This window comes from Bacillus ectoiniformans (genome assembly GCF_016908875.1).
Taxonomy (GTDB): domain Bacteria; phylum Bacillota; class Bacilli; order Bacillales; family Domibacillaceae; genus Bacillus_BX; species Bacillus_BX ectoiniformans.
Genome location: NZ_JAFBES010000006.1, coordinates 1 through 57,671, shown reverse-complemented (window position 1 = coordinate 57,671; position 57,671 = coordinate 1). Strand labels below are relative to the sequence as shown.

At 38.3% G+C, this 57,671-nt stretch carries 52 protein-coding genes and 3 pseudogenes (1 of these 55 running past the window's edge); 37 read left to right on the top strand and 18 right to left on the bottom strand.

Annotated features, from left to right (window positions below; all coding sequences use genetic code 11):
* The 5 genes in view from pelG to JOC78_RS09960 are tightly spaced (at most 3 nt apart) and all read right to left on the bottom strand, a layout consistent with a single transcriptional unit that may run on beyond the window.
* Window positions 1-636: the 5' portion of an exopolysaccharide Pel transporter PelG gene (pelG, locus tag JOC78_RS09980; protein ID WP_204554888.1), read on the bottom strand. The gene continues 801 nt to the left of window position 1, outside the view; only the first 636 of its 1,437 coding nucleotides appear in the window; it begins with the start codon at window positions 634-636; the stop codon falls past the left edge of the window.
* Window positions 599-2,041, bottom strand: a complete 1,443-nt coding sequence (gene pelF, locus JOC78_RS09975; RefSeq protein ID WP_204554886.1) for a GT4 family glycosyltransferase PelF — start codon at window positions 2,039-2,041, stop codon at window positions 599-601. Before pelF ends, pelG begins: the two co-directional genes overlap by 38 nt.
* 3 nt (window positions 2,042-2,044) lie before the next feature.
* Entirely contained in the window at window positions 2,045-3,775 is a 1,731-nt protein-coding gene (locus JOC78_RS09970) for a DUF2194 domain-containing protein (protein ID WP_204554882.1), read from the bottom strand.
* On the bottom strand, window positions 3,759-4,655 hold the full coding sequence (locus JOC78_RS09965) for a hypothetical protein (protein ID WP_204554879.1): 897 nt from the start codon (window positions 4,653-4,655) through the stop codon (window positions 3,759-3,761). The genes JOC78_RS09970 and JOC78_RS09965 overlap by 17 nt, the downstream gene beginning before the upstream one ends.
* The gene (locus JOC78_RS09960; protein ID WP_204554876.1) at window positions 4,645-6,819 is read right to left on the bottom strand and encodes an NAD-dependent epimerase/dehydratase family protein; all 2,175 of its coding nucleotides are present in this window, start codon (window positions 6,817-6,819) and stop codon (window positions 4,645-4,647) included. The genes JOC78_RS09965 and JOC78_RS09960 overlap by 11 nt, the downstream gene beginning before the upstream one ends.
* Window positions 6,820-7,258: 439 nt before the next feature.
* Here JOC78_RS09960 and JOC78_RS09955 point away from each other — a divergent pair, with 439 nt between their 5' ends.
* Entirely contained in the window at window positions 7,259-7,477 is a 219-nt protein-coding gene (locus tag JOC78_RS09955; RefSeq protein WP_204554873.1) for a hypothetical protein, read from the top strand.
* Between the two features lie 191 nt (window positions 7,478-7,668).
* On the top strand, window positions 7,669-8,325 hold the full coding sequence (locus JOC78_RS09950; protein ID WP_204554870.1) for a hypothetical protein: 657 nt from the start codon (window positions 7,669-7,671) through the stop codon (window positions 8,323-8,325).
* 55 nt (window positions 8,326-8,380) lie between these two features.
* Here JOC78_RS09950 and JOC78_RS09945 read toward each other — a convergent pair whose 3' ends face one another.
* The 4 genes from JOC78_RS09945 to JOC78_RS09930 all read right to left on the bottom strand — a co-directional run bounded on the left by JOC78_RS09945 (window position 8,381) and on the right by JOC78_RS09930 (window position 10,327).
* On the bottom strand, window positions 8,381-8,566 hold the full coding sequence (locus JOC78_RS09945) for a DUF3813 domain-containing protein (protein ID WP_204554868.1): 186 nt from the start codon (window positions 8,564-8,566) through the stop codon (window positions 8,381-8,383).
* A 2-nt stretch (window positions 8,567-8,568) separates the two neighbouring features.
* Window positions 8,569-8,736 carry a hypothetical protein gene (locus tag JOC78_RS09940; protein ID WP_204554866.1) on the bottom strand — a complete coding sequence of 56 codons (168 nt, stop codon included), beginning with the start codon at window positions 8,734-8,736 and terminating at the stop codon, window positions 8,569-8,571.
* A gap of 539 nt (window positions 8,737-9,275) precedes the next feature.
* A complete protein-coding gene (locus JOC78_RS09935) occupies window positions 9,276-9,455 on the bottom strand; it encodes an H-type small acid-soluble spore protein (RefSeq protein WP_204554863.1) in 180 nt (59 codons plus the stop codon).
* 71 nt (window positions 9,456-9,526) lie between these two features.
* Window positions 9,527-10,327, bottom strand: coding sequence for an SDR family NAD(P)-dependent oxidoreductase (locus tag JOC78_RS09930; RefSeq protein WP_204554860.1), 801 nt, complete (start codon window positions 10,325-10,327; stop codon window positions 9,527-9,529).
* 340 nt (window positions 10,328-10,667) lie between these two features.
* Between JOC78_RS09930 and JOC78_RS09925 the strand changes: the two genes are divergently transcribed.
* The gene (locus JOC78_RS09925) at window positions 10,668-11,384 is read left to right on the top strand and encodes a YwiC-like family protein (protein ID WP_204554857.1); all 717 of its coding nucleotides are present in this window, start codon (window positions 10,668-10,670) and stop codon (window positions 11,382-11,384) included.
* A gap of 59 nt (window positions 11,385-11,443) precedes the next feature.
* Here JOC78_RS09925 and JOC78_RS09920 read toward each other — a convergent pair whose 3' ends face one another.
* Window positions 11,444-12,181, bottom strand: a complete 738-nt coding sequence (locus tag JOC78_RS09920; RefSeq protein ID WP_338023195.1) for an Mrp/NBP35 family ATP-binding protein — start codon at window positions 12,179-12,181, stop codon at window positions 11,444-11,446.
* A 172-nt stretch (window positions 12,182-12,353) separates the two neighbouring features.
* Between JOC78_RS09920 and JOC78_RS09915 the strand changes: the two genes are divergently transcribed.
* The 6 genes from JOC78_RS09915 (at window position 12,354) to JOC78_RS09890 (ending at window position 17,692) form a co-directional block, all read left to right on the top strand.
* Window positions 12,354-13,538 (top strand): MFS transporter, encoded by a 1,185-nt coding sequence (locus tag JOC78_RS09915; protein ID WP_204554851.1) that lies wholly within the window; start codon window positions 12,354-12,356, stop codon window positions 13,536-13,538.
* Window positions 13,531-15,654, top strand: a complete 2,124-nt coding sequence (fdhF, locus tag JOC78_RS09910) for a formate dehydrogenase subunit alpha (RefSeq protein ID WP_204554848.1) — start codon at window positions 13,531-13,533, stop codon at window positions 15,652-15,654. The genes JOC78_RS09915 and fdhF overlap by 8 nt, the downstream gene beginning before the upstream one ends.
* Before the next feature lie 25 nt (window positions 15,655-15,679).
* A complete protein-coding gene (locus JOC78_RS09905; protein ID WP_204554845.1) occupies window positions 15,680-16,222 on the top strand; it encodes a 4Fe-4S dicluster domain-containing protein in 543 nt (180 codons plus the stop codon).
* Window positions 16,223-16,249: 27 nt separating this feature from the next.
* Entirely contained in the window at window positions 16,250-16,786 is a 537-nt protein-coding gene (locus JOC78_RS09900; protein ID WP_204554842.1) for a Rieske 2Fe-2S domain-containing protein, read from the top strand.
* Window positions 16,773-16,967 carry a hypothetical protein gene (locus JOC78_RS09895; protein ID WP_204554831.1) on the top strand — a complete coding sequence of 65 codons (195 nt, stop codon included), beginning with the start codon at window positions 16,773-16,775 and terminating at the stop codon, window positions 16,965-16,967. The genes JOC78_RS09900 and JOC78_RS09895 overlap by 14 nt, the downstream gene beginning before the upstream one ends.
* A 179-nt stretch (window positions 16,968-17,146) precedes the next feature.
* Window positions 17,147-17,692 (top strand): DUF6434 domain-containing protein, encoded by a 546-nt coding sequence (locus tag JOC78_RS09890; RefSeq protein ID WP_204554828.1) that lies wholly within the window; start codon window positions 17,147-17,149, stop codon window positions 17,690-17,692.
* Between the two features lie 174 nt (window positions 17,693-17,866).
* On the opposite strand, the gene JOC78_RS09885 is transcribed toward JOC78_RS09890, so the two are convergent.
* A complete protein-coding gene (locus JOC78_RS09885; protein WP_204554825.1) occupies window positions 17,867-18,403 on the bottom strand; it encodes a hypothetical protein in 537 nt (178 codons plus the stop codon).
* 198 nt (window positions 18,404-18,601) lie between these two features.
* On the opposite strand from JOC78_RS09885, the gene JOC78_RS09880 reads away from it, so the two are divergent.
* The 5 genes from JOC78_RS09880 to JOC78_RS09860 are packed head-to-tail and all read left to right on the top strand — an operon-like array spanning window position 18,602 to window position 22,134.
* Entirely contained in the window at window positions 18,602-19,615 is a 1,014-nt protein-coding gene (locus tag JOC78_RS09880; protein ID WP_204554822.1) for a MoeB/ThiF family adenylyltransferase, read from the top strand.
* 11 nt (window positions 19,616-19,626) lie between these two features.
* Entirely contained in the window at window positions 19,627-20,889 is a 1,263-nt protein-coding gene (locus JOC78_RS09875; RefSeq protein ID WP_204554820.1) for a molybdopterin molybdotransferase MoeA, read from the top strand.
* Window positions 20,890-20,910: 21 nt separating this feature from the next.
* Window positions 20,911-21,378 (top strand): molybdenum cofactor biosynthesis protein MoaE, encoded by a 468-nt coding sequence (locus tag JOC78_RS09870; protein ID WP_204554817.1) that lies wholly within the window; start codon window positions 20,911-20,913, stop codon window positions 21,376-21,378.
* Window positions 21,375-21,608, top strand: coding sequence for a molybdopterin converting factor subunit 1 (moaD, locus tag JOC78_RS09865; protein WP_204554814.1), 234 nt, complete (start codon window positions 21,375-21,377; stop codon window positions 21,606-21,608). Before JOC78_RS09870 ends, moaD begins: the two co-directional genes overlap by 4 nt.
* Entirely contained in the window at window positions 21,571-22,134 is a 564-nt protein-coding gene (locus tag JOC78_RS09860; protein ID WP_204554811.1) for a MogA/MoaB family molybdenum cofactor biosynthesis protein, read from the top strand. The genes moaD and JOC78_RS09860 overlap by 38 nt, the downstream gene beginning before the upstream one ends.
* A 49-nt stretch (window positions 22,135-22,183) precedes the next feature.
* On the opposite strand, the gene moaC is transcribed toward JOC78_RS09860, so the two are convergent.
* Entirely contained in the window at window positions 22,184-22,672 is a 489-nt protein-coding gene (gene moaC, locus JOC78_RS09855) for a cyclic pyranopterin monophosphate synthase MoaC (RefSeq protein ID WP_204554808.1), read from the bottom strand.
* Window positions 22,673-22,795: 123 nt separating this feature from the next.
* On the opposite strand from moaC, the gene mobB reads away from it, so the two are divergent.
* Complete coding sequence (gene mobB, locus JOC78_RS09850; RefSeq protein ID WP_239587107.1) at window positions 22,796-23,317, top strand: molybdopterin-guanine dinucleotide biosynthesis protein B; 522 nt, start codon at window positions 22,796-22,798, stop codon at window positions 23,315-23,317.
* A gap of 31 nt (window positions 23,318-23,348) precedes the next feature.
* On the opposite strand, the gene JOC78_RS09845 is transcribed toward mobB, so the two are convergent.
* Window positions 23,349-24,845: a nitrate/nitrite transporter gene (locus JOC78_RS09845; RefSeq protein ID WP_204554805.1), complete on the bottom strand. Its 1,497-nt coding sequence runs from the start codon at window positions 24,843-24,845 to the stop codon at window positions 23,349-23,351.
* Between the two features lie 306 nt (window positions 24,846-25,151).
* On the opposite strand from JOC78_RS09845, the gene JOC78_RS09840 reads away from it, so the two are divergent.
* Window positions 25,152-26,870 carry a methyl-accepting chemotaxis protein gene (locus JOC78_RS09840; protein ID WP_204554802.1) on the top strand — a complete coding sequence of 573 codons (1,719 nt, stop codon included), beginning with the start codon at window positions 25,152-25,154 and terminating at the stop codon, window positions 26,868-26,870.
* Between the two features lie 59 nt (window positions 26,871-26,929).
* Here JOC78_RS09840 and ric read toward each other — a convergent pair whose 3' ends face one another.
* The 3 genes from ric to JOC78_RS09825 all read right to left on the bottom strand — a co-directional run bounded on the left by ric (window position 26,930) and on the right by JOC78_RS09825 (window position 29,011).
* Window positions 26,930-27,625, bottom strand: coding sequence for an iron-sulfur cluster repair di-iron protein (gene ric, locus JOC78_RS09835; RefSeq protein ID WP_204554799.1), 696 nt, complete (start codon window positions 27,623-27,625; stop codon window positions 26,930-26,932).
* 84 nt (window positions 27,626-27,709) lie between these two features.
* Window positions 27,710-28,162: a cyclic nucleotide-binding domain-containing protein gene (locus JOC78_RS09830; RefSeq protein ID WP_204554796.1), complete on the bottom strand. Its 453-nt coding sequence runs from the start codon at window positions 28,160-28,162 to the stop codon at window positions 27,710-27,712.
* Window positions 28,163-28,297: 135 nt separating this feature from the next.
* Complete coding sequence (locus JOC78_RS09825; protein ID WP_239587106.1) at window positions 28,298-29,011, bottom strand: Crp/Fnr family transcriptional regulator; 714 nt, start codon at window positions 29,009-29,011, stop codon at window positions 28,298-28,300.
* Between the two features lie 289 nt (window positions 29,012-29,300).
* Here JOC78_RS09825 and moaA point away from each other — a divergent pair, with 289 nt between their 5' ends.
* The 9 genes and pseudogenes from moaA (at window position 29,301) to JOC78_RS09780 (ending at window position 37,449) form a co-directional block, all read left to right on the top strand.
* Window positions 29,301-30,308 carry a GTP 3',8-cyclase MoaA gene (gene moaA / locus JOC78_RS09820; RefSeq protein WP_204554793.1) on the top strand — a complete coding sequence of 336 codons (1,008 nt, stop codon included), beginning with the start codon at window positions 29,301-29,303 and terminating at the stop codon, window positions 30,306-30,308.
* 23 nt (window positions 30,309-30,331) lie between these two features.
* The gene (locus JOC78_RS09815; RefSeq protein WP_204554790.1) at window positions 30,332-30,943 is read left to right on the top strand and encodes a molybdenum cofactor guanylyltransferase; all 612 of its coding nucleotides are present in this window, start codon (window positions 30,332-30,334) and stop codon (window positions 30,941-30,943) included.
* Window positions 30,944-30,971: 28 nt separating this feature from the next.
* On the top strand, window positions 30,972-31,709 hold the full coding sequence (locus tag JOC78_RS09810) for a sulfite exporter TauE/SafE family protein (RefSeq protein WP_204554787.1): 738 nt from the start codon (window positions 30,972-30,974) through the stop codon (window positions 31,707-31,709).
* Window positions 31,710-31,854: 145 nt separating this feature from the next.
* Window positions 31,855-33,804, top strand: coding sequence for an S-layer homology domain-containing protein (locus JOC78_RS09805; protein ID WP_204554784.1), 1,950 nt, complete (start codon window positions 31,855-31,857; stop codon window positions 33,802-33,804).
* Window positions 33,805-33,962: 158 nt separating this feature from the next.
* Window positions 33,963-34,613: pseudogene (locus JOC78_RS09800) on the top strand (thiolase family protein); the annotation flags it as partial.
* 1 nt (window position 34,614) lies between these two features.
* Window positions 34,615-35,007 (top strand): PaaI family thioesterase, encoded by a 393-nt coding sequence (locus tag JOC78_RS09795; RefSeq protein WP_204554781.1) that lies wholly within the window; start codon window positions 34,615-34,617, stop codon window positions 35,005-35,007.
* Window positions 35,008-35,023: 16 nt separating this feature from the next.
* Entirely contained in the window at window positions 35,024-35,806 is a 783-nt protein-coding gene (locus JOC78_RS09790) for an enoyl-CoA hydratase/isomerase family protein (protein WP_204554779.1), read from the top strand.
* Between the two features lie 27 nt (window positions 35,807-35,833).
* Window positions 35,834-36,235 carry a PaaI family thioesterase gene (locus tag JOC78_RS09785; protein WP_204554777.1) on the top strand — a complete coding sequence of 134 codons (402 nt, stop codon included), beginning with the start codon at window positions 35,834-35,836 and terminating at the stop codon, window positions 36,233-36,235.
* Window positions 36,236-36,279: 44 nt separating this feature from the next.
* Window positions 36,280-37,449, top strand: coding sequence for a thiolase family protein (locus JOC78_RS09780; protein ID WP_204554775.1), 1,170 nt, complete (start codon window positions 36,280-36,282; stop codon window positions 37,447-37,449).
* Between the two features lie 1,237 nt (window positions 37,450-38,686).
* Here JOC78_RS09780 and JOC78_RS09775 read toward each other — a convergent pair.
* Window positions 38,687-39,821, bottom strand: a pseudogene (locus JOC78_RS09775) (IS4 family transposase).
* Window positions 39,822-40,207: 386 nt separating this feature from the next.
* On the opposite strand from JOC78_RS09775, the gene JOC78_RS09770 reads away from it, so the two are divergent.
* Genes JOC78_RS09770 through JOC78_RS09715 form a run of 12 tightly spaced genes read left to right on the top strand, consistent with a single transcriptional unit; the run spans window position 40,208 to window position 57,041 of the window.
* The gene (locus JOC78_RS09770) at window positions 40,208-41,401 is read left to right on the top strand and encodes a restriction endonuclease subunit S (protein WP_204554773.1); all 1,194 of its coding nucleotides are present in this window, start codon (window positions 40,208-40,210) and stop codon (window positions 41,399-41,401) included.
* Window positions 41,388-41,744 (top strand): hypothetical protein, encoded by a 357-nt coding sequence (locus JOC78_RS09765; RefSeq protein WP_204554766.1) that lies wholly within the window; start codon window positions 41,388-41,390, stop codon window positions 41,742-41,744. Before JOC78_RS09770 ends, JOC78_RS09765 begins: the two co-directional genes overlap by 14 nt.
* Before the next feature lie 17 nt (window positions 41,745-41,761).
* The gene (locus JOC78_RS09760; protein ID WP_204554764.1) at window positions 41,762-43,639 is read left to right on the top strand and encodes an HsdM family class I SAM-dependent methyltransferase; all 1,878 of its coding nucleotides are present in this window, start codon (window positions 41,762-41,764) and stop codon (window positions 43,637-43,639) included.
* 39 nt (window positions 43,640-43,678) lie between these two features.
* Window positions 43,679-45,106 carry a restriction endonuclease subunit S gene (locus tag JOC78_RS09755; protein WP_204554753.1) on the top strand — a complete coding sequence of 476 codons (1,428 nt, stop codon included), beginning with the start codon at window positions 43,679-43,681 and terminating at the stop codon, window positions 45,104-45,106.
* 29 nt (window positions 45,107-45,135) lie between these two features.
* Window positions 45,136-46,221 (top strand): hypothetical protein, encoded by a 1,086-nt coding sequence (locus JOC78_RS09750; RefSeq protein ID WP_204554741.1) that lies wholly within the window; start codon window positions 45,136-45,138, stop codon window positions 46,219-46,221.
* Window positions 46,218-47,297, top strand: a complete 1,080-nt coding sequence (locus tag JOC78_RS09745; RefSeq protein ID WP_204554738.1) for a hypothetical protein — start codon at window positions 46,218-46,220, stop codon at window positions 47,295-47,297. Before JOC78_RS09750 ends, JOC78_RS09745 begins: the two co-directional genes overlap by 4 nt.
* 14 nt (window positions 47,298-47,311) lie before the next feature.
* Entirely contained in the window at window positions 47,312-51,361 is a 4,050-nt protein-coding gene (locus tag JOC78_RS09740; RefSeq protein WP_204554735.1) for a hypothetical protein, read from the top strand.
* On the top strand, window positions 51,361-52,164 hold the full coding sequence (locus tag JOC78_RS09735; protein ID WP_204554732.1) for a hypothetical protein: 804 nt from the start codon (window positions 51,361-51,363) through the stop codon (window positions 52,162-52,164). Before JOC78_RS09740 ends, JOC78_RS09735 begins: the two co-directional genes overlap by 1 nt.
* A complete protein-coding gene (locus tag JOC78_RS09730; RefSeq protein WP_204554729.1) occupies window positions 52,148-53,308 on the top strand; it encodes a hypothetical protein in 1,161 nt (386 codons plus the stop codon). The genes JOC78_RS09735 and JOC78_RS09730 overlap by 17 nt, the downstream gene beginning before the upstream one ends.
* Entirely contained in the window at window positions 53,305-54,993 is a 1,689-nt protein-coding gene (locus tag JOC78_RS09725) for a helicase HerA domain-containing protein (protein WP_204554726.1), read from the top strand. Before JOC78_RS09730 ends, JOC78_RS09725 begins: the two co-directional genes overlap by 4 nt.
* The gene (locus JOC78_RS09720; RefSeq protein WP_204554707.1) at window positions 54,986-55,591 is read left to right on the top strand and encodes a hypothetical protein; all 606 of its coding nucleotides are present in this window, start codon (window positions 54,986-54,988) and stop codon (window positions 55,589-55,591) included. The genes JOC78_RS09725 and JOC78_RS09720 overlap by 8 nt, the downstream gene beginning before the upstream one ends.
* Window position 55,592: 1 nt before the next feature.
* On the top strand, window positions 55,593-57,041 hold the full coding sequence (locus tag JOC78_RS09715) for a serine/threonine-protein kinase (RefSeq protein WP_204554703.1): 1,449 nt from the start codon (window positions 55,593-55,595) through the stop codon (window positions 57,039-57,041).
* A 170-nt stretch (window positions 57,042-57,211) separates the two neighbouring features.
* On the opposite strand, the pseudogene JOC78_RS09710 reads toward JOC78_RS09715, so the two are convergent.
* Window positions 57,212-57,467 (bottom strand): annotated as a pseudogene (locus JOC78_RS09710) (IS66 family transposase); the annotation flags it as partial.
* Between the last annotated feature and the right edge of the window lie 204 nt (window positions 57,468-57,671).

Here is a 57,671-nt window from a genome sequence, read left to right as displayed (position 1 = left end):
AAATATATCACGTGTTAACAAAATGGCTATTAGAAAAAACCCTACATTCAAGCCGAGAAAGACGGCACTGGCATTTTCGAAACCTAAAGGCCCTGTCAGTCCCCAGATCATAAAGGCAGATACGAGAATGCCCAAAAGGTAATTTTTAACAATCTTTTTAAAGTCTTTTAAGGCTGATACATACATGGACAAGATCCAGATGATACTTAATTCTGTGAAAAACAAATAAGTGATCAATTTATACAAAAGCGAAAGCGGGGAAGACCAATAAAATAAAATGGCTGCGATGAAACCAATAAACACCGCTAATGCGATTGCTCCATACATAGAAGACAAGACATTTTCTTCTTTTTCCATAAAGGTCTGATCGGCTACGTACCGAGAAACCACAAACACAAGTCCTCCAGTCAAAATTTGTGAGAAAATAAAAGCATACTGCACGGCCGCCATGAACACATTCATTTCAGAGGCCGGCAGTTCTAAATATAAAAGCCATTCCCTAGTTGCTGTAATGAGCAAAATGGTTAAAAACATCGGCCCTACAGCTGTGATCGCTGAGTATCCATAAGCTCGCAGCTGACTGAAGAAGTTTGATTGATTATAAAGTTCTTTCAGTTGAAACCCGATTCCCGCCATTCGATTGACTCCACCTTTCATAACAAGCATTATATCGGTCGATCATCAGTGGAAGGGTATAAAGGTTTTGGACACGATTGAATCCATTACTGCCAAAATGTTTCCTGACTTCTTCACTGCGGCAGAGGAACAGTATCTCTTCGGCTAATAGATGAAAGTGCATAACCGGAACGACGCATCCCGCACGACCGTAACCATCGCCGGTGCCTAAAATAAGTTCTGAACAACTGCCGACATCAGTAGCGACAAATGGAATTCCCATAGCGAATCCTTCAAGGATAACGAGCGGCTGACCTTCACTAATGCTTGATAAAACGAGAATATCTATAAACGTTAAATAATCCATAACGTTTACAGTGCCTGTAAAAACAATATTTTTTAGTCCAAGGCTATCTGCGTATTCTTTGCATTCTTCATAATATTGTTGATCTTCATCACATGGACCAATGATATAGAAATGCGCATCAGGAATGGTTTGTTCAACAATCGCAAAACTTTGCAGCATCGTTCTAATATCTTTGATGGGGACCACCCGAACGATGGCCCCTATGTGAAGGCCTTCTCGTTTTTTTCTAGCTTCAGGTTTAAACAGGTCCACGTCTATGCCATTTGGAATAATCGTCGTTTTTTCAGGAGGACAGCCAATGTCAATTTGAATATTGCGGCTTTGTGCGAATAAAGAGGTGACTTCATTAGCATATTGATAGGCGCAGTGGCTCAAATTGTAAAAATAATCAATCCAAATATCTTTGAAATAGCCTTTAATCCATTTTGCTTTAATGATCTCTTCTTCCCGTTCTCGCGTGTAAATGCCATGTTCCGTTAATAGATAGGGTTTATTGTATTGATAGTTGGCCAGTGCCCCAAGGACCCCGGCATAACCAGTTGAAACACTGTGATAAAGATCAGCTTCCGGCATTTCATTATCAATGCAAATGAATAGAGGCAGAACCATTGAACGCAGGGCCCAAAACATATCCGTAAACGGAACGTGAATAAATCGTTCCTCGCACACTAAACGGACGATATCAAAAAAATCTTTACTGGCCAGGAAATTTAAAATCGAATCAATCCGTCCGCTTAAAAATAAATCAAACAGGATGTTCCAATTCGTTTCATCACCGCTGATCAATGAAACAAACGCCATCTTTTCTTCAAATGAAATATCGTATCGTTTACCAGAAATAATTTCGTTTTGAACGTAATTCCCCAAGTGGATGTCTCGTATTTCTAAGAGATTTGATGTGCGTTTATAAAGAGGCATAGCACCTAGGTGATCTTTGGTTGATATGGAATAAACGATAAATTCATGTTCTGGCATTTGGGTAATGATCGATTGGATCCAGCTTGAAACACCGCCAGTTACATAGGGATAAGCACCTTCAGCAATCAGACAAATTTTCATAAGTTATCCTTCCAATCCAATTGAAAATGTAAGCTGGTCTGTTTCGACTAAGTAAAGGTCATGACCGATTTTTTTTACATGACAATGCTTAGTACTCTTCATTTTTTTATCAGTAGAGAAGAAAAAATAAGAAGGACTCGACACTTTATTCAAGTGGAAAGTGACACCTTGATCTGTTTTTTCTTCATATACAATGATATCCGAGGTGTGAATCGCAGAACGGGCAGCTTCAGAAAGAACTGTTCTCCGAAGCCACGGAACATCTTGGGCCAATTGAGCAGAAAATTGTTCAAGTTCCTTTAAAGAAACTTCAGCCTTTTTACCGCTCAAAAATTCCTGCGGCTGAAGGGATTGAGAAAAATAGCCTGAAGATAAAAGGGAATTATATACAAGCCAATTGGAATATTCATCTGTCGTAAAACCGGTAAACGTTTCGTTAAGGATTGCCGTAGGGAGTGGTTCAGTTTTTGGCCATTCTACTGAAAAAGAATACTGGATTGGTGCGAGCACCGCATGTAAGTCTGGGAAATAAGAACGAATCAACGCTAAGTGTGCAAGCGGATCTTGTTGATCAATGGGTATAAAGGATCGAATTTGATAACCGGGCAAAGCGTGGGTGGTCCGCTCCAATAGTTCTTGATACTGCCACCTAATATCTAATTTGTTCATATCACCTATCGGCAAATGGTTATATCCTTGAAGGCCCATTTCGCCACCCATTCTAAGCAGTTCGCGGCTATACAAAATCATATTTTCCTGTTCTTGTGACAACGAAAAATCTGTGTTTTTCTCATGAAATGCTGCTACATATGCGGCCGTATAATTCAAGTCATACTTCGCTTCAATCCGTTGCATTTCTGGCCAAAAAGTATATCGGTAATAATCGTTCATCGTGCTCTTTTCGTTCGGATGCCGCTGATCGGGGATAGGGAATGGAAAACCTTTCAGTATAGTAGGAGCAGCGTTTAATACAGGATAGATCAATTCTGGCGTCATCATTTGCAGCCCTTTAATCAAAATAGACTGGCCGTGTGGAAGAGCTAGCATAGATCCGTTAAATACAACAAATTGCCCTACACCATATTCTGTTTTCCAAAGCAACGGAATACCTGAGGGGGAAGATACCTGTAAATCAGCTTCGGGAGCTAATCGGACGTTTAATGAAGAATTAACAATCTGTTCGGTTGCAAATGTTCGATTTCCGGCAGATCTAAAGATTGGTTTCGTCAATTTTAACCCCTTTGTTTCAACAAAAGAACCAGTTTCTATCATGCCTATTCTTTGGTATAGAGTAGATAGGTTGTTTCCTGGAGAAGGGCGAGTAGCAAAGAAAACTGATCCGCCATTTTCTGCATAACGCAGTAGGGAGGAAGGATCAGTCAGGGCATCAAGATTTTCTGTAGCAATAATCATCCCATCATATTCTTTAGTAACAGAGTCTAGTTCTTTCAGAGGCAAGCGTTCAACTCGCTTTCCCATATGATTTAAAACAAAAGCAGTCTGATCTGCTAATTCCTTGGCGTCATCTCCGGTCAAGACCAAATAGGCAGGTTGCTTGTAGGCAGCAGCCAGCGGTTCTTTTGACCTGACTAACGGTTCTTTTTCCGTCAGGTTGTTGTAATGTCTATACTGAATAACAAAGTCAGAGCGCACCAGCACAAAAAATAGTCCTATAACAGCGACAAAGCTCATCATTATAAAAGTACTTCTTTCAAGATTAAACTTGCTGTTCATAAAGATCACCTTGAAGCCAAAAACGCAGCTGATCAAGCCTCTTTGGCGAGAGTGTGGTGTTAGATGTACGCAATAGTGTAATTGTATGTGAGAACTCTTCATGATTGCGCATTTGATAATGAACATGTAATGCGGAGAAATAGGATTCCTCAATGTCTGGGAATATCTTCAAAAACTGAATGGATGTATAGTAAGCTGTTTGATGTTCATTTAAAAGAAGAGCCATTTTAATTTTTTCTTCATAATATCGCGGTTTTGGAACCGCCGTCTGTTCAATCAATCGATCTAACACATGAAGAAAGATATACCTATATTTTTCTCGTGTTTTAGAATCTAGAAATTCGACGCGTATATACTTTCGGAGAGCTTCAGAATAAGATTCTAGTGCATCTACATCTGTTTCACTCTCCCTAATCTGCGCTTCGAGCTTGCGCATACTGCTGAGCAAATCTCCTTTTGTTTGCTGAATGGCTGCGGCTGCATAATGTGACGTTTCGGAGTCTTCACTTTTTAGTGCTTGTTCTAATGCTTCTGCATGCTGAAGGAACTCACTTTTTAAAAAATCAATTAGCATTTTTCGTTGAACTTTCGGGGAATTGAGCTTTAAAGCATCATCAAAAGGAATCACATTCACTTCTTTTTCTATGTCTGGAGACTGAAGTGAGGTATCTTCATATGTTTCCCGCCTAAGAAGCCAGTCGGGGAGCTCACCATCTTTATTCTTTCGTTTAGCCATAGCGTAGATAAAAAAGAGACTAATAAATGGACAGGAAAGCAAGATCATCGCTTGAGTGCCTCTACCTTTTTTCCTGAAAATCGCCATGAAAGCAATGTAAATAACTGAAAGAAGATAATAAACAATTAAGATATTAACCCACATGAGGAAGCTCCTTTTCATCCAGTACCGCAATAATAGATTTTACTCGAAGACGCTCAATCACCAATTTGGCATCCTCCTGCTGTACATTAGACAAGAGAATGGACAGGGCACCGTTCTCATCGTAACCGAAATAATCGTTTGTTCGAAGAGTATTCCCAATTGCTTGCAGCAGTTCTGTAGTTATATCTTCAGTAAGAACATGCAAACGAACGTAGGGGATGTGAAGTTCACGCATAGCTTTTCGTTTTTGTTCTAGCATTCTTAGGAAATAAAACGAGGTGAGCGCATTTGTATCTTTGATATAGCGTTTCGTATTAATTTCTTCTATATAATCATGTGCGCGTGACAAGGAAGCAGTGATCAGCCGGCTAACTACATCGATCAGGTTTTGATAGGATAAGGTCAGTTGTTCAAATTCGGCATCATAACAAGCAATAAGGGCTATCGTTTGCTGATTCTGTATGATCGGAGATACGAATATAGGTTCATTCGGCTGTAAGGAAGTATTATATTTTATCGACTGAGAGGCAATGCAGTTTTCTATCATTGAGCCTTCTTGAACTTTAAGAGAAGATGCAGGCTGAAACGATGCATCATTCGACTTTGCAGCTAGTCGCATATACCCATATGAATCGACAAGGTAAATAGAAAACCGCTTGGCTTTTAATGTCTGTTCAAGCACTTTAATGGCCCCGCTAAATAACGCTTCAGGTTCAAGACTGTCCAGTTCTCGAGTGGCAAAATAAATTTTTCCAATGCCATCCTCTGTCCGTAAAATCTGTTCCTGCAGCTGATTTTTCACTTGCAATGTATCGTCATACACCTTCGTAAGAAATGCATACTTCGATTGAGAAGAAACCAGCTCATCTTTTGTAAATTGCAGCTCTATTTTTCTGCGATCCACTACATAGCTTATAATTAAACCGACGAGCAAGTAGATTGTAAACGTGGCCAATAGCGAATTATCGATAAATAAAGACATCCAATCACGCCCTGAAAGGGTCATGTCATACATATGAACACTCAATGCTAAGATAGACGCCACAACCGATTGAGTTTTACCAAAAAGAAGAGCAGCAAGTAAAATATAAATGAGCCATACATCAACGGTGTCAACAATCGGTGTGAGAAAAGACGAGACAGCATAAAATAAAATAAATAGAACGGCATTTTCTAATAGGGAAAACAATGGGTGTTTCCATAAGGATTTAGAAACACTCTTGACCTCAGTATCCGAGGCGCTTTCCTGTGATTCTTCCTGTTCATAGTAATGAATGACTTTTTCCAATCCTTCATGCAGGCTAAATTTAGGTACCCAGTCTAACTTTGTTTTTATTTTTGTGTTGTCTAGTCGCGATCGGGTAATGTCACCATGTGGTTGATCTGCATATACGGTTTGGGAAACCGGACGAAATACGCGCAGTTCTGTGATCAGCTGATTCACACTAATTTCGGTATTTGACGACAAGTTATAAGTGCCGCTTAGATCACTTACTACAGATCTATAAATAGCATCCGCAATATCCCCAACATAAATAAAATCGCGTGTTTGATTTCCATCCCCATAAATGACAAGAGGGTTATCTTTTAATAGGCAAGCGGTAAATTTAGCAATGACTCCACTCTCTTTGCTTACATGCTGTTTAGGACCATAAACGTTTGAAAAGCGGAATATAAGCGATGAGAGACCATATAATTCTTCCCACTTACGGCAATACATTTCGCCGACCAATTTATTAAGTCCGTAAGGTGAAATCGGGTGAGCCGGTGTATCTTCTGCAATTGGCAGAGAGTTGGTGTCTCCGTAAATAGCCGCTGAAGAGCAGAACACAAACTTTTTCACACCATACTTTCGAGAAAGATTTAACATGTTAATTAAACCCAGTATATTGGTTTCAGAATCTAGAACAGGATTTTCAATCGATTGCTGCACATAGGTTTGAGCAGCACAATGAATGACAACATCAAATGAATGGGTTCGAAAGAATGCTTCACATGTATCATCTTCAATATTGCCAATGAAAGAACGATGGTTGAAGTAGATGTTCTCTTTCTTACCTGAAGACAGATTATCAATAATGTAGATCGAATGGTTTTCTTTAAAGAACCGTTCAGCGATAAAGGAGCCTATAAAGCCATATCCGCCAGTAACAAGAATTTTCATAGACCCACACCTTTTTCTGTTTTTTCTTGATATTATCCCTTAGTAACAAGTGTATTCTTAGACCTGCAACTAATTGCTTATTTTTTGTATTATATTCGGAAAATGATAGAGGTTAGGACTTTTTGAATAAAGTGAAATAAAAATAATGGAGATTAAATAGATAAGCAGCTAATTTGTCCTTTGATACCTAACTTCTGATATAGCGCTCGAAAGAATGGCCTGTGGGATATTTTGGTTGGAAATATAAACACAATTAAACAGCCTTTTGCTATTAATATTTGTAGAATATCTGATTATTAGCAATAAATATTAAAATTATCTGAATTTTCTACAATTTTTACACGAATCATTCATTATATGGTATATTTAATTTAATCTAATGAATAGCCGGGTTTATGCATAAGTCGATTTCTTCTTGCTATGAGAAAGGAGTACTAAGATGACAGCGAATTATTTAAAAGTCATGCTGGAAACTTTATGCTACTTCAACCAAGTTGAAATCTTGCACACCTATAAAAAAAACGGCGAGCCATATCTCACCATCCGTTGTGTAAAGAATACCTCAACCATACAAGTGGAGTTTATTCAAAGTCATATCATTCAACAGTACGATAGTATTAAAGAGGCAGAATCCGCGATTAAGAAAGTAATTAACTGAACATAATTTATGGAAATATAAATTTTAATATTGGATATAAGCGGTGATCTCTCTCTAGGGTCACCTTTTTTATTTTTTTCACGGGAAAAAATTGGCGTATCAGTTTAAAAAAATGTTTAGATCATTTAAGATAGGTTAGAGGATATATATGGATAAAAATATAATAAAATAAAATTATGGGAGGAATAGGGATGAATTATATTTGGAAAGCAGGGGTAGTCGCAAGTATGCTTGGGTTAGCTGCCTGCTCACAAAATGCTGAGGCACCTGCAGAAAAAGAAGAGGAAAATGTGGTAGTGGTTGAGGAGGAAGAGCAACAGGCAGAAGAACCGGATCAAGGAAATGAAGAAGTGAAAGAGAACGAGAACACTGAGTCAGAAAAGCCTTTACCTGAACTAGAACAAGAAAAAACGGTGAAAGTGATGGTAGAGGGCATGGAGGATGAAAGAAAAGCGTATCTCTATCAAAGCAAAGAACTTGGCTTTTCTACGTATGTGCCAGAAAATTTAACATTTGAAGATAAAGAAGATGAACTGTTAGCGTATGCGAAAAATACAGATGGAAGTAAGAATGAACAGGCTAAGTTACACATAGATCAGCTAGAAGATGCGAATGTTAAAGAAAAGCTAGAGTCAGAAGGCTTTACCTTGTCAGACGCAAGTGAAATGAAGTTTGAACAATCTCAAGAAGAATATTCACTTAAAAAAGAGGATATTGTTGGTTATGCTTCCGTTTTTGAAAAAAATGGCCAGAAGTATTTGTTTATGTACCAATATCCAATTGAATATGGAGACGGATTTGAACCAAGCGTAGATATTATTAAAGATGAAATGGTGTGGCATGAGTAAACAACAGAACAAAAAGAAGCTGAATTTGCTCAGCTTCTTTTTGTTGTTTCAATCACTATTTGGTTTGATCAACTTGTCTTAACTGCTCCTGCAGCTCGCTTAACTGTTTTTGTTCTGCTAATGTGGAGTTGGCGTAAGCGGAAGAAAGACTGTTTTTTGCAATATCAATATCTTTTTGTTCACGGCTGGCAGTTGCTTGATTAACAAAGTTTCTGGCTTCTTGAAAAAGTCTGTTACCCATTTTTAAAACCCTCCCAACGTCATATCGGGATTTTCTTCGGTGTTGCTGCTGGTAAACTTTCCAGCCTCAGCTTCAGAGTAAGTCATGTGGTAAGGAAATCGTTCGTCATGCTTAGCAACAGCATTTTTGCCTTGTTGAACAAAACGTTTCGACTTATTTCTTTTTCCCATCATAATCCCTCCGAAGTTTAGTGATAGACACAAACAGTTGTGTCTGTACTATTGTGGTTTTTGTGTTTGTTTTTATAAGGGTAATTATTGGGTCAGCATGTTTAAAATTTTTTGGGGTGGAGCTGTATAAGATTTGCTTTAAGTGGCCATTATAATTAGTGCAAGGACGAAAACTCCAAATGGGGTGAAGGCTTTGGACGTACATCGAACTGACCCAGTCTAGAATTTCTCAATGTCAAATCATTCATGCAAATGAGGTGTTTGTCGGAGAGCAGGTACAAGTCGTAGAAACCTAAAGAATGAAATCTCTAAATGGGGTGAAGGCTTTGGGCGTATATCGAATGAACCCAGTCTAGAATTTCTCAATGTCAATCATTTATCATGCAAATGAGGTGTTTGTCAAAGAGCAGGTACATGTCGTATCAACCTTTTGATTCTTGCATATGATCAAGGTGCGCCAATTGGCGTACCTTGATTTCTTTTTGGGTAATAAAAAACCCCCTAAACAAAGGATGATGTTTAGGGGTTTCCATAGTCATTTATTTTTCCACTAATTGATCAAGAGCTATACTGTACTCATTTTCAGGCTGATCAAGAGGATAGACTCTTGCAGTGGCTTCTTCATCATCAACATGCTGGATATAGACTGGAACACCGTTAAATAAAACATTCGCCATTATTGGTGATTCGGCTATTTCTTTCGCTCGCTGAACGTTCATACATTCCCTCCATTCTTTCATACAGGTTTATTATGAACGGGAATCTGCAGAACCATTCTATAGTAAGAAAATCACCTTAATACGCTTCCGCCTGAGATCTTCAGCGATTCACCAACAATATTTTCCGCGGCATCACTTAATAAAAAAATAATCGAGTTAGCCACTTCTGACGGGGCAATCCATTTTTTTGAAGGAATCAGATCTTTGGACTTTTGCAACTGATCTTCGTACGTAAAGCCATTTTCGTCAGCTTTTCTCTTGATGCTGTTTCGGGCCATTTCCGTATCAACATAGCCGGGACATACGGCGTTTACCCGAATGTTATAATCAATCGCTTCTAAAGCCATGGAATGGGTGAAACCCGTGATGGCGAATTTAGATGCGCTGTATGCACCATTACCTTTAGGTCCGCGGAGTCCTGAAAGGGAAGAAAGGTTAACGATCGAGCCTTTTCTTTGTTCCTGCATATGCTGGTATACAAGCTGTGTCAGGAAAACGGTTGAAAAGAAGTTGACTTCCATGATGCTGCGCAATTGGTCTTCTGAAAGCTGTTCGATCGTATTTCCTCCACCAATACCAGCTGAGTTAACCAGTCCCGTAATGGCTCCGATGCTTTGAATAGCTGAATCTACCAGACGTTTGCGGTCTTGTTCATTCGTTAGGTCAGCTGCTATTGCAAGAATTTTTGCTTCGGAATTGATCGTTTCACACTCATTTTTTAACTGTGTTAATTTTTCCTCATCGCGGCCGGTAATCGTCAGGCTTCCTCCAGCAGCAACTATTGACTTTGCCGTCTCCCAGCCGATCCCTCCAGTAGCACCGGTCAATAAAATGTGCTGATTCTCTAAAAGTTTGCTTTGAAAAACGCCCATCTTGATCCCTCCATTAAAAAAATGATTATTAACATGACATACCCTTAGGTTAGCTGAGATAACCATGATAAAAAAGAGAGCTCACTTTTGAATGAGCCCAATAAAGCTATATTTACAAAAAAATGTTAACCTGCTGGCTGTCTTTTCTTTTTCCGCATCGCTTTTGGTATATATACACAAGCAGGCTCACTTTCCATACCTCCCTGAATGTTTTAAGTACCGATTGGTTCATACTTTGATCATATAAAAAAATTCCCTCTATTTATGTGAAGTAAATCACATGAATAATTCAGGCATTTTTATAAAATGAAATTATCAAATCATGAAGTGGGTGAAAAAAATGAAACTATTGCTACCTAAACAGCATGGTGCATGGGCAATGCTCTTGGTTCCATTTTTACTGGGGGCGGCGGCAGGAGGATTTAGATTTGTTCATATTTCATTGTTTCTCGGATGGATGTTTCTTTATTTAGCGACCTATCCATTTTTGATGTACGTGAAAGGAAAGAAAAAGAAACTGCATATGAAATGGGCAGGGATCTATTTCTCTGTTGCACTTTGCTTTTTGGCTATTGTTCTTGTGTATGACTGGACGATGCTCATGTTTGGAGGAATGATGCTGCCATTGTTTGTTATTAATATGATCTTTGCGAAGAATAAAAAAGAACGCGCGTTTACTAACGACGTAACAGCCATCATCGCTTTTTGTATAGGCGGATTGGCAAGTTATTATTTAGGCAGCGGTACACTTGACCTCACCGCATTTTTTATCACTTTGCTTTCGTTTTTATTTTTTCTAGGCAGTACGTTTTTTGTAAAGACGATGATTCGCGAGAAGAAAAATCAAATGTTTCGGCTTTACTCATGGACATACCATCTACTCTTATTAATCGGTGTGGGAGTATATGCAGAACCCAGATTACTTGTACTTGCTTTTCTTCCGAGTGTAATAAGAGCATTCTTTCTTTACGGAAAAAATATCTCTATCATGAAAGTAGGAATACTTGAAATTGCCAACTCCGCATTTTTTATGGTGATCATATGGATGTCTATCTAACCACAAAAAAACTTCCCATTCATTATAGATGAAGGGAAGTTTTTTCGGTCGTTCAACAATTATTTAATGAGAGAATCAACTTTTTCAGCCAGCTGATCAAAGTGGCGATAGAGAGAAGATCCTTCTTCATAGATGCCCCCAGTTTCTGTTTCTTCATCCAGTTCTTCTATCGGCAGCTGAGCCAAAAGGCTTGTATGAAGGGCATCGGCTAAGTCTGCACCTCCGCCTTTGCCAAATAAATAATATTGTTTGTCACTGTCTCGAGGCTGGAAGAACGACATGTTTTCAACGACACCAAGCACTTCATGTTTCGCTTTTAAAGCCATAGTTCCGGCACGTTCTGCCACGTGTGTCGCGGTTTGATGTGGAGTGGTGACAATAATTTCTTTGCTTTCTGGGATAAAGTGGTGCATATCAAGCGCTACATCACCTGTGCCAGGCGGCATATCTAAAAGAATGTAATCTAATTCTCCCCACATGACATCTTTTGAGAAATGCTCGACCATTTTTCCAAGCATGGGACCTCTCCATACGACCGGTTCGTTATTTTTAATTAAAAATCCCATCGACATGACTTTCACACCATGAGATTCTACCGGAATAATCTTGCCGTTAAACGTTTTCGGCCTGTTTTCGAGATTCATTATTTTTGGCACGCTAAATCCATAAATATCAAGATCAATTAGGGCAACATTTTTCCCCATTCTTGAGAGGGCGATCGCTAAATTAACAGAAACAGTTGATTTGCCCACTCCGCCTTTTCCGCTAGTGATGGCAATGACGTTTCCAGATAACACATTTAACACCTCATTTGTCTATTTTTGAAAAAATTGTACGCATGTGACGTACCTCACAGTCGAGACGTCATACATTTTATACAATGATGTCAATTACTCGGCTAAGCCGTTATTAAAAAACTAACAAAGGATTATTTTTTTATATGTAATAAATGTCACAGGGGGGCTCTTTATGAAGACGCTTGAACGTTCTTTTTATTCGAAGACTAGCAAGTATGCGTTTTTTGTCATTTTAATTCTATTATTCTCGGTGTGGGTAGGAACGGAACAATTTCTTCATTTTGATATGGCCTTGCTGGGGTACTTAATTTCATCCCTGATTTTCGCTATTGGATTAACCATCCGGATGTGTGCTTGGCTTATTCGTCCGGCCACCCAGCAAGTCGTTAAGCGAAGTTTTACCAATTTAAAACAAAGTAAGCGGAAGAAAAGAAATATCAGCTCAATCATAAAAACAGCATTTGATAACATCATTTTGCAAAAATTTATTTTTAAACGCGGCATTTATCGAGGCGTGCAGCATTTCTTAATTGCTTGGGGCTGCATTGGTTCGTTCGCTATTACATTTGGTTTAACATTCGGCTGGATGCACTTCGAATTAGTTGACCCTGAAACCTATGTGATTGTGGTGATGGGAGTTGAGACCATCTCAATGGCTGCCCACGGGCTTTTTGCTGAAATGGTCTATAATGGCTTGAATATTACGGCTGTCATGGTGCTCATTGGCGTATCGATGGCTCTTGCCAGAAGAATTGTCAATCAAGATGTGAAAGTTACTCAGCGAACGGAATTCGATTTATTTCCTTTATACCTTTTACTAGCTGTCACAGGAACTGGTTTAATATTAACGGTCTCTTATGCGCTGTTAGATGGCTTTATGCATCATTATTTAACATTGGTCCATCAAGTGACAGTTGTTGTGCTCTTAGTGTATTTCCCATTTGGCAAGCTATTTCATTTCCCAATCAGACCGCTGGCCACAGCTGTGCCGCTGAATTATCAAGAAGAAGTCAATGTAGATACGCGTCCTTGTAAGCGTTGCGGAGATATGTATAGCTCAGATGATCAGATTACGGATGTCAAAGGAATTCTAGAAGTGCAAAGCTTTGATTTGCAGCTTGCGGATGGATCATTTTTATCAGATTACTGTCCTGCTTGCCGGAGACGAATCCGTGTCATGAAACAGATGAATATAGATGAAAACACGCCAAAAGAAGAAAATCCAATTACAACAATGAACGGAATCCATATGTCTGGCTTCAGTAAATCGAGAAAAGATGACTTTTATGATCTGCCAGAGCATGTACAAGAACAGCTGAAAGAGTACAAACAGAAAGGGAGAGACGAAAATGAGTGAGTTTGTCACAAAAGCAGGGGTTAAAAACCTTCATAAACCGGGCGAAAAGTTAATTACCACGCATTGCTGCTACTGCGGGATGCAGTGCGGAATGCATATACGAGTCAATGAAAAATCTGGTCATGTGGTTGGAGTTGAGCCAAGGTATGACTGGCCGGTAACAAGAGGGAAAATGTGTCCTAAAGGTGTGACTGCCTATCAAACGGTGGAGCATGAAGAAAGAATTTTAAAACCGCTGATTAAAAAGAATGGCCAGTTTGTTGAGTCTTCTTGGGAAGAAGCGCTTGATGTGATCGAAGCGAACTTCAAAAAGCTTCAAAATGAAAGCGGCAAAGATGCCCTGTCCGTTTTTGGCGGTGTATCCATGACGAACGAAAAATGCTATCTAGTTGGAAAATACGCTCGTGTGGCTCTAGGTACTCGTTTTATTGATTATAATGGCCGTTTTTGCATGAGCTCCGCTGCCGGCGGATTTTTAAAAACACTTGGTACTGACCGGGGATCAACACTTCCTTGGCCTGAACTCGAGCATACGGATTGCTTTTTCATCGCAGGCTCCAACACAGCGGAATGTCATCCGACGAGCATTCAATGGCTTTGGAAAGCGAAAGACAAAGGGGCAAAGCTTATTGTGGTTGATCCACGGGAAACGCCGACCGCCCGCGTCGCTGATGTGCATTTAGATTTAAAACCTGGCACCGATTCAGCGCTTGCCAATGGGATGCTTCATATCTTGATTAAAGAAGGCTATGTCGATGAAGAGTACGTCAACGAGCGCTGCAATAATTACGAAGAATTAAAGAAAAGCACAGAAAAGTTCACACCAGAATACACGTCAAAAATGACAGGTGTTTCGATCGAGAAAATTATTAAAGCCGCCCATATTTATGGGATGTCTCCTCGTTCCGTGGTTATGTTTGCCCGCGGAGTGGAGCAGCAAAGAAAAGGTGTAGACAATGTCACTTTATATACGTCAATGGCTTTGTTAAGAGGGCAAATTGGCAAGTTTGCTTCTGGAGTGGCTACATTCACCGGACAAGGAAACGGACAAGGCGGACGAGAGCATGGACAAAAAGCAGATTTACTTCCAGGCTACCGTAAATTAACGGACCCGGAAGCAGTCAAGTATATTTCAAATGTATGGGGAATTGACCCAAGTGAGATGCCCAAACCAGGAGTATCCGCTTATGAAATGTTCGATGAAATCATGAAGGGCAATATTCGCGGTATGCATGTCATCTGCAGTAATCCAGCGGTATCAGCACCGAATTTAGAACATATCTGGAAGGCATTTAAGAAATTAGATTTTCTTGTTGTCAGCGATTTCTTCCTTTCAGAGACGGCACAATTTGCAGATGTGGTGCTCCCAGCAACAACGTGGGCTGAGGATGAAGGAACAACAACGAATCTTGAAGGCCGCGTAATTCGAATCCGGAAAGTAAGGGAACCGCTTGGCGAGTCACAGCCGGATTGGGAAATTATTAATCGAATTGCGGAGCGTATGGGAAAAGGAAAGTACTTCCCATATAAAAGTGCAGGCGAGATTTTTGAAGAATTCCGTGTTGCTACAAAAGGTGGGAAAGCGGATTATTACGGCATCACTTATGACCGGATTGATAAGGAAGATGGAGTGTTCTGGCCTTGTCCATCGGAGGATCACCCAGGAACACCGACCATGTTTGTTGATTCATTCGGTACACCGGATGGAAAAGCGAACCTTCCAAGTGTGGAATGGCAAGAAGCTGGCGAGCCGCCAACGAATGACTTCCCGCACTTTTTAACTACTGGCCGGGTTGTCTATCACTATTTATCTGGCGTACAGACAAGAAGAGTGGATTTCTTAATGGAACAATGTCCGGAACCTTTTGCGGAAATGCATCCGGCGCTTGCAAGCAAGTATAATTTGCAGGATGGCGAGATGGTTAGACTGATCACGCCGAGATCTCATATGGATGTGAAAACACGTATTACTAAAGCGATTCGCAAAGACACCGTATTCGTCCCTTATCACTGGGGTAAAGAACTGGCTGTTAACCAATTGACCAATGCCTGTCTTGATCCGATTTCAAGAATGCCGGAATTTAAAGTTTGTTCATTAAAAATGGAAAAAATATAAAAATAAGAAAAGGAGAATGGCCATCATGAATAAAATCATGTATTTAGAATTTGAAAGATGTATTGGCTGCCGTGCGTGTCAAGCTGCTTGCCGGGAATGCGGGGATCATGATGCGAAGGAACGGAACTATGTAGAATATGTAGACTTTACTGAAAATCGCCAAACGTATCCGATGCTGTGCATGCAATGTAAAGACCCAGCCTGCGCGCGGGTCTGTCCAGCGAATGCCATCCAAATTACGGAAGAGGGTGTCGTGCTGTCTGCGATGGAAGAAAAATGTATCGGCTGCCGAAATTGTACATTTGGCTGTCCATTCGGTATTCCAAAGTTCGATTTTGAAGAAAACAAAATGTATAAATGCGATATGTGCTATGACCGTTCAAAGCATGATATTGCCCCAATGTGTGCGTCTGTTTGTCCGAGTGATGCGATTCGCTTCATCGACTTTGATGAAATGCAGCAGCTGCGCCGCAAACGTTCGCAAATGAATTTAGTAGAAGGCAAGAAACCTCAAGAAGGCAATAAGTGGGATTACGTGCCTGAATTCTTCGGTGTATACACAGATTAAATTTAGACAGGAAAGGGAGTAGCAAATATGTCCAATGATAAGAAGCTAAAACGCAATGAAAAAGATACAAAGGACGATATGATTCATTTAGTAGATAATTTAAACCGAGATGAGGATCTTAAATTTAATCGTCGTGCATTTTTAAAATCCGCTGTCGGAGCTTCCTTGACGATTGGTCTTGCTACGCTGCCTTTTTCAGTACTGGCTTTAAACTCTCGGGATGAAAAATCAAATCGGGTTGAGATTGCTAAGCTTAAAGATGTACCGAAAGACAGTTCAATTAACTTTAATTACCCGACAGATGATGAACCGGCTATTTTAGTTCATACCAAAAACGGAGAACTGAAGGCCTATAATAATAAATGTACGCATCTTCAATGCCCCGTTTTTTATGAGAAAGAAGAGTCGGTGCTATTATGTCCATGTCACAGGGGATTCTTTAGTGTCGATAATGGCCAGCCGTTAGCCGGACCTCCGCAAAGAGAGCTGCCAATGATCGAACTAGAAGTAGAAGCGGGTACCATATACGCGGTCGGAAGGAAGATTCGTCATGGGGAAGAATAAAGGGTATTGGATTACTATTATCATCACGTTAGCGATCAATGTGGTGATGCTCCAGTGGACGATTGAATCCTATTTTGGCAGGGAATTCAGCCATGTCTATACGTACACAGGAATTTCACTTGTTTCTTCTATTATATGTGCCGTCACTTTCTTCCTTTGGAGAAAGAAAGAGTATCAGTGAGTGGTTTTATTTATATAAAAAAATTAGGCTTGCAGAGGGATGATTTTCTTCTGCAAGCCTTTTTATATTGAAATCAAAGAACAGGTTGACATTATGTACGATTTAATTGTTTAATTAGAACAAATGTTCTTCAATTTAAATTGGGGGTGCAACAGATGAGGCCTTAATTAGAAAGAAGCATGGAAGTTCAAGTGTTTAAAGAATATTACTGGCTGAAACAAGAACTACAGTCCTTCTGCAGAGAAAATGGAATCAGTGCATCTGGTTCTAAAGAAGAAATATCAGACCGAATAGAAGCTTTTATTCTTACAGGAGAGATAAAAAAACCACTAAAACGCACGGGAAAAAGCAAAGTGTCTAAATTGCCGCGTGAATTAAGTTTAGATAAAGTGATTACCGAAAATCATCGATGCAGTCAAAATGTAAGAGAATTTTTCAAGACAGCAATAGGTTCCAACTTTCATTTTTCTACATACATTCAAAACTATTTTAAAAATAATGCGGGAAAAACATATCGCGATGCCATAGCAGCTTGGTACGAAGAGGAAGAACGCAAGAAAGATCCGGCATACGAGAAAGTCATCGCTCCTCAATTTGAATACAATCAGTTTATCCGGGACTTCTATGCGGACTCAAAAAACAAGGGAAAGAGTCGCGAGGAAGCTATTGCAGCCTGGAATGAAATTAAAAAGCTTCCAGGAAGCAATAAATATATATCTAAATGACAGCGTCTTTTTCGATCACTTATACCTAGAAATCACAAATACTAAAATCACTGTGTGCAAAATTCAAAATAGTAAATTAAAAATATAAGCCATTAAATTAAAGAAGTAAACACCTATACAATCACCATAAACAAGCAAAACAAAAAGGAATGCGGGTACATTCCTTTTTATCACTCACCATTCATTTGTAGGTTCGATCGTCAAATTCGATCCTTGAAAACTTCTTTCTCCAAATAAAGTAATGACCGTGCATTCAACAATATTTGAACTCTGTTCGTCTTTTGTGTAGCCGACAAACAGTCCAGATGCCAGTTCTTTATCATTCTTATCTAAGACGCGTACTTTTTTGCCTTCTAAAGTCGTCAATTTCGCTCCTTGCAAAAACTCATACCATTTCTGCCAGTTGGTCACGATATACGCACCTTCACCACTTTTTAAATACCCAAGCAAGCTATTGCTGTCATCAATTTTTGCATGTAACTGCTGTTTTAACTGAACTATTTTCTCATGTACCATTGTATACTCTTCTAAATTTAAACCAGGTGAAAATTGCAGAGTGAGAGAGTTAGGAGCAGGTTCGTAGACTGCTTCAATGAGCGTCTTGTTTTTTACATTATACTTAAACTGATTCATTTGGCCTTTAAAACCCAGCTTTTCAATAACTTGATGGACATCTTGTTCATTTTTAAACTGCAAGATGGCTGATAACACAGTGTATTCCTCCATTCATCATGTGAACTACATCACTACACTTTTTCTTCTTTTCTATTATCCTATAGAAGTAAAAATCATTTGGCTGTGATGTAAATTACTTTACTTAAAAATAAGCGATCCTTCATGTACACTAGAAATATATAAATAGTAGATTAATTGCATTTCCTTAGTGGTATGCAGAAAGGAAGAGACCTGATGGACGATCGTTATTCCCGTCAAAAGTTATTTTACCCAATTGGAAACACTGGACAAACACGCCTGTTAAATAAGCATGTATTGATCGTTGGAGCCGGAGCACTGGGAGCTTCCAATGCGGAATCACTCGTTCGTGCCGGGATTGGCAAACTAACCATTATTGACCGGGATTATGTGGAATGGAGCAATTTGCAGCGCCAGCAGCTTTATACGGAGCAGGATGCTAAGAACCGTATGCCTAAAGCGATCGCTGCCAAAGATCGGTTAACTCAAATGAACAGTGAGGTAGATATTCAAGCTTTCGTAATGGATGCCACCAGTGAATCGCTTTCACCTTTATTAAAAGGTGTAGACATTGCCATTGATGCCACTGACAATTTTGATATTCGGATGATTATGAATGACCTCATGCAAAAACATCAGATTCCTTGGATTTATGGCTCATGTGTTGGCAGTACAGGAATGAGCTATACGATAATTCCAGGCGAAACACCGTGCTTGCATTGTCTGCTGCATTCGGTACCTATGAACGGAGCGACATGTGATACATCAGGCATAATTTCTCCGGCTGTTCAAATGGTGACGGCTCATCAAACAGTTGAAGCGCTTAAACTATTAGTGGAAGATCATTCTGCATTACGAAAAGGTCTGCTTACATTTGATGTGTGGAATAACCAATCCTATACCATGAATGTCCAGCGCGCCAAAAAAGCCGATTGTCCTTCTTGCGGACACAACCCTATTCATCCTTATTTACAATATGACCAGCAAACAAAAGTCAGCGTGCTGTGCGGCAGAGATACGGTGCAAATCCGTCCTTCTAAACAAGCGCTTTCGTTAGATGATTTAGAAAAAAAGCTTTCTACATTTGGAGAAATGAAAAGAAATCCATATTTGCTTTCACTGACATATGAAACATATAGAATCGTATTTTTCCAGGACGGCCGGGCGTTTGTCCATGGAACGAATGACATTGATCAAGCCAAAAGCATTTACTATCGATTAGTGGGATAGGGGGAACGTACATGGTAGAGAAAAGAACGCCAGTAAAAGTTGAAAAAGCCATTGAGCAGGTTATGAAATATTCAAGGGCGGGAGAATCAGAGTGGGTCCGAATTGAGAATGCGCATGGGCGATTCCTGGGAGAGGATTTAATTGCCGATCACGATGTGCCATCATTTAACCGTTCACCATACGATGGGTTTGCTATTCGGGCAGAGGATTCTTATGAGGCAACTAGAGAGGAGTCTGTGACTCTTCAAGTAGTGGCAGAGATCGGAGCGGGCAGTATCTATGACCAGACAGTCCTTGAAAATCAGGCAGTCAGAATTATGACCGGTGCTCAAATACCAGATGGCTGCGATGCTGTCGTGATGCTTGAGCTAACAGAAACGATCGTTCGGGATGGAAAAACATTTGTTATCATCAAGCGGGCATTTAAGGCTGGAGACAACATTTCCTTTCAAGGGGAGGATACAAAAAAAGGAACGGTATTAGCTCCAAAAGGTACATATATTAATCCAGGTATTTCGGCACTTTTGGCTACATTCGGATACGAGCAGGTTCCCGTCAGTAAAAAACCCGTGGTCGGCGTGATTGCGACCGGAAGTGAGTTGTTAGAGGTAGGAGAAGACCTGCAGCCGGGAAAAATACGCAACAGCAACACCTATATGGTTTTATCGCAAATTGAACGTGCCGGCGGAGAGGCAGTGTACTTCGGTCAATTCAGTGATGAACTCGAGACCTGTTTTCAGCAAGTGAAAGAAGCGTATTCAAAAGTAGATTTTCTAATTACAACCGGCGGCGTGTCGGTGGGCGATTATGATTATCTACCGGCTATTTATGAAAAACTGAGCGCGAATGTACTCTTTAATAAAATCGGCATGCGGCCGGGAAGTGTTACGACAATTGCCGAATTAAACGGCAAGCTCTTATTTGGTCTTTCAGGCAACCCGTCCGCCTGCTATGTTGGGTTTGAATTATTTACAAGACCCCAAATCCGTACGTACCTGCATAATGCCAGACCGCATTTAAGAAGAGAAAAGGCTTATTTAGGAGCTGATTTTAAGAAGCCTAACCCATTTACGCGATTTGTCAGAGCAGCAATTTCTTTTGAAGACGGCAAGCTCACTGTGAGCCCATCTGGGTTAGACAAATCAGGAGTTGTTTCTTCCCTCGCAACAGCTGATGCATTGATTGTATTGCCAGGAGGGACCAGAGGCTACGAAAAAGGAATGACCGTGGATATTCTGCTGTTAGAAGATCAGCAAGGCCGAAGCGAAATATGACTAAGCGGAGGGAGAATTATTATGGATCGGTTTGAAGTCATTGAGCGACCTATTGAAACGGAAGAGGTCACCAAGAAGGTAGAGCGTAGAGAAGCCGGAGCCATCACGACATTCATCGGCACCGTGAGAGAATGGACGAAGGGAAGGAGAACCCTTTATTTGGAATACCAAGCCTATACACCGATGGCAGTTAAAATGCTTTCACAAATAGGAGAAGAAATACAAGAAAAGTGGCCGACTGCACAAGTGGCCATCACTCACCGCATCGGGCGGCTGGAGATCTCAGAGGCGGCAGTTGTGATTGCTGTATCCTCTCCACATCGAAAAGAAGCGTATGAAGCGAATGAATACGCGATTGAACGGATCAAGCAAATTGTTCCGATCTGGAAAAAAGAGCACTGGGAAGACGGGGAAACATGGATTGGCGATCAGCTTGGACAGACAGAGTACCCAGAAGGAAAACCAGAAGTAGAGGGTGGTAATCAATGATTAAGGTATTATTATTTGCGCATTTACAAGAAGAGATAGGGAAGTCCGAACTGGCAGTAGATAAAGATCATCTGACAGTGGAGCAGTTAAAACAGTTCGTCGAAAGTGAATATCATTTGTCTCGAATGGATCAAGTGATGACAGCGTTAAATGAAGAATACGCTCTCGAAACAGATATTGTGAATTCTGGGGATGTCGTTGCCTTTATTCCGCCTGTCAGCGGAGGCTAAGAAAGGGAGGATCTCATTGTTAAAGAAGCATAGGCAGCTTTCTCCAAAGAAAGTCAATTGTCAGGTGATTACTGTAAGTGACACCCGCACGAAAGAAACAGATAAAAGCGGTGCACTGATTATTGAATTACTAGAGCAGTCCGGTCATCAAGTAACTGTATATGAAATCGTCACAGATGATCAAGATCGAATCAAAGAGTCGATTCATAAAGGGTTAGGCAATCAAGACGTAGAAGCAATCCTTCTCAATGGAGGAACAGGGATGGCGAAGAGAGATGTAACCATTGAAACCGTACAATCCTTATTAGATAAAGAAATGGTTGGCTTCGGTGAGATTTTCCGTTATTTAAGCTACACCGAGGATATCGGTTCTGCCGCTATTCTTTCAAGAGCGATAGCGGGTGTCTCAAGCGATAAAGTCATCTTCTCAATGCCTGGTTCCTCCGGTGCAGTCAGGCTGGCAATGGACAAATTGATTATTCCTGAACTTGGCCATGTGGTCATGGAAGTGCAAAAGGATTTATAACGTGAAAAGGACGACTATTCTTAAGCCGTCCTTTTTAGCGTATAACCAATTAAAGCATTCTTTTAAAATCGCCATTCTTTCCGCCCGATTTTTCTAATAGATAGGTAGGGCCAATGACCATGCCTTTGTCGACGGCTTTACACATATCGTATACCGTCAAGGCAGTCATAGATGCAGCGGTCAGTGCTTCCATTTCGACGCCGGTGCTTCCTTTCGTTTTTACTGTGGCATAAATCATTAGATCAAATTCATGATTTTCGGATTCCTTCCATTCAAACGAAATATCTACACCGCTGATTGGAATGGGATGGCACATCGGAATCACCATAGACGTTTGCTTGGCTGCCATGATCCCAGCCACTTGAGCCACCGCTAACACGTCGCCTTTTTTCATTTCATCATTGATGATTTTTTGATAAATTTCTTCATTTACTCGAATGCTTGAACATGCTTTGGCAAGTCTAGCAGTCTCCTGTTTATCTGACACATCAACCATTTTTGCTCTGCCTTGATCATTAAAATGCGTAAATTCTGACAAGATGGCACCTCCAAGAAGAATATAATTCTATTATAATTGAAATGAACGTTATAAGCTGTGATGTGAATCAATTTCATTCATTTTTCATAGAAACCGGGAGAAACACAGGAAGGAGGCCTTTTTTTGACTAATAATATACCAATTATACAAGTAGTAGGCTATAAAAATAGCGGGAAAACGACCTTAGTTTGCCGTATGATCGAATCCGTTGCTGCAAAAGGCCTGCAGGTGTCGGCCTGCAAGCACCATGGTCATGGCGGTGAACCAGATGCTGTTACGACAACTGACAGTGCCAGACATAGCTCAGCAGGCGCCATTATGTCTGGTGTAGAAGGAGATGGTATGCTTCAATTAAACATTCGGCAAGATCATTGGAAGCTGGATAAAATATTAAGATTCTACCAGTTGATAGAGACAGATGTATTAATATTAGAAGGTTTTAAAAAAGCGCCATATCCAAAAGTAGTGCTTATCAATAGAGAATCCGATCTAAAGCTGCTTGATGAATTAGAAAACGTCATAGCGGTCATCTCTACGTTTGACATTCAATTCAAGAAAGATCACATTGTGTATTTTTTACGGGAGCAGGAGGAAGAATTTATTGAGTGGTTTTTAGAAAAAGGGGTCAGACCCCCACTGCGTTAAAGCTTTAACGCGACGGGGGTCTGACCCTTTTTTATTTTTCATTTGATAGATCACTGAACTGCCCGATGTAATACTTTACTTCGCCGGCATCGTTGCTGACTTGGCTGATGGTGAGCCACTCAGGATACACTTCTCCATTTTTGCGTTTGTTCCAGATTTCGCCTTGCCAGAAACCTTGTTCTTTCACTTTTGACCAGAGATCGGTGTAGAATGTATCACTATGTTTGCCGGATTGAAGCAAACTAGGTTTTTGACCAACGGCTTCATCTATTGTATAGCCCGTTACTTTCGTAAAGGCCGGATTTACTTTTTGAATCACGCCATCCGTATCCGTGACCATCATTCCTTGAGCGGTACTTTCAATAATTTTACTCTCAAGGCTTAGTTTCTCTTGGTAGTACATCCAAACAACGATAACAAAGCTGACAAGAGCAAACTCTGATAACGCCATAAAGCCGATCGCATAGTGACCTGTAATATTAAACACAGTCGTTAAAATTAATGGAGGGAAGAATCCGCCTAACCCGCCCATGGCCGATACGATTCCATTAACGATTCCCGCTTGTTTTGAAAAGTATAAAGGAACCAGCTTAAAGATTGTTCCATTTCCAATTCCTGCACAAAATGCAACGGTTAACACGCCGACCGTATAAAGCTCTAATGTTGGTGAGAATGACAGGACAACACCAGAGGCTGCTAAACCGACAAACACAAACATTAAGATGACAAATGGATTGAATTTATCCGCAAGCCAGCCGCCGATCGGACGGAAGAAGGTGGATAAAGCGATAAATCCTGCTGTGCGGAAACCTGCGTCCACAGGGGACAAGTCAAAGTGATTAACTAAAAAGTTTGGTAAATAAATCGTAAAAGCAACAAATGAACCAAATGTAATGAAATAAAATAAACTCAGAAACCAAAGCGTTTGATTGCGATAAATTTCTTTTATCTGTTTGACTATTGGCAGGTTGACCTTTGGTTCATGACGGTCACCAAAAAGGAAATTAAATGCTGCAAACGCAATCAATAGAATTAAATAAAGGCGTACTGTGTTTTCCCAGCCGATTGACTGAGCTATAACCGGTGCGGAAAAGGCAGTAATCGCTGTACCGATATTGCCGGCTCCGTAAATTCCATTGACAAATCCATGTTTCTCTTTCGGATAATATTTTGGCAGTGAAGTAACCCCAATTGAAAAAGTAGCTCCTCCTACCCCAATTAATAATCCGCCGATGACTAGGTCCATTAATGAATCCGCCTGGCTAATATAAAAGACCGGGAATAATAAAACTAGAAAACTTAGTGTAAATGTAAATCTAGCACCTAAGCGGTTCGTGTAATAGCCTAATGGCACCCGTAAAATGGAACCGAGAATAACCGGAATCGCTGTAACGAGTGCGACTTCCTGATCAGTCAGTCCAATATCTTTTTTTATGTTTGGCATGAGGGAAGAAATAAGTACCCACACCATGAAACCTGCGACTAAACTAAGTGTTTGAAGAGGAAGCTGAATTTTTGAGCTCTTCATTTGGTTGTGCCCCTTTCAAGGATCAGATTATGTTATAGATGAGTGTCGATACATAGATACTAGCAAAAGAGAAATGGGGCGGAAGTGAAGTACATCACAGGTGAATGAGAATGCCGGGAATGTCACTAAATGTCCACTAATAGATTGAATGAAATCCATTACTTTAGACTCAGATTTCTTCATTTAAAATTTCTTTCCGTTGTAATAAAGTTATAGAATTGCATATTTACTCTAGTAGCGTGATAAAGTAAAGTAGGGATGGTGGGTCTTATTTACTAAAGAAGTGAATTGAGGAGAGAAGTCAACATGATTAAAAGTATAAAAATAAAAATGCTTTTGATTTTTTCAGGGTTAATTTTGTTTTCTGGTTTGCTGATTGGATATGTTTCTAGCAAGGCTTCAGAAAACTTAGTGGTAGAAGCGGTAAGCAAACAAGCTGCCAGTATCACAAAGCACGCGGTAGAGGTTATAAAAGAAGAGGATTACAAACAGATTCTCACATCAGGTGAAACCAGCTATTACAAAGAATTACGAAGGGATTTAAATGAGATAAGAGAATCGAATGGCCTTACTTATTTGTATACCATGAAACGAGAAAAATCAGGAGAAGAATATAAATATTATTACATAGTGGACGGCATGCCATTGGATTCAAAGGATGCTTCCTCATTCGGTGATGAAGAAAAGGGTATTGAGGATTACCCTGCAATTGTACGCGCGTTTGAAACAGGACAAACAGAAATAGAAATGACCAATACGGAGGAGTATGGCGGCCTTGTTTCTGCCTTCACACCAATAAAAACAAAATCAGGTGAAATCATTGGAATTATTGGCTCAGATTTTGATGTAACAGATGTTTATCAGGATATAGAGTCCAACCGGACAAAGATGCTTCTTATCATTGCCGGTATATTAATCGGTAGTTTTGGCATTACAATTGCGGTAACGCTTTCTATTACCAAGCCGATCCAGCAATTGTCACAAAATGCAGAGTCAATAGGTAAAGGAGATTTATCTGTACTTGCGGTGTCCAATCGAAAAGATGAGATTGGCAGGCTCAATGAATCTTTTTCTAATATGGTGCAGGATTTAAGAGAAATGATTGAAATCATTAATCAAAATAGCTACGAATTACATCAAACCGCTACTATACTTATTTCGAGAGCGGATGAAACAAAGTCTGCAAGCCGAGAAATTGCGGTCACGATGGAACATGTTTCAGAAAACTCCGTATCACAGCATCAAGGCTTAGACGAAAGTGTAAAAGTGATAGAGGAAATGGCTAGAGGAGTCAATCACATTGCTGATTCATCAATAGCTGCTTCTGAATTAACGGGACATACTTCGGACCGTATCGAAAAAGGAAATCAGCGGCTTAAAAAAGTTACGAGTCAAATGGAGGCTATCAGCAGTTCGGTCAATCAGTCTAACGAAATGATTGGAACATTAAAAAGCCATTCAGATGAAATTTCTAGTATTGTGAGAATCATTAGTGATATTTCCGCACAAACCAATTTGCTAGCTTTAAATGCAGCCATTGAAGCCGCTCGAGCCGGAGAATCTGGAAAAGGCTTCGCTGTGGTTGCGGAAGAAGTTAGAAAACTTGCCGAGCAATCTGCCAAATCAACAGAAACCATCCAAGGGCTAATCGAAAAAATTAATAGAGATACAGCACAAACATCTACTTCTATGGAGGTTGTTTTAGAAGAAGTAAAGAAAGGGAAGGCAGATGTGTTCGAGGCGGAAGGTGTGTTTCAATCGATTTTAACTTCTATTGACGGAGTTGAAAATCAAATAAAAGAAGTGTCACTTACATCTGAGGAAATGTCCGCTTCTGCGGAAGAAATTGCTTCTGCCGCTTTAGAAACAACAAAAATTGCTGAAAAAACGGCAGACATTACCGTTGAGGCAGCAAACCTATCAAAGAAACAAGAAGAACTCATGATGGATATGGCCCACTCCATTCAGCGCCTCTTCGACATGTCGAATAAATTAAAGGAACTTACAGGAAAATTTCAGCTATAAATAAATGTTAAACTAAAACACTCCTCATGAAACGAAATGAGGAGTGTTTTATCACTTATTTATACATATCTCGGAAAAAGGATATTGTTTTCCAAGTGAATATGCTCAAACATATCGCTTTCTAACAATTCCAAGCGATCGTAAACTAATTTAAAAGTGTTGCAAGCATTAACAGGCAATTGATAGTCGTTAGTGAGCTTGCGTATTTCTTTCAAGATGTCACCTGCATGGTCATGCTCGTCCATTAATTCTTTGACAATGGGAGTTAATGCATTTCGTGCGGCATCTGACGGCGCAGTCTCATAAGCTAAAATAGCTGGGAAGGCTGTCTCTTCTTCTTTGGCAAAATGCTCAGCAATCTCAGCTTTTAACTCATTGAATAAATGTAATACATCTGTTAAATGAGGGTGGCGTTCTCCGTGAACGGCCGCTATTTTTTTTACGTAAGGAGTCAGCTGTTTGATTTCAGACTGGGCGTATTCGTGATGCTTATTTAAAATATGCTCAACTAAATCTTTTGAAGGAGCAATTCTCCAATCATTCATTTTAATAGCTTGCGAGTATTGCTGGTACAATTCTTCTAACTCATTTAGAATATCTGGTTCACATAACTGCTTTTCTTCTATGGCTTCTTTAAGCGGTCGATTACCTCCGCAGCAGAAGTCAATTTTATGTTTTTTAAACAGGTCACTTGCTTGAGGAAAAGTAGCTACTACTTCACCAACGATAGATGTTTGATTAAATTTTTGTGCCATTTGTCCTGCACCTCCTGAAAATAGATTACTAAATTTAAAAATCCCGCGTTATGATATATGTCACAGGTAAAAACTTTTTAAGGATTAAGGAAATGAGTTCATTTGACTGGAAATCAATTGATAAGAATATTCGATATTTCTTTGCAATGACTGGATCATCTTCATTTGCAGCACTTGATTCTCGGCTATTAAATGCTTCATTAACTCAATCGGAATCGTAAGCAGGGTAGTATCCGCTGCTGTTTCCATTTGAAGTTTCTGATTCCATATTTCAAAAAACGACTGAAATAATAGAGTTTCTCCTGATTGAGCAGACCCAATCAACATTCGCTCTTGATTTGTTTTTTCATAATATAAATGAATTTTTCCGGATAACACAAATATAAACTCTCTGTTTGAAATAACGGGTAATAGGTCTCTCTTATCGTGCAGGTACAAGGAATTAGCTGTTTTTCTTATTTGTTTTAAAGCTAGAGGGTCCAATTGACGAAAGAATGAGCTGCTTTTCAAAGAAAATAAGTATTCAGATGCCAGCAAACGATTCTCCTCCTAAAAAAGTATCTGTGATGATTGTATAAAATTTCTGAATGATTAGTTGTGATACTTCTCACATAGTGAATTTTTTAAAACCAAAATAAAAAAGCTGCCGAAGAGGCAGCTGAGGTTAAAGCATTAATCAATATGGCACTCGTCAATTTGGCAGGTATCACAGCCAATACTGCATTTTAAATAATCGATATCTAGGATCGTGATTTTACCCGATTCATCTGTTGCGATAATTTTATTTTTTCTTAATTCGCTGAGCATCCGATTTACGCTTTCTCTTGTAGCTGAACAGAATTTAGCGAGCTCTTGATTCGTTAAATGGATATCAATTAATATACCATCTTTTGTTTGCACGCCATAGCTATTTGAAAAACGTATGAGTGTGGAGAAGAGGGCGCCTTTTTTTCCGTGCAGCACGAGATCAATAATTTTTGACTGCACAGCACGAAGGTGAGAGCTGATCCATTTTATAAATTCATAGGTTAGCTGATTGTTTTTCATTAGTTCTTTTTCAAGCACTTCTTTATTTAAAACAAGCACTTCGCCTTCAGATAATACCATGGCGCTTAACATATACTTCGCATCCTCAGAAAAGAGAATTAACTCTCCCACAATGTCATCTTTCTTACAGATACGTAAATTTAATTCTTTTCCTTCCGCCGTTAATTTACTGATTTGCACGAGTCCGGATTTAACTAAATACAATTCAGAGGCGTCCATTCCTTCTTGGAAAAGAAACGCTCCTTTTTCAGTTTTTTTAGGTGTTCCGATGGTTAGCAATAGATTTCTAAGGTCTTCAGATATTAAATCAATATCACTTTTTCTCCTAGAATTAATCATTTAATTGATCACTCCCCGAGGTTAAAATGCGTTGGTTGTCTATTAAACATCAAAATATTTACACAAAACTTTCTTCATATTTGTGAAGGTCGAAAAACTTCTATATAGTTTAAAGTAATTATTACCTATTTTATCTATAGTTACTTGTCCTCTACCCAAAAGAAATCAAAATATTCATAATTTGGCAAAACAATTCCATTTAGTTGGTGTGATGTATTTCACAACCCCATTCAGATCCACTTGTTATGATAAACACAACTACAAAAGCAATGAAAAGGAGCGAGAGTGAATGAAACAGATCGTAGACAGCAGAACTCGACCCCTTCGTGATTTAAGAATCTCAGTGACAGACCGCTGCAATTTCCGCTGTAATTATTGCATGCCTAAAGAAATTTTTGGAGCGGACTATCCATTTTTAAATAGAAAAGAAATATTATCTTTTGAGGAGATCACCCGATTAGCTAGAATATTTTCATCATTTGGAGTAGAAAAGATCAGACTGACAGGCGGGGAACCGCTGTTAAGGAAGGATTTACCTCAATTAGTTGAACAGCTTGCTTTAATTTCCGGTATTAAATATATCACACTTACGACCAATGGAGTATATTTATCTAAATATGCCCAAAAATTAAAGAGTGCCGGAATTTGCCGGGTGAATGTCAGCTTGGATTCTCTAGATGATGAAGTGTTTAAAGGGATTAATAATATGGGAGTAGGTGTGGATTCCGTACTCAAGGGAATTTTTGCTGCCCAAAACGCAGGACTAGAAGTAAAAGTAAATATGGTCGTAAAAAAAGGGATGAATGACGACCAAATCATGCCAATGGTTCGCTTCTTTAAAGAAAAAGGAATCATGCTGCGCTTCATTGAATTCATGGATGTCGGTACAACCAATGGCTGGAACTTTAAAGATGTGATCACGAAAAAAGAGCTTCATGATATGATCTCAGAAGAGTTTGCTATTGAACCAGTTAATCCGCACTTCTTTGGTGAAGTGGCGAAACGATATCGTTATGTCGGAACAGATACGGAAGTAGGATTTATCTCTTCTGTGTCGGAAACCTTCTGCACTTCCTGCACGAGAGCGCGTCTCTCAACGGATGGGAAATTATTCACTTGCCTATTTGCGGATCAAGGCCATGATCTAAGAGAACTGCTTCGAAACGGAGCGGATGATGAAGACATTCAATCATTCATACAAAACGTTTGGGAACGCCGTGATGATCGTTATTCAGAAATTCGTACGGAAGAAAGCCAAAAAAATAGAAAGTTAGAAATGTCCTACATTGGCGGATAAATTTAAGGATGGGAGCAAGGTGAATGTGCGTAAATGATAGACAAGGTGTCACAGGCATTATTTTAGCGGGTGGAGAATCAAGAAGATTCGGCCGACCTAAGGCCTTTGCCAAGTACGACGGGAAATATTTCTATGAGCACGCTCTTCATGCACTTCGTCCTTATACACAAGAGGTCGTCCTGGTCAGTCATCCAACGATAGTGAATCAATTTCCAAAAGAATCTGACTATCAAGTCATTGAAGATCTCGATTCATATAAAGGAAAGGGACCATTGGCAGGAATATACTCTGTCATGAAACAGTTTCCTGCCGAGTGGTACTTTGTCCTGGCCTGTGATATGCCATTAATGAACTGGGAAACAGTAGGAGAAATTATTTCCTTAGGAGATAAAGACATTCAAGCGGTTGTTCCTAGTATTGACGATAAGATTCAGCCATTAAGTGCGCTATATCATCAATCTGTTCTAACTGATTTAGAACAGCAGTTAGAGCAGGGAAATTATCGTATGATGGGTTTGTTAGAACGGGTAATAGTAAAAATTGTCACAGAAGAAACACTGCCCTTTAGTGGACAGCCGTTTAAAAATATAAACAATCAAACATCTTATCAACAATTAGTTGTTCGAGATAACTAATTCAAACAGAAGCAGAAAGGCTTAGACGATGGAAACAACACAACTTATCATTTTATCGAGTTTAATTTGTATAGCAGCTATTTTATATTCTTCAGTCGGACATGGTGGAGCATCAGGTTATATTGCGATTATGGCTTTAATTGGACTGTCTCCTGCTTTAATTAAGCCGACAGGACTAGTCTTAAATATTCTTGTTTCATCTATTGCTGCCTATCGGTTTTACCGCAAAGGAAGCTTTAACTGGAACGTATTTATTCCTGTCACGCTTTTTGCGATGCCATTTTCTTTTTTAGGCGGGTTTCTCTCTTTATCTGGTTCCGTATATAAGATCATTGCTGGAATAATTCTTGTTTATGCGGCGTTCCGTTTCATGGTTGACCAAACTGCCATTGAAGCACCAAACAAAAAAATGCCGCTCTATAACGCCGCTTTTTTCGGAAGCGGAATTGGCTTTTTATCCGGGCTGATCGGCGTAGGCGGAGGTATTTTTTTAAGTCCGTTATTGCTGTGGAAGCGATGGGCATCAATGAAAGAGACAGCTGGAATATCAGCATTATTTATTCTTGTTAATTCTATCTCAGGTCTTCTTGGCCACATTTCAAACGTCAAACACCTGCCGGACTATCTTGGTTTCCTCGTTGTAGCAGCAGCGGTCGGCGGTCTCATCGGCTCTAAAATTGGAAGTGAAAAAGCCTCCATTCCAATGATTCGCAAGCTCTTGGCTGTCGTTATTTTCATAGCGGGTATGAAACTCATATTTTTATAATAAAACTGTCTGCTTAGTAAACTAGCAGACAGTTTTTTAATTATATTAATCTGCTAATCATTGGATTAATTGTCTAAAAATATAAACTATTATATGATTATAGATACAGGGTATTTCCTGATATTGGAGGACAGGGGTTGGGAGAATGAGAAAAAGAAATAGTTGGAAGAAGGTAGGACCCGTTATACTAACTGCTGCTATGGCGTCTAGCGTGATCATGCCAGGAGCCCAAGGGATAAAAGTACAAGCAGCCGAACCAGCAAACACAATTGCGCCAGAGAATGCCGAACAAATCGCAAGCAGCTTTATGACGGCGGCTATCAATAATGATTGGAAGGCAGCCTATCATTATTTTAATGAGGATTTTAAAAAATACGTCCCTGAAGAATTTTTACCGAATGTCTGGGCAGCTAAAACTGGGCCATTTGGCAAGTTAGGCAAACAACTTTCTATTAAAAAAGAAAACAACAGCTTACATACTCATATAGTGATGACGTATGAAGGAGAGAAGGGACCTGCTGAAGTTACTCTCCATTTAGATAAAAATGGACAGATTGATGATTTCTTTTTGCCTTTTTATTCTGCACCTCCAAGTCAATACAAAGAACCAGATTATGAAAATAAAGATCAATATAGTGAAAGACAGCTAACCATCGGTGAAGGAGAGTTCGCCTTGCCTGGAACACTTACGCTGCCAAAAGGGGAAGGACCATTTCCAGCAGTCGTGCTTGTTCATGGATCGGGACCAAACGATCAAGATGAATCACTTAACTCGACCAAGGCGTTTCGTGATATAGCGGTTGGATTAGCTAATGAGGGAATAGCTGTTCTTCGTTATGAAAAATTGACTCGTGAGCACCATATAAAAACGATGACCAATCCAAAGCTGAGTATTAAAGAGGAAACGGTGGATGATGCGTTAAGAGCAGTGCAGCTTTTAGAGTCAGTCCCTGAAGTCAGTGACCAAGTGTTTGTATTGGGGCACAGCCAGGGAGGATATGCACTCCCGCGTATATTAGAAGCGGATAAGGAAAAAGAGATTGATGGAGGAATCGTTGTTGCAGGACCAAGCGGTAAATTCCAGGATTTAATGCTTTGGCAGCAGCAGGCCGCCATTGACCGGGCGAAAAAACAAGGTTTGACGCCAGAACAGTTGAAACCATATGAAGATAATTACGCTTTTTGGAAACAGCAAATGGATATCATTAATAACCGCGACTATTCTTTAGATAATTTGCCAAAAGACTTTTTAGCCGGGTATCCTTACTGGTGGATCGAGCTGCGAGATTATTTGCCTCGGGAATTAGCTGCCAAACAAACTACACCGCTTTTCATTATGCAAGGAGAAAAGGACTTGCAAGTGCCGGCATCTGAAATAGCCGGATGGAAGACAGCATTAAATGAACGGAATAATGTGACGTATAAGACCTATTCGAATTTAACGCATTTGCTTGTGAATTATGAAGGAGAACCTGATCTCTCTGAGTATGCCATCCCAGCGAATGTTCCACAAGATTTTATTCAAGACATTGCTAAATGGGTACACGACGATAAAAAGACGGTCTCTTTTACTGATGTAAAAGAAGATTTCTGGGCGTATAAAGAAATCATGTTTTCAGCTGAAAAAGGATATTTAAACGGATATCCAGCAGGCACATTTGAGCCGAATCAATCGATTTCGAGAGCTCAGGCTGCGAAAATTTTAGCTAATGCCCTAGGCTTTAAAGCAGAAAACGTGACGGATCAAACGGTATTTACAGATGTCCCTTCAGATTCAGAGTTTCTGCCGTACATTCGCTTCTTAAAACAAAAAGGGATTCTGTCCGGCTATGAAAACGGCACATTTAAACCGAATGAAACATTGACCCGCGCTCAAATGGCGAAGATCTTATCTATTGCGTTTGAATTAAACGGGAAACCAAAACAGCCATTTAAAGATGTGAAATCAGAATTCTGGGCTGCTGATTATATTGATGCGTTAGCCGCCAATGGCATCACAACTGGAAAGACAGATGGTACATTCTCGCCAAATCAAACGGTCACACGCGGTCAAACGGCTGTGTTTTTATATCGGACTATGCAGTTAGGCAAGTAAACTAAATGAAGAATCAACCTTGCGGAATATCTTTTCGCAAGGTTTTTTGATGGAACAAAAAAACAAAAATCATTATGTGCAAAATTCAAATTAAAAATTTAAAAAAGCATTTAAATGAATCTTATCGCCCATTTTAAAATTAATCAAAGGTTGCCGCTGAAAGCCAGCGGAAAGCAAATGAAGCTATTAAAAACAGCAAATTTAAAGAAGAAATCATTCCATACGAAATTAAAACAAGAAAAGGCACGATGATCTTTGATACAGATGAACATCCCCGCCCTGAGTCAACTGTGGAAAAGTTGAGCCAGCTAAAGCCTGTTTTTAAAGAAGGCGGAACAGTGACGGCAGGAAATGCTTGCGGAAGAAACGACGGCGCTGCTGCTCTTTTGTTAGTGAGCGAATCAGTGGCTGCCAAACATTCATTACAACCCAAAGCCGCGGTGATTGACTGGGCAGCAGTTGGTGTGTCGCCGGAAATCATGGGGATTGGCCCGGTGCCAGCAATTAAAAAACTCCTCGAGCGCACAAATATGACGATCGGTGATATCGATTTATTTGAAGTAAATGAAGCCTTTGCCTCGCAAGCCCTTGCTGTTCAAAGAGAACTTGGAATCGATTCAGATAAATTAAATGTAAATGGAGGCGCAATTGCGCTTGGTCATCCGGTTGGATCGACAGGTGCCAGAATTGTCGTCACATTAATGCATGAACTCATTAAACAAAATAAAAGATATGGAATTGCTTCATTATGTGTCGGCGGCGGTCAGGGCATGGCTATTTTAATAGAAAACGAACAAGTGAGTGTGTAAGATGAGTCAGGAAAAAGCCTATTTAGACCACTCTACGTTTTTTGGAGACCTGGGCATGAAAAGAGAGCCGGACGAAGCTGGCAAAATTACAGCCTCCCTTCAAGTCAGTGCGCTTCACCTGGATTCGAACGGTTATTTAAACAACGGGATCATTTCAACTATTCTTGACGTCGTGCTCGGAACGGCTGTTTCAAGAGAAGCAGAGGCGTTTTGTTCCACTGTGACACTCCATACACAAATCTACAATCGGCCTGAAATCAAGACCATTAAGTGCCAGCATTCCTTTACTAAATTTGATGGAAAACACGCCAGTGCCTGCGGGGAAATCTATGATGAATCCGGCCAGCTGGTCGCTTCTGGCATGGGGTTGTTTAAAGTCATGAAAAATCATTAATGAACGGGGGATCTACATGCAATCATACGAAACTATTTTAGTTGAAACAGCTGGGAAACTAGCTTATATCATTATTAACCGTCCCGAACAGAGAAATTCACTCAGTAAAGAAACATTAAGCGAAATGAAATCAGCTCTTGAACAGCTGAAGCATGATGATATGATTCAATGTGTGGTGTTTACCGGACAAGGGGAAAAATCCTTTGCTGCCGGAGCCGATATTGGCCAGCTAAAGGATAAAGTGCCGCTCGATGTGTTTGCGATTGACGGCATGCAGGATGTGTACACCTATATCGAATCTTATGAAAAACCGACGATTGCCATGGTGAATGGATTCGCTCTTGGCGGCGGATGTGAACTGGCGCTCTCTTGTGATATTAGAATTGCTTCTGAACAGGCGAAGTTTGGACTGCCTGAACTAAATTTAGGAATCATTCCAAGCGCAGGGGGAACTCAGCGTCTCGCACGAATCGTCGGCAAAGGAAAGGCTGTCGAAATGATTTTAACAGGTAAAATTATCACAGCTGAAAAAGCAGAACGGATCGGGCTCCTCTCCGAATGCGTACCTGCGGATCAATTAAAACAAACGGTGGAAGAAACGGCTGAACAAATTTTAGCTAAAGGACCATTAGCTGTTAAACTAGCGAAAATCGCCATTCACACAGGGTTTGATACCGATATGAAAACAGGCCTTATGGTAGAAAAACTTGCGCAGGCTGTCCTTTTTTCCACTCAAGACAAACAGGAAGGCACAAGTGCATTTTTAGAAAAAAGACCGCCAAATTTTCAGTCACAATGATAAATGAATGAGCAGGAGTTGATCACATTGCTGTTAACAGTAGAAGAAATTAAACAAGAACTTGATGAGTGTCCATATCTTCATCACCTTGGCATCGAAATTATGACGTTTGAAGAAGGGAATGTCACTTTCCGATTGCCAGTAAGTCCTCATCTATTAAATACAAACGGAACCCTTCACGGAGGTGTCTACGCATCATTAATTGATTTTGTACAAAGCATGTACCTTCGTTCCGTGACAAAAACAAGATGCGTAACCACGAGCCTCACTGTCCATTTCACCAAGCCTATTAAAACAGGCTATGTGTACGCAGAAGCAGAGATTATATCAAAAGGCTACAAAATCGCTTTTGTCGATGGAGTATTAAAAGACGAAGAAGGAAACGTCATCTGTAAAGGGACGGGAACATTTAAATTGATTCATGCGTAATCGTACACATTATTTCACCGTATATAAAGGGGAGCTGAAAAAGTATGAAACGTGACGCAGTGATCGTATCGGCTGTACGGACAGCTATTGGCAAACAAGGGGGAAGTCTAGCTTCAGTTCCGGCACATGTATTTGGAGCGGAAGTGATCAAAGAAGCGATAAAAAGAGCAAAAGTAAATCCTGAGCAAATTGATGACGTCATTATGGGTAATGTATTAAGCGGCGGCGGAAATATCGCCAGGTTGACGGCCCTTCAGACCGGATTGTCGATTGGATTAACCGGTCTCACAGTAGACCGGCAATGCGGATCAGGGATCAACACAGTTATGCTCGCAGCACAAGCCATTCAATCAGGAACGGGAGCTATTTATATTGCCGGCGGAATAGAAAGTATGAGCAGGGCTCCTTATTTAATGGAACGGCCTGAAAGAGCGTATAGTCCTGCGTTGCCGAAATTTCGTAAATCACAGCTGTCTACAAAAGAAGTGGGCGACCCGCCAATGGGAATTACGGCAGAAAACTTAGCCAAGAAATACGAGATTACTAGAGAAGAACAGGACGAATTTGCCGCTGCCAGCCAGCAAAAAATGGCGGCTGCTATTGAGGAAGGACGATTTAAAGAACAAATTGTTCCGATCCCTATCCCATCTAAAAAAGGAGAATTCCTATTTGAAACCGATGAACATCCCCGTCCTGGCACCACAGCAGAACAGCTTACCAAATTAAAGCCCGCTTTTCTTGAAGATGGGTCGGTAACAGCCGGCAACAGTTCGGGATTAAATGATGCCGCATCTGCACTTGTCGTCATGTCTCGTGAAAAAGCAGAAGAACTAGGGGTCAAACCGATGGCAGTGATTCGGGCGCAATCCTTATCAGGTGTAGACCCGAACATCATGGGAATTGGTCCTGTTCCAGCCATACGAAACTTGATAGAGAAATCAGGTGTAACACTTGATCAGATGGATGTCATTGAGTTTAACGAAGCCTTTGCCGCACAAGTTCTCGCTTGCGACCGTGAGTTACATATGGACCATAATAAACTCAATATCAACGGCGGCGCGATTGCTCATGGCCACCCGCTCGGAGCAACCGGTGCGATATTAATCACAAAGGCCATTTATGAATTGCAGCGGTCCAATGGTCGCTTCGGGCTTATTGCCGCGTGTATTGGCGGTGGGCAGGGGATTGCATTGATGGTGGAAAGAGAGAATTGAATATAACTGGCGGTAAAAGTTGAAAATGAAGTTCTTTGTTGTGGCTGAATCTGATTCGGGGTTTGGTCTGACAGAGGGCTTTTTTAGTTTGTTAAAAGTGGGACTAATGGTAAAGAAAGACGGTATTAGAATTCCATGTGGAAAGGTAATTATTATATAACTGAGCCTTATATTCAAAGTAAGTAGTCGGCAAGAAACTCTAATTTAAGGAAGACGGACTTTGCTGCATATCCCTCTATGTATGATTTCATTGCCTAAAGATTTTAAGACTAGATAATATTATTATGTAAACTAAAGATAACTCTTAATTATGTTTAGTATTAAATTATCATAAATTAGGCATGAAAGGAAGGAGACATAGATAATTTCACTTTCTCTAATGAAGAGCAATCATTTTTACTTTAAATAAAAGTCTGGATGAGTGGAATATTTTAATTGTAAATCAAGACATTACAATCGCTATTTTAGATCAGCTACTTCATTAGGTGGAAGTCATCGAGCAGAAGTGTAAAAATTAAATGAGCAAAAATGTAAAAATCGATTTGACGTCTATAATCTGTTTAACTAATTCTTTAGGAATAACTTTTGTATCAGATTTACTTATTTCCATTATTAAGTTATTCCTCTTTTGTTCAATTGCACTCTTTTCAATAGCCACTTGCTGTAAGCGCTCTTGCAAAACCGTAACAGGAAAAAGATTATCATAACAAATTTGAGTTAGAACAAACAGTTAAGTGGGAAAACAATTTGTTACGATACCTAATTAGTATAATTAGCTGCCTTCTTCTATTTTTTAGTGGGCTATACAATATTATTACTCATGGTTTTACATTTCCATTTCCATTTCTAATTCTTTCAATGGGAGGTTGACCTTATAGGCAGTTTATTTTATAAAGTGAAGAAAAAAGAAGCTTAACAACCTTATGGACTGATCCTTCTTAGCTCTTTTTTGTTTATAACTTTGAAGAATTAAATGAAAAAATCTACAGATTTGCTCAAAACTCTAAAATATTGAACATGAAACTCATGTGCCATTAATTAAGGAAGTAACCTTACTCAATACTTATATTCATAATTGAAGTTCCAACAGGGATAATTAATTGTTATGTACACTTTATTAAATAATCGGATACGGGGCGTATGTACTATTATTGATTGAGAGTTATCAACTAAACTTAACGGTAAATTATGTTTTTCAAAAAGGATTACTAATAATTTTCTATTACACGCGTGTTGATTAACCAAAATCAGGAATAATCCTCCTGGTTGGCGAAAAATAATCATACAATAATAAAGCCACCGCCTCGCGCCATTCCAGCGACAGCGTGCCTAAAAGCAACATTCGTTGAAACCCGGTGAGCGACAAGGCTTTGACTGACTTGGAAGATATGACCTGATTGTAGAGCCATTTAATAAGTACAAAGGCAATTAAAGCCGCAAAAAGCTGATTAAACACAGCGTTTTGGTCGTGTCAAAAAGAATAGGTACATTCAGGTTTTGTTTAATCCAGCGAAAAAAAGATTCAATTTCCTAGCGTGCTTTATACATCCCGGCGATCTTTTCGGCGGGCACATGCTTTAAGCTTGTGACGACCCGGATTTCATGCCCTTCGCTATCTTTAAAAAAGACCACACGATGGCGTTTTTCTGAACGGGACTGCTGAGTTCCCAGCTTGCAGGTTATGTCTCTAGTCACGTTAGAATCCTTCTGTGGCAGGCGCTGAAGGGAACGAACACTTGATAATTCAACGTTTTCATTCATACGGATGACGAAATCCTGACCTTCAGAAGCGAAGTGATCCACCCGTTTAATTATGAAGTACGCTCGGTCCTCTACTAAAATAAATTGGAGATCGGCCAAAAGTTCTTCTCCCGGCCCGTCATGTTTCAGACCTGTAGTTTCGACGACATTTAATGGCATACCGGTCTCCGGCGTATAGCTGACGTGAACTTGATGCCTGAACGCTCACAGTGGTACACCGCCCAAGGAAGTCGGCTTTTACCCACCGTGACCGTGGTGGAATCAACCAGCAGTAAATTATTCGGTATCTTTAATGCACGCCGTATCGCCCGGTTGCATTTGCGAACAATCAGGTGAAACACTTCCTTCATGTGACGGTAATCCATCTGGCTGAGTTTTTTCGAAAGCGTGGAATAATCAACCTTTACTAAACCAGAAGAAACACCTACATCTGAGCAGTGGCGCAAGCTTTTCCACTCATTAGCTGCGGCTAAAACCAAGTATTGAATCAGAGTTTTGACCGTTAATTTACGAGCCGTGTCCGCACAATCGAACAGCCGAGTTAACGTTTTAATATCTTCATCTGAAATAAACTTTTGAACTAGCTGCGGGAACATGGTATTCTGATTCATAAGGAACGCCTATTCTCGTAAATGTCGGTGTGGTAACTTTCATTTTACAAGAAGGCGTTCCTTTTTGTCGTTTTTTGTTGGAATTATTTAGATAATCAACAGGTGTGTTTTTATTAAGAAGATTTGATGATAACCACCCAAAAGGTGGTTATTTTTATTGTGATAAGTAAATCAACAACAAGTATTATTTTTTTAAAAAAGAGAACGAAATGAACAATAAACTAATAATTTATTGACAACATATGTAAAATTGTTGTAAGTTAAGGTAGACAGAAAGTTTGAAAAGGAAAAGTGTGGTGATTCCTATATTCCGATACATATTGCCTATGAGCCTTAATACTGAAAGGTTAGACCCGCATTACTATGAAGTAAAAGAGAAATTAAATATGGAGATAGAGAAAGTCAATTCAGTTGAACTTTCGGAACTGTGTGAAGGGATATCTGATGGCACTCGTAATGCTAAGGATTTTTCTAATGAGGGGATACCATATATTAAAATTTCAAACATAGATAATAAAGAAATCCAATTGACAAATGTATTTTATTTAGCGAATTACTTAGGTGTTGAATCAAAAGCTATTATCAAAAAAGACGATATTCTTATTTCTAAGGTAGCTGCGATTCCGAAGGTGGCTATAGTTGATGAGGATGTCGAAGGTGCTATCATCAGTCCGGATTTACTGAGGTTAAGACCGAAAAACTTGAAAGCAAAAGACATAATTATTAATTTTTTAAATACTGAACTAGGTCAACTATCATTAAAACTAGCAGTAACTCCCTCGGTTATACCAAAAATATCTATTAAGGAAATAGGGAAATTGTTAATTCCGGTAGATGAGCAACTTGCTAGTGCATCTAAGTATCCAGATTCGGACCAAGTGAATTATAAGCAGCGGTTAGAAAGTTTTTATAATGTTGACGAAAGACGTTATTTAGAAGATTTCTCACCAAGTTTAATATGGGTATCTGAAGATTTGTCTCCAGATAGATTAGATTTTCTATACTACCAACAACGTCGAACAAGGTTACATAAGGATTTCATAGAAAGATCAAGAATTGAGGAATGGGTACAACTAAATGAGGTTGTTGAAATTGTTGATAGAACAATTAGTCCTTCTGGATTTAAAGATCAAACTATCTCGTATATCGGTATAAAAAATTTGAATCGTGAAAAATGGATAATTCATACAACTTATAAAGTTCCATATAATACGGTTAGGAGCCGAGCGCGCTATGAAGTAAAAGAAGGGGATATATTGTTAGGGGTTATTGGTACAAAGGTTGGCGAAAAGGATCAACCACTTGCAATCGTTCCAAACCATTTCACAAATTCCATAGCGTCCAATGTATTTGTAGTTTTAAGGACTTATTATTTACCAGAACGATATATACTTTGGTGCCTAACTCATCCATTTGTTCGTTTACAGTTGCGAATCAAGAGCAGAGGTGCGGTACAGCCATTTCTATCAATACATGATTTAAAACAAGTTCTTGTTCCAAGGTTACCAAATAATAAAATAAATGAAATTGAAAGTATCTTAGAGCGTTATCAAGGAGGTGACCATCTTGATATTTCATGAATACCTAACCACACCCAAAACAACAGAACAATTAGTGAACATTGCAAAAGAACACGGATTGAATTGGAATGAGGACCAAGTAAAATTATATAGCTTGCTTGATCCATCTATATATGAAACAGAATCAGGTCAATGGGCTGTTAAGACTGATGACCGTCGTAATACTATTTTAGAAGCAATTGAAAAAGCTCTAGAAAGACGGCCGATGACTAAGATAGACCCAAATATAATTGAACAGTTACCAAGTGATATGATTGTGCCACATAATGAGGTAATTGAAGTGGCTGTTAGTACGGGGCGTTATGAATCGCCAAGAGAAAATATTATCCGCGTGAAACGATAATAATGGAGGAACCAATAATGCAAAGATTAATTGAAGAATTAAAAGAACAACTGACGATAAAGGGATATAGTACATTTTCTGAACCAGATACACATGAAGAAGATGGCACAACGATTTTTTTAGCTTCTGGGGATGAAAAGATTGTTTATGTAAAGGTATTTGACAAAGGAGCGGATTTGTCCTTTGAAGTACAAGATGCTGCTTTAATAGAGGCCCAGTACCATGAAGATGCTCCAGATTTCATTTGGGCAACTAACGGTGAAGTTAATTATTATGCAGACTGTATTGAATCGGATCCACTTGCTGAGATTCCAGCTGTTATTGATGTTACTAGAAAAGAAAAACGTCAACTTTCAAAACAAGAGGAATGGTCTAGGAAAATGTACTCCACCCTGCAAAAACGTTTTGATGATTTGCATGAGCGCCTATATGGACCGGGTGGTGCTGATAATATCAGCAGTACAAACGAAGCCATCGATGAGTTAAGTAAACTGCTTTTTATGGAGACCTTCCGATTATATCATCCAGACTTTGTTTTAAGAGAAGGAAAAAATGCGGGTCTAAGAATTTTTGATATTTTAAAACACCAACACATAAAAGAGAACGGAAAAGAAGCTGTTAGACAAATCCGAGATGCTTTTAAGGAAATAAAAAATCATGAGGATTATGTTGCGGTAAATGATCTTGGTGAAGAATGTTTTATCTTTAGTGAAGATGAATACATTCGTTTGGAAAATCCAGCTAACTTTATTGCAGCTTTTAAAACATTTCAAGAATTAGATGATTTTGAAGATGAAAATGGAAACCGAATAAAAGCGACTTTAAAGAATGTGAGTGCAGATATATTAGGTCGTTTATTCGATGTACTAATGCGTGGTAAATATGACAATAAAATTGGTCAAGCTACATACTTAACACCAAGACAAGTAACTGAAGCAATGATTGAAATGGTTATGCATGATTTAACATCAAACCCAAAAGAAGCTTCAAAATTAATCACAGCTGATGAAAAAGGTATTCCTACATTTAGAATGGGCGATATAACTTGTGGCTCAGGTGGCTTTTTAATTAAGGGATATGAAGGTGTCAAAAAGTATATGCTTTCACAGTTTACTGGAACGATGAAGGATAAAATGGAAAAGCATTTTGAACTTATGAAAGAACATAGCTTTGTTGGAGCAGATAAGACACGAAACATGGTATTAAAAGCACGCTTAAATATGGCGATGCATGGATTACCAAAAGCACCGATATTCTGGGTGACAGATTCATTAATGACTGAATCATTAAAGCCTGAAAGTTTTGATTTAATCGTAACAAACCCACCGTTTGGGTCAGGATCAGTTGCGAGTAAAACAGATGAAGGAAAAGCAATTTTGGAACGATATAGTACAGGTATAGATGAAACAGGACGAACTAATAAAGATGGTCTTTGTTTAGGCTCAAAACCAAATGCTAAGGGAGTATGGAAGCAAGTTAATTCAACAGACCAAGCAGTATTGTTCATTGATCGTAACTTACAATTACTAAAGCCCGGTGGTCTGTTAATCATTGTTCTTCCAGATGGTATTTTAAGTAATTCAAGCTATAAGCATGTTCGTGAATATTTGATGGGTAGGAAAAATGAAGTAACAGGCGAATTTGAAGGTGGTAGGGCAGTTGTAAAGGCAGTTGTATCACTTCCAACAGTAACATTTCAGTTATCTGGTACAGGAGCAAAAACATCTTTCTTATATATCAAGAAAAAAGAACACGAAAATGAGAAGCAAGGACAAGTGTTTATGGCGGTAGCAGATGAAATTGGATTCGATGTTAAAAATAAAGTAGAAGTGCAATTAGGAAATGATCGTAATGATTTATTAAAGATTGTGGATGCTTACAAAAAAGGCTTTTAAAGGCCCACTCTGTATTCTTAAAATGAAAGGGGTTTTTATATGAAACAAAGTAGTACAGTGTCTAAAAAGCCTTCTATTGTTTGGGCAAATAATGCACTTCTTGATGAGGATAGGCTTGATAGTAAATTTTATGATGTTAAGTTTATTGAAAAACAGACGAAATTATTAGAATCTGGTATCCCGACAATAAAGCTAAAAAATCTCATGACTAATATGAATGCACCAATCGGCTGGCAAGGAATTCCTTCATCAGCTTATAGAGAGCGAAGGGAGGGTATCCCTTTAATAAGGATACAGAATATTAAAGATAATCAAGTTGATTTAGATACAGTTATTGATGTTGATCCGAATATATATTTTGAACAACCTGCAATTCAAGCTGAAAAAAATGACATTATTATTACTAGGGTTGGAACAATTGGGAGACTGTGTAAAGTACCTAGTAATGTAAATAAAGTAGCTATGGGACAAAATTTAACACGTGTTTCATTTAATACTGATGAATTAGATGTGGATTATATTCTTGCATATATGAGTACCGAATATTGCTTAGATCAGATGACTAGATTTGCGTATGGTGGAGTCCAACCATCATTAACAAATAAAAATATAAAGGACCTTTTAATTTTACTTCCTAAGTTCGGTATTCAGACGTACATAGGTAATAAAATACGTAATGCAGAACAGCTTCGTGAAGAAGCTAAGCAATTGAAGGAAGAAATAGCGCATATATTCTTGAAAAATTTGGAACTAGAAATGCAAAATGAAACTAATAGGGGTCAAAAATACTCTTGGATTGAAAGTAATCAAATTATTGACAGAATTGATGCAGGATATTTTTCGACAAAGTATTTAATGTTAGAAGAATTTGAGAAGAAATATGATTTTATATCTCTCTCAAATTTAGTTTTAGAATTGAAAACAGGTAAAACACCTTCAAATGATGAAGATGATAAAAATGGAACTGTTTTAATTGCAGTAAATAATGTTATATCTGACAACCTAGAACTTGATAATAATGTTAGAAAAGTTAAAATAAGTGACCAGTTATTATTTACTCGGGAAGATGATTTGTTAATTACAAGAGTAGGTACTGTTGGGGTATGTAGTATTGTTGAAAATTATCAGGAAGGATTGGCAGTAAGCGATAATGTCATTTCTGTTAAATTTAAGAAATTAGATATTCCAATTAGATACATAGCTGCTTATTTAAATTCTCCAACAGGAAAGTTGCAAATTGAACGTATTGTAAAAGGTGCGGTTCAACCTGTCATTAATTATTCTAGTATTAAAGAATTGAAAATTCCTAAGTTAGATTTTTCTAGTATGAATCAAATTGATCTATTAATAAGGAATTGGAAAGATAATCTATTAAAAGCTAATGAATTAATACAAGAAGCAAAACAAGATGTCCAATTCCTCATAGAAGGCAATTTTGATGAATCAAAAATAATTGAGACAGAGTGATTTTTGGTTGTTGAAGGGAGGGGTGCTTTTTGGATGTAAAGAAGAGTTATCAATGGCTGAAACAACTATACGATTATGGAGAATGTGAGCTGAATGATATATTTTCGTTTCTAAAACAACAAGGTTTACTTGAAATGATACAAAACAGATATGTAATTACTAACAACTGGATTACTTATGGTCAACTTTTTCAATCTGAAAAAGATTATCTATTCTCACTCTTCTGTTTTAAGACTAATTATCAAAAATATCTAGTAGAAGTTGCACTTTTAACAGCTTTAAAGATGAGTGAGACAAAGGATTTAAAGGGAATTGAAACATTTGTAAGTAATTTATCAAATCTTTCTGCCTATACGGTTTCTGTAATGGCAGAAATTAAAGGAAATAGTGGTTTTTCAAATGCATGTTTGGAAGTTCGATTAAAACCAAAAGAAGAACAGTTTCAAGATTTCAATCGGCTTATCTTTGATGGTCCACCGCATTATCAACGTGTAATGTTTTATTTAAAGCATGTTCAAGCATATAAGCAGGAAAACGTGATAGAAGATATTGACCTCGGCAAGAAGATAGATGATCAGTGGCAAAAAGGGAGAAAGATTTCAACTAATCTGTTCCTTTCTCCTTTGAAAGAAAGACCATTTTATACGCTAGTGCCTTTTATCCCGGAACGTAAGATTGACCATCCGCAATTTCAGCATATCTTTATATACCCTTGGAAGTTATTTGTATTTCTTTGTTGTATTGTACGGGAGAATTTTGAAGCACAAGGAGTACAGGCTATTCGCTTTCAGGTGGTCGGGGATGATGTTGATGTGTTATTAACAGCAAGTAATCATCAGCAATTTCGATATGGGAACTTTGATGAGTTTGCTAATGAATTTTGCAAAGTAAATCAGTATCAACTGTTTCCGAATGAATTGCGTAACTTACACACTATTTTTCAAAATCTTGTTGAACGTAGATTACTTACTGTTGTAGACGATGAGTATCGTTTACCAACAACAATAGAAGATGTCATTTATAATACCCGCTTATATATCCCTCTTATTGCTGAGAGTAAACAGTTACGTGCAAGGTTAGAGCAATGGGTCGATGAATTGAGGGAAAAACGATGAAACATATTCGCCTTTCAATTGAACGCTTTTGGATTGAACCGGGCAACTTTGAATTATGGTGTGAGCAATTATCGCGCATACCACAGAAAACAGAAGCAAAATCAATGAAAGAAATTGCCTCATTTTACTTAAATAAAGATGTAATTGAAAAAGATAAAAAGCTTGATCGTTCAAAAGAATTGTTTGGATTATTAGGATATGAATATTTTAAACGAACTGCTCAATTTGAAATTAAAGGTGTATTCTTCCTTGAACGAATTGATGGCCATTTACATCTAACTGAGGACGCAAAAAAAATTATAAGCTCTTATAAAAATGATGAAGGATGGGAAGTGTTGTTAGCAAGGCAGTTACTACGTTTCTCACCAAGAGTAAGGGTAGTTATTCATATGCTTTTAAATGGTGGATATTTTAATACTAACGGTGCATCGTTGGATTTTATTGGAAGGTGGCAACTGGGTGTGGATGGTGCATTATATCACCCTTTTGCATCTAATCCTGAAAAAAATGATATGAATCGTTTATTAGAACAATTTAAAGTAGAGGCATTAGGTAGTGAGTGGATGAAACTTCTTCTGGGGAAAGAAGTTGAGTTGGAAGAAGGCTGGTCTTTTATTGGTTCTGGAGGAAATGAACCTGCTATAACAAATCTAACAGCATTTATGCGCGCTCCAATGCAGTTGTTTGAATATCTAGATTGGTTCATTAGAGATGAAGGAGGAAAAGTAATTCTAAATAAAGAAAAAGTCTCTAATGACATAGATGACTTAGGTTCGATTTTTACTATTACTCCTACAGATTCAGTAGATGAAGTATTTACTTTAAAAGAAACCATCCACTTTCTCTCTGATGATCGCGGCTTTTTCCCGCTTGAACCAGTTTTAGAACAAGTTTTAATCAAACATTATCCTTCTTGGGATAAGAGTCTTTCTCGATTTGTTGATTATTATATTACAGATGGTATAAATAAGGGTTTATTTACTGTAGCTGCACATGAATCAGGCCAACCACGTCATGGTAGAGGTTATCTAGGAAAACGCGAGTATCAGTTAATAAAGCTTGATATTCACCGATAAGGAGTGTTCAATTCATGAAAAAATCAGTTTGGTTAAAAGATGGGGTTTCTACCTTTCCTGTATTACAGCCAATGGTTGGACAGCATGAGTTTTTTCAAGCATATCAGAATTTTTTAAGTGATATCAAAGATGCACCGATGTCTCGTATTTTTACACTGATTGCGAAATGGGGTATTGGGAAATCAAGGATTGCTTATGAACTCATAAGTGAAGTGCTTGGTATTGATAAAGGTTGGACGATTCGAAATAGTGATGGAGATTTAGAAGAAGTCAGGCTTTTAAAAGAAGATTTTGAAGATCGTATATTACCAATTTATATTCGCTATGAACAAATGAATGAAGATTATCTATATGGAGATAATTGGGTGGGGTATGGAGCATATATTGCTCTCTCGAAACTAGCCAATCAGAATGTAGAAACAACAATTCAGGGGAGTATTATTAACCATTTGCAAAGTAACCTAATTCCACTTGGTTTTTCACCCCAAAAATTAGGCGAGATTATTGAAAAAGGAAAACATTCTCCAGAACAATTATTAGGAGAAGATATTCCACTCCTAGATAAGCTTGTACAAAAAGGAATGAAGTATTTAAATCAATTTTCAATTGACCACCTACACATTATCGTTGATGAAGTGGAATCAGAATATGAATTGTTTAAAGATGAAATACATGAAAACAATGAAGAACGAAAAAAGAAACTAGATGGTGAAGCGATAAAAGTTATAACATCTGCCATTAAGCATGAAGATAGTCGTTCTCGGCATCCTAATGTTTCATTCTTGCTACTATGTTCTCCGGCAATTGGTGATCAAATTAAGTCACTAGAAGCATTAGATCGTCGTGGAGATAAGCTAGAGATGACACAAAATTCCTACGCAGATATCTCTGATTACATTGAATCCTTGCAAAAAGATGGGAAGGTTCGTCAATATCCTGAAGGTCTAGTTGAAGCGTCATACACTATTGCTGCGGGAAACTTTGGCTGGCTTAACGTCATTATGGCTCATTGTGATCAACATTTAGATAACTACCCTGACGCAGAGGCAGGGCAAATATTACTTGATCTTTCACAGTCTGTACCTCGTTTTAAAGACAGCTTAATTGATATATCACAACTTGATTATATTGATTCGAGTCCTGTACATCAACCATTGCTAAAAAAGGCATTGTTGCGTCAATTACCTGTCCTTAAAAAAGAGTATACCGAACAAGAGCAACAAGTATTATTATCAGCAAAAAATCTTCAGGGGATTCCTTTATTTAAAGAATTTATTGCTATTTCACTTGCAAAAAATGACCTTGGGTTTTATCTAGCTAGCAATAAATATCGCCCAGATGTTGACCATTTCTTTGTTAATGAGTCAACAGGTGAAAAGTTTAGCCTAGATGTTTTAATTCGTAGTTTAAAAACATTCTCTATAAATGCACCAGATAATTATTTAATCATCGGAAAAGAAAGAGAAACTTTTCTTGCACAAGTAAGAACACTTTATCCAAAAGATGAGGTTGTCGATGCTGCAGAGATTTTATTTAGTTATTTTGGACAAAAAGAAGATCAAGTTTTAAAAGAAACGTTTATTGGTCCGAATTTTGCTTTTCTTGAGCGTTTGAATCGTCGTTATGCTGTACAAACGGGTATTGCAAATTACTTGTTATTAGATGAAAAGGATCACGAATTACAGCAGTTGCTAAAAGAACGTGCAAAGGATTATGGAAAAGATATCGAGAGAACGGTTTTAGGATTTATTCGTTCATTAGAACAAGAATATCCATCGACTGAAACACTAAAAATTAAAGGACAAGTGTGTGGATTTCGGAGTCATGTTGAAAGAGATATATACTTAGGAGTTCATCCTAAAAAAGTTGTTGATGTCGTTTGGGCAAGTAGGTTGGAAAAGTTAAGTGACCTTGCAGAAAGTAATCTTCTTGATATTGGCGTGCATCCAATATTTATTTTATCGTCTACTGCTGATACAGAAATTGATATTAACAAATTCAAACGTGACTACCCACTTGCGGGTAGATGTGTGATATTTTTCCAAGTAACGAATTTACAGAAGAATGTACTAGAAGTTTTATCTGTCGACCGTGAAGTAATGGATATTCGACCAGTTGCTCATCAATTAGCGACTCCTTTTAAGGCAAAGATTAGAGCATTACGAGATGAAATTGCTAAAGTTTCAAGAGCTTGGTTTGAATATATTGATCAGCAAGGCTATGTATTAAGACCATTAATCTTTACAAAGGCTGAAGAAGATAACCTACCACTATTAGCAGAAGGGTACACTAGGATGTTAATTCATAGTGCAACCTCAACAGAACTTGGTATTACACAAGGAGTTAAATTTCCAGAGAGTGAAAAGTATAATAGATTTTTCCAAGTCTTAAAAGCAACAGAAGTTCGATCAAAGCTAGAAAAGGATGGATTTGAGGGTGCTAAATTATTTGTAAAGACCAATAATGATGATTATGAGGTTCAAGTGCCTGTAACATTTGCTGCATTGTTAACCTATATTGGAAATACTCGACGTGTCCTTAAAGATATTAAAAATACATTCTTTTTTAGTTCTGTCGATACAATCAAGCCAGTGAAAATTGTTGAACAATGGATTTACTTTTTACAAGATCTAAAAGTCATTGAAGTTCAAGGTGGTACTCACGCTCAAAATGTAATAAAAGCTACATTAGAATTTCAACGTGATAAAGTCCAGAAGTGGCGAGATGAAGAGTACGACAAGTTAGTTGACGAATTTAAACAAACCATTGATAAAAACAGACTGGGAATACTAAAAGCTGATAAACACCGTGGTAAATTAGACCTAATTGATGAAGTATTAAAAGAGATTAATCTTTCCTCATTACAGGTTGATACCGTGAACCCTCTTGATACTTGGAAAGAGCAATTAAAACTATTACAAACATTCGATACAGAATGCAAGTTTATTTATGATGAAGAACAATGGAACGCAATACCGTTTAATGAACGAATAATCAGCACTTTAAATATCCAAGACAATGAGATGCCTATTTGGAAAAAGCTTCGACTCGTTCAGTTGTTCCATGATTATATTTCGACCTTACAAAGAAATATCCTAATCAAATTAAAGGAAAAACTTGAATTTATAAAATCTAAGAGTACTTATAAGGATTATGTTTTACCAATTATCCAGTTTACCAATGCATTAGAACGCTATCAAACAGAAATTGAATATGCGAAGGATTATATAAAATCTTCAAAACGTGAAACGATGGTTGCTCAATCAGATAGCCTAGCACATCATTTATGGTTGGCTAATTACAAAGAGGCAATACATAGATTGAACACTATGATTAATGAAATTGGTTTGAAAAAAGAGGGACAAAATCAAGTTGAATGGAAAGATCGTAGTGGAATTTCTGGTCGCTATGACGAAATGTACGAAAATTTTAAACAAGTAGTAGATTATTTTGTTGAGAAACAGCCTATGGTACAGAAATGGTTATCTTATTTTGAGTCAGCACCTGTTGAGATAAAACAAAAAGTTCAGTCAGACCAACTTGAAACAAGTTATCATGAAATTCAGATGTTTCTTGAAGCTGGATTTGATGAGCAAATCGACGATTACCATCTTGTGCAGAAAGGTAATCCTATTCAATTAATTGAATATAGTGAGAGGTTATTACAAGAACACAAAACTAGCATTACATCTTTAATCTCCATGCTTAATCAAATTGAAACTTCAATGAGAAAAATTCGGGACGAATACTACGATCAAGAATTGGTTGATTCGGTTAACTTTATTTATCGCCTCCAACATAAATTACCTTATCAGCCGGAATTTGGTACGGCAATCCAAGAGAACAGCTATGAAAAAACATTAGAAACTGTAAAAAAGAAAATGGAACAATTAGATGAAGATGGCAGACAATTCTTCAATGATAAGAATGCTCAGTTTGTTCGTTTTGAATTCTTTAAAGATGTTGTTAAGAGTAAGGCTGATATAGACTGGAAAAGTTATCCGAGAGAAAAAGAGGAACTGGAAAATTTCGGCCTAATCAAAACAAAAGTGGTGTTGTCCTAATGAACATCCAAATCGTTAAGAAGTTTACAAACAGAACGGAATATAAAATGTTAAAGAACTGGATAAGTGTCGACGAACGAAATATTGATGAATTAACGTCTGGTATTTGCGTTATTCCCGCTATTATCATATTGAAATTGTCGGAAGTGGAGTTACAAGCATTAAATGAATGGTGGAGACACTGGGGAAACCAACTTATTGTTTCCCCTCCTTTTCATCAAATGGACGTTGTTTCTCTGCTTCAATTAAATGTTGATCTGTCTGTACAAGGAACAGAAGCCCAATCATTTAACAGCCTTCCTGTTATTGAATCAATTAAAACTAATACTAAATCAAAGTGGGAACTTGCTAACGGTGAGATAGTTGCTATTGATTATTTTGAACATTCGGGAAGTGGATGTGTCACTTTAACAACAGTTCCATTACTCGATTATCGTTTATTGTCCAAGCAAGATATATGTAAAAAGTTATTTTTGGAATTATTAATAGAAAATCAAAATAATGAATCCATCACTGTTCAAGATACATTTATACCTACCTCTGTTCATGAATACATAATGATACTAGCTTCTGCAAACGTATTAGAATCAACAAAAATATCAGGGCAGTTGGACAATTTCTTTAAGGAAAACCTATCACATAATAAAGCATTGGAATTGCTTCAACAGTTGATAGACCAGAAACTTATAGAGGATTCTGGTTCAATAACAGAAGATGGAGAAAAATATATCAACCTTAAAGGATATAAAGCGTTTGTTCGAGAGATAAAGAGATGGAGGCGTGACGATGGAGCATGGAGATAAGAAAAGAGATATATCCATCGCAAGTAGTTTAGTTGCAAAAGTACAATTAGGTTTACCAAGTACAGTTGCCAAACTGGGTTCTAAAATGCGTTTCATTGATCAAATAGCTCCAAAACTTCGCAATAGTGGTGTAATTCGAACGGTCACTAAGAAGGTTCCATTATCACTAAATGTCACGGGTATTGCTACTGCGAGTAAAACCATCCATGCTTTTGGTGGAATTCTTTATAGTGCAGGTGCGCTTCGCCAAGATCTTTCAATTCAAAACGGAGTAGTATATCAAACCTATCAAGATAGTTTAGTGGATATTGATGAAGCAGATGACGTTGATGTAACCCAAAAGTTAAAATTTGTTCATATAAATCAGATGTATGATTTGTTAGAAGAATTACTAAATGAAGTCAATAGACCTGAGCTTGTAATCGTAGATTCACCTTTAATACTAGAACGAAGCGATGCACCGTTAGAATCCTATGAAGAGCTTCACTTTGACTATATCTCTTGTAAAGAGAGAATTGAACAATTTTGGAAAGGCCATAAACATGAGATTTATCCTTTTAACTCTAGTGGTGTGAAAATAGTTTCAGTTAGCTCAAAACGTTTTGGTTCTGTTTTCTATGGATTAACTTCTGAACATACAGAAAAATATATGATTGATTCATTAGTTACACAAGAGCTTTTATCTCTTAGTACCTCTTTTGATAAGATAAAAAAAGTCGGTGTAAAGAAATTATTAAATGGAGTATTAACAAGAAGAACAAGAACAGCTGCCTATGAATTTGACCTTTTAACTTCAGATAATCGGTTAGAACCACAATTTGTTAGAGAGCTTGGAGTAATAAATTTTCATTTTCGTGCAGGTATGAGAACAATGCCTCTTTTGGTTGAAGCGATTGGGCATAAAGAAGACTGGAAAACTGAATCAGTCGATGAGCTAACCTCTGATTTGATTTCATTATATACAATTGATCAATTAAAAGCGTTACCTCTTCCACTTTGGTATGCAAGTCATGGATTAAAGGCTATTAAGACGGGGACAATCATTCAGTATTATAAGTCACAAGCACAAGAAATGATTAAAAATGAAAACGTAGAAAGTGTATGGACCGAGGAAGTTGATTTGTTTGGGGAGGATGACTTATGAGCCAAGATAAGTATATTGGTAAGTTAATTGGAAATACAGGTAATCCGAACGATTTAAAAATGATTCTTCATGATAGTTTTGTTGCAAGACGAGGGGAATTTGTTAAGATAGCTCACCAAGAACGAGAAGATGAAGAAGTGACGTATGTTCTAGGGCGCATTACATCCATATCTAGGAGTAATATTCTTTATAATAGCGAAATGGGAGATGGATTAAATTCCATTGAATTACTCCCCGGAACACAAATGACTGGGGAAACACTTTTTGGAGCAATCGATCTTATAGGATACAAAGAGGCTAGAACTGGCCAAATTCGTATTCCGAGAAGGCCTCTTGATCCCGGTAGTAAGGTTTTGGGAGTGGACTACGAGTTTCTTGCTAAATTCTATCAATTTGATGAGAACAAAAGCATTGCAATTGGAAATCTAATTGGTTATGAACGTGGAGAAAATATAGTACCAGTTTATATGGACGTTAATAAATTAGTAACGGAACATTTAGCAGTATTAGCGATGACTGGCTCAGGTAAGTCATATACAGTTGGACGTATTATTGAAAGATTAGTTGCTCAAATGAACGGAACAGTAGTAGTTTTTGACACACATGGTGAATACGGTAAGGCTTTTGAAAAAGGAACAGTTCATTTCAACAGTGATTTAGAACATATTGAGGATCCAAAAGAAAAGGATAATATCCTATTTATTCAAGAAAGACTAAAGAAGCTGCAAGTAGCTGGTGGTGGTATTAGGGTGTATACCCCACAAATGGAGGAATTTGATTATAAATATGCTGGTAAAAACAATCATCTTGCCTTACAGTTTGACCGCTTTGAAATGGATGATTTTGAAGAAATTTTACCTGGACTAACGGAACCTCAACAACGAGTACTAGATGTTGCTCTTCGTTACTGGAAATTTAAGTACCCACATCCACCAAGAGACATTAAAGATTTACGTGAACTTTTGTCTGGTGATTTGGAAGAACTTAAAAGTTGGGATGATCTTTCTGATGCCGAATCACGTGCTTTAAACGGTAGGAGTGCTGCTGTTGCATCTATGAAGTTAAAGCGAGTTATTAACGAAGCTAAAAGCTTCTACACTAGAGCAATTGGAGAACCCACCGATATATATAATTTAATTGGTGAAATGAATGAAAAAAATGGTCGATTAATTATAGTAGATTTACAAGGGATTTCGGATGATGCGAAACAAATTGTAACAGCTTTGGTATCTAGTGAAATTATGCGTGCTGCTGCAGATAAACAACGACCAATTCGTCCATGTTTCTTAGTTTATGAAGAAGGACATAACTATGCTCCAGCAGGTACTCCAACCATTTCAAAGAAAATAATAAAGAAAATTGCAGCTGAGGGAAGAAAATTTGGTGTTGGTTTTGCGATTGTTTCCCAACGGCCATCAAAGTTAGATGCTGATGTAACTTCACAGTGTAACACAATAATTACTATGCGTTTGAAAAACCCAGACGATCAACGTTTTATTACAAAAACTTCAGATATGCTTACAAAAGCTGATATTGACGAATTACCGGCACTATCTACAGGAGAAGCATTACTTACTGGTCGTTCAATTCCAGCACCATTATTGGTCAAAGTCGGTACGAAAGCTCTCGTTCATGGTGGCCAATCACCAGAGGTTGTTAAAGAATGGGGAGTCTTCAATGGATAAGGTAGAAATAAAAGAATGGATTATCCAAGAGTTTAAAAACGGTAAGATTCGTGATACTTGGTTTCCGATGCTTTCTGTATCAGGGGTGCGAGATTATTCAGAAACCGTTCATTCAATAGGGTTAAACTATATCACTGAAATAGGGAGACAGTTAGATGGATATACAGCTGTGTCTGAGTATCCTGTTTATCCTATCAATGAAAATTTTGGTCATAACATAACACGTGTAGTTCGACCTGATTCAATTTGGTATGACAAAGAAGACTTAAAGCCAGTATTAGTTTCTGAATTTGAAAGATTTGAAAATTCTAAAGCTAAAAATGATAAATTGAGGGAAAAGATTGAAAACCTATTAATTGCGTATCATCAGCTTGGCGGTAACCTTCCATTCATATTATTTGTATATTGGTCTCACAGTGGAGTTGTGTCAAAAGATATTGAAAAGTATATTTCTATTTTTGATGAAGGCTTCCGACTACCCAATGGTATTTATATTAATGGGATTAATTCATTTAAAAGTGATTATTTAGTTTTTCAAGCGGTTGCTAAAGGTAACAAAGAAAAATTAACGATCAATCAATGGATTCAGGTGAAATAGTATGGTACGTAAACGATATATTTTAGATTTAAGAAGGGATATGGAATTAGGGGACAAGTATGTTTTACAGGAGTATGTAAGTGAAGGGACTTTTGGTCAAGTTTGGAGAGCGGTTCGACGTGATGATAGTCAAACAGTAGCTCTGAAGATTCCTAAAAGTCAAGAAAAGGGAGATAAGGTATTAGCAGAGGGATTAAAGCTAAAGGGTCTCTCTCACCCTAACCTCATTCAAATATATGATATGAGCCGTGTTGACGGATATTTTATTATTGAAATGGAATATTTCGAAGGCCATCCCTTATCCCAAGAGTTAATAAACACTGGCATATCAACTCTTCGTACTTTCCAAACAGTGTATGAAATATTCGAGAGAATCTTAGATGGTTTAGAATTCATGCACGGTTTGAAGATAGCTCATGGAGATATTAAACCAGATAATATATTAATTAAGGATGAACAAGTTAAAATTACAGATTTTGGGACAAGTCGTTTAATTGAAGATATTTTTGTAAAGACAATTGATGGTGCAGGTACATATGCGTATATAGCTCCAGAGGTAGTTAATTCAAAGGAGAGACATTTAAATTCAGATATCTATTCACTTGGAGCTTTTCTCTATCAATTTCTAACAGGGCAAACACCTCATGATACTTTTCTAGATGTTATTCATAATAAGCCATTCCCACGTCCAAGAGAATTAAATAAATCTATACCTGAAAAAATGGAACAAGTAATCCTTAAAGCATTAGCACGTGATCCAGATGAACGTTATCAGACGGTCGTTGAACTAAGGAATGATTTTAAAAGAGCGGTAGAAAAACACCTGCTGCAAGAAACAACAGAAAAGCATGTGCCAAAATCTACTCTTGTTGAAAAAAGGGATGCTCTTGAATTAGCGATAACTAATTGTAAGTTAGGTAAATTCAAACTTGCAGAAAAGATTCTTCAAACAGAAATTGCAAATGATCGTATATATCCCGACTTACTTCTACAGCTATCATATGTATACTTTAAAACAGATCGTCGTTTTGAAGCTTTAAAAACAATTGAGGATATTAACGTAAGAGCCGTTGAGGAAACAAGAAGAGAAAATTTTACAACCTCGTTAAGAGAACTAAAAGCAAGAATCTTATTTGCAATCAAAAAATTCGAGGAAGCCCAGAAAATTTATCAACAATTAGTCCAACAGCAACCCGATTCTATAGATTATCGCTACCGCTTAGCCATATGCTTTGGACTGTGTAATCAAGAGGACAAAGCAATAGAAATACTAGAGGCTATAAACCAAGAAACACCGGGTGTTTGGGTAGTAGTAAAAAAATTAGGTCTAGCATATGAACAGAAAAGAGAATACGAAAAAGCTAGGGGATATTTTAAATATGCTCTTAAATTGAATCCTGATGATCGGGAAGTTATAGCAAAGCTAGAGAAATATGATTTTTACTTGTAGCTTTAACTAGAAATATTTATACACATTAGCGTTGCGTAAATTAAGTAAGCCCGAATTATAAAAAAAATAAGCGCACCTTTTGGTACGCACATCGAATAGCCATATACCCCTCGTTTTTTTGGGGAATACGGCTATTTTATTTTTCCGCATGTTTCTTGGATCTGTTTGGGTCAAGACAAATAATCACGCAAAATCTTTGGACGCTGATGGATATCAAGATTGGGTAGATCCGTCAATAGCTTCACAAGATACCGATAAAAATCTATGCTATTTACTTTGGCTGTTTCTGCGTGGCTTAGACAAATCCCATTCGCTTCTGCGCCAGCTTCGCTGACGGAAAAAAACCAGTTTTTTTCCGATAACATTTGGTCGGATCGCATTTTCAGCTGGATTATTATCGATTTCAATTCGGCCATCATCCAGGAAAAACCCAGAAGGATAATCTGATGCCTGTCATTTGTTATTACCAGATTCTTTAGCTAGAGTCTCTAACACAAAGGAAGCGAATTCTTCATAAAGCCCCCTTTGCCATTGCTGTTAATGCTACTCAAAAACGGCCAATTGTTGACGGTATTGTTTGTCCGGGGGTTGACGGATATAATGTCCTTAACAACCCTGAAGAAAGGAAAA

Excerpts from the sequence above, each read along its gene's own strand:
- JOC78_RS09780 (WP_204554775.1), top strand. The coding sequence starts at position 36,280 with ATGAAACGTGACGCAGTGATCGTATCGGCTGTACGGACAGCTATTGGC.
- JOC78_RS09950 (WP_204554870.1), top strand. The coding sequence starts at position 7,669 with ATGAATTATATTTGGAAAGCAGGGGTAGTCGCAAGTATGCTTGGGTTA.
- JOC78_RS09770 (WP_204554773.1), top strand. The coding sequence starts at position 40,208 with ATGGAGATAGAGAAAGTCAATTCAGTTGAACTTTCGGAACTGTGTGAA.
- JOC78_RS09745 (WP_204554738.1), top strand. The coding sequence starts at position 46,218 with ATGAAACATATTCGCCTTTCAATTGAACGCTTTTGGATTGAACCGGGC.
- JOC78_RS09790 (WP_204554779.1), top strand. The coding sequence starts at position 35,024 with ATGCAATCATACGAAACTATTTTAGTTGAAACAGCTGGGAAACTAGCT.
- JOC78_RS09870 (WP_204554817.1), top strand. The coding sequence starts at position 20,911 with ATGGATCGGTTTGAAGTCATTGAGCGACCTATTGAAACGGAAGAGGTC.
- fdhF (WP_204554848.1), top strand. The coding sequence starts at position 13,531 with ATGAGTGAGTTTGTCACAAAAGCAGGGGTTAAAAACCTTCATAAACCG.
- JOC78_RS09725 (WP_204554726.1), top strand. The coding sequence starts at position 53,305 with ATGAGCCAAGATAAGTATATTGGTAAGTTAATTGGAAATACAGGTAAT.
- JOC78_RS09935 (WP_204554863.1), bottom strand. The coding sequence starts at position 9,455 with ATGAACGTTCAGCGAGCGAAAGAAATAGCCGAATCACCAATAATGGCG.
- JOC78_RS09970 (WP_204554882.1), bottom strand. The coding sequence starts at position 3,775 with ATGAACAGCAAGTTTAATCTTGAAAGAAGTACTTTTATAATGATGAGC.
- JOC78_RS09715 (WP_204554703.1), top strand. The coding sequence starts at position 55,593 with ATGGTACGTAAACGATATATTTTAGATTTAAGAAGGGATATGGAATTA.
- moaA (WP_204554793.1), top strand. The coding sequence starts at position 29,301 with ATGAAACAGATCGTAGACAGCAGAACTCGACCCCTTCGTGATTTAAGA.
- JOC78_RS09720 (WP_204554707.1), top strand. The coding sequence starts at position 54,986 with ATGGATAAGGTAGAAATAAAAGAATGGATTATCCAAGAGTTTAAAAAC.
- JOC78_RS09960 (WP_204554876.1), bottom strand. The coding sequence starts at position 6,819 with ATGAAAATTCTTGTTACTGGCGGATATGGCTTTATAGGCTCCTTTATC.
- JOC78_RS09940 (WP_204554866.1), bottom strand. The coding sequence starts at position 8,736 with ATGGGAAAAAGAAATAAGTCGAAACGTTTTGTTCAACAAGGCAAAAAT.
- JOC78_RS09730 (WP_204554729.1), top strand. The coding sequence starts at position 52,148 with ATGGAGCATGGAGATAAGAAAAGAGATATATCCATCGCAAGTAGTTTA.
- JOC78_RS09845 (WP_204554805.1), bottom strand. The coding sequence starts at position 24,845 with ATGAAGAGCTCAAAAATTCAGCTTCCTCTTCAAACACTTAGTTTAGTC.
- JOC78_RS09740 (WP_204554735.1), top strand. The coding sequence starts at position 47,312 with ATGAAAAAATCAGTTTGGTTAAAAGATGGGGTTTCTACCTTTCCTGTA.
- JOC78_RS09900 (WP_204554842.1), top strand. The coding sequence starts at position 16,250 with ATGTCCAATGATAAGAAGCTAAAACGCAATGAAAAAGATACAAAGGAC.
- JOC78_RS09875 (WP_204554820.1), top strand. The coding sequence starts at position 19,627 with ATGGTAGAGAAAAGAACGCCAGTAAAAGTTGAAAAAGCCATTGAGCAG.
- JOC78_RS09890 (WP_204554828.1), top strand. The coding sequence starts at position 17,147 with ATGGAAGTTCAAGTGTTTAAAGAATATTACTGGCTGAAACAAGAACTA.
- pelF (WP_204554886.1), bottom strand. The coding sequence starts at position 2,041 with ATGAAAATTTGTCTGATTGCTGAAGGTGCTTATCCCTATGTAACTGGC.
- JOC78_RS09840 (WP_204554802.1), top strand. The coding sequence starts at position 25,152 with ATGATTAAAAGTATAAAAATAAAAATGCTTTTGATTTTTTCAGGGTTA.
- JOC78_RS09955 (WP_204554873.1), top strand. The coding sequence starts at position 7,259 with ATGACAGCGAATTATTTAAAAGTCATGCTGGAAACTTTATGCTACTTC.
- JOC78_RS09930 (WP_204554860.1), bottom strand. The coding sequence starts at position 10,327 with ATGGGCGTTTTTCAAAGCAAACTTTTAGAGAATCAGCACATTTTATTG.
- JOC78_RS09905 (WP_204554845.1), top strand. The coding sequence starts at position 15,680 with ATGAATAAAATCATGTATTTAGAATTTGAAAGATGTATTGGCTGCCGT.
- JOC78_RS09945 (WP_204554868.1), bottom strand. The coding sequence starts at position 8,566 with ATGGGTAACAGACTTTTTCAAGAAGCCAGAAACTTTGTTAATCAAGCA.
- JOC78_RS09965 (WP_204554879.1), bottom strand. The coding sequence starts at position 4,655 with ATGTGGGTTAATATCTTAATTGTTTATTATCTTCTTTCAGTTATTTAC.
- JOC78_RS09880 (WP_204554822.1), top strand. The coding sequence starts at position 18,602 with ATGGACGATCGTTATTCCCGTCAAAAGTTATTTTACCCAATTGGAAAC.
- JOC78_RS09755 (WP_204554753.1), top strand. The coding sequence starts at position 43,679 with ATGAAACAAAGTAGTACAGTGTCTAAAAAGCCTTCTATTGTTTGGGCA.
- JOC78_RS09760 (WP_204554764.1), top strand. The coding sequence starts at position 41,762 with ATGCAAAGATTAATTGAAGAATTAAAAGAACAACTGACGATAAAGGGA.
- JOC78_RS09810 (WP_204554787.1), top strand. The coding sequence starts at position 30,972 with ATGGAAACAACACAACTTATCATTTTATCGAGTTTAATTTGTATAGCA.
- JOC78_RS09805 (WP_204554784.1), top strand. The coding sequence starts at position 31,855 with ATGAGAAAAAGAAATAGTTGGAAGAAGGTAGGACCCGTTATACTAACT.
- ric (WP_204554799.1), bottom strand. The coding sequence starts at position 27,625 with ATGGCACAAAAATTTAATCAAACATCTATCGTTGGTGAAGTAGTAGCT.
- JOC78_RS09735 (WP_204554732.1), top strand. The coding sequence starts at position 51,361 with ATGAACATCCAAATCGTTAAGAAGTTTACAAACAGAACGGAATATAAA.
- moaD (WP_204554814.1), top strand. The coding sequence starts at position 21,375 with ATGATTAAGGTATTATTATTTGCGCATTTACAAGAAGAGATAGGGAAG.
- JOC78_RS09825 (WP_239587106.1), bottom strand. The coding sequence starts at position 29,011 with ATGATTAATTCTAGGAGAAAAAGTGATATTGATTTAATATCTGAAGAC.
- JOC78_RS09815 (WP_204554790.1), top strand. The coding sequence starts at position 30,332 with ATGTGCGTAAATGATAGACAAGGTGTCACAGGCATTATTTTAGCGGGT.
- JOC78_RS09895 (WP_204554831.1), top strand. The coding sequence starts at position 16,773 with ATGGGGAAGAATAAAGGGTATTGGATTACTATTATCATCACGTTAGCG.
- JOC78_RS09915 (WP_204554851.1), top strand. The coding sequence starts at position 12,354 with ATGAAGACGCTTGAACGTTCTTTTTATTCGAAGACTAGCAAGTATGCG.
- JOC78_RS09795 (WP_204554781.1), top strand. The coding sequence starts at position 34,615 with ATGAGTCAGGAAAAAGCCTATTTAGACCACTCTACGTTTTTTGGAGAC.
- JOC78_RS09925 (WP_204554857.1), top strand. The coding sequence starts at position 10,668 with ATGAAACTATTGCTACCTAAACAGCATGGTGCATGGGCAATGCTCTTG.
- JOC78_RS09860 (WP_204554811.1), top strand. The coding sequence starts at position 21,571 with ATGTCGTTGCCTTTATTCCGCCTGTCAGCGGAGGCTAAGAAAGGGAGG.